This is a genomic window from Anaerotardibacter muris (genome assembly GCF_943192915.1).
In the GTDB taxonomy this organism is placed as follows: domain Bacteria; phylum Actinomycetota; class Coriobacteriia; order Coriobacteriales; family Eggerthellaceae; genus Anaerotardibacter; species Anaerotardibacter muris.
In genome coordinates this window covers 115344-169996 of sequence record NZ_CALPCD010000005.1, presented here as the reverse complement: position 1 = coordinate 169996, position 54653 = coordinate 115344, and the positions used below count along the sequence as shown (strand labels likewise).

Here is a 54653-nt window from a genome sequence, read left to right as displayed (position 1 = left end):
GCTTCCTGCTCGGTGCCATCGACCACGTGCTTGACGGTGTAAGAGACCGTCTTGGTCTGGGAGTCATCCTTGACGTAGTTGAGGACGACCTCGGTGCCAGCGACTACCTGGGTAGCGTCCTGAGCCGCACCTTCGATGCCAGCAAACTTATAACCGGTGTAGGTGTTCTCGGCAAGGGAGCCTGCGACCACATCGAGGACGGGGTTCTCTTCGTTGATCCAAACCTCAGCTTCGTAGGTCTGGGTATCAGCTTCCTGCTCGGTGCCATCGACCACGTGCTTGACGGTGTAAGAGACCGTCTTGGTCTGGGAGTCATCCTTGACGTACTTTGCCACAAACGTGGTGTTGACATATTTGGTAGCGTTGCCAACTGTGCCGTTGCTCACATTCTCTTTAGCAAGATCGGCAGTTAGGTTCAGGTCCTCGGTAATAAGAGTATTGCCACGGTACCAACCTAAGAAGGCATATCCTTCAGGAGCAGCGGGAGCAATAGAACCAGTAACACCTTCGGTGCCAGTGTTGACGATTCCTTCATTCTGGGTGTTTGTAAGATCAAGAGAGTCAATACCCTCGATCTTGTAATCAACGTTGTACTTATTGTTGATATAAAGATAACCGTCGAGATGCCAAGCCAACTCAGTACTACTTGCTTCACTATAGTCAGTAGCACCATATGCGGTATGCAGACCAAAGGTTGACTTGTCCCAATCGATAGCATCAATAAGGGACTTGCCAGGATTCTTTTCATAGAAAACGATCTTGCTCAGATAGTTCTTGAAATCGAAGCCTGCTGCTGCGCTATCGCCATGGGAGGCATTGGGCAGCTCGCTTGAAGGCACATCGAAATAGCCAACGGTATACCATCCGTGTCCATTCTGAGTCCAGCCGTCTTTGTCTCCATCAACTTTGACGTAAACATAGACACGACTGGTTGAAGAGTCTTTGCTCGCAAAGAGCGCAATTCCATCAGATTCAGCGACCTCGTTAACGTCCTCATTCATAACATCGTTCTGAACCTCTGGCTGAACAATTTCATCCTGCGCTTCAGTTTCGACTACGGGATCTTCTGATGAAATAACTTCATCTTCAAGAACCGAGTCTTCGGAATCGATCGCTTCATCGACCAATTCAACATCGGTGACGTTCTCAGCATCTTCCGCAAATGCGTCTACTCCATAGAAGAAGTTAGACAGCGAGAAGATGAGCGTGAAAGAAAGAACGATCGAGATGATCTTTCCTCCAAGCGTCTTCTGAGATTCGAGAGCCCATTCGAGTACTCGCATTTTCTCAAGCCTTTCTTTCCTGACAACAAACAACCCAGCATTTATTAGCTAGTTCGCGCACACGCGTCTTTATTACGTGGCGCTTACACGATTTTGACCGATTATCTCGATTTTTATTTAAATTGCTATGTTATTGATTGGACAATGACAGGATAAAATTCTAAAAACGCCCTGTAAACGGTACTGAATGGTGCGCAAACTTCATCCTTCGCCGCGCAAAAATTTCCCCTGGTAAACGCTGTTATACGCGCGCAACACAAAAAATAGCGCCCCATTGTGGGACGCCATCCTACTAATATATATGTTGGTTACTCTTAAAGACCCAATGCTTTCTTCAAAGAAGAAACGCGACGGCGAGAAACGGGGATCTTCTCCTCCACGCCATCAAGGGTGAGCAACAACGTGCCACCAGACTGGGGCTCCACTTCCTTCACCAAAGAAAGGTTCACCAAATAACCGCGATGCACGCGGAAGAAGCCATGTCCGTCCAAGGTCTTTTCCAGCTGAGCCAGGCTGACCGTAGAGAAGTAACGATCCGTGTCGGTCTGGAGATAGGCATAATCGTCACGTGCCATGACAAAGCGGATCTGATCGATGTTGATAAGGATCTTCTTGCCACCCTTTTCAACAGGAATGCGCTCAGCCTTCTGAGCACGTGCATGGAGCACGACGTGTTCGCGAACACGAGCAAGAGCATGAGCCAAACGTTCGGTTTCAACCGGCTTCACCAGATAGTCGACCGCATTCACCTTGAATGCATCGAGTGCGAATTCGCTGTATGCCGTTACGAACACAACAGCAGGTGGGAACTTCAGATGCTGAAGTGCTTCGGCCAGCTGCAAACCAGTTGCTTCGGGCATGTTGATATCCAAGAACATCACGTCACACGGATATTCCTTCAGCTTTTCGATCGCTTCACGGACGCTTGCTGCTTCGGAAACAACTTCGGCTTGGTTCAGTTCGCCGAGCAAAAAACGTAATTCGGAGCGTGCTGGCGCTTCGTCGTCTACAATAATCGCCTTGAGCAACACTGCCTCCTTCGTTAGAGCTTATAAATCGAACCTATTATAGACTATCTTGTTGATTTCTGCAGCGTTTGTGACTGCAAACCTCATTCAAAACAGAAGCGTACTTTGCCTGATGACCCCGTGCGATGGGTGTGTGCAATGCATTCTAGAAGGCTGACTTGTGGACAGGTTGGGGGTGTGTTCTTCATTGCCCACATGATGTTGTGGATGCTGCGGATGTTGTGGACAAAAGGACCACGCACTCGATTCGTTCGCCCTACCGATCTATCTTCTAAAGCTGATTCGAAGCGCAATCTTTCAAATACAGTGTGACGCGTGTGCCCTTACCAAGTTCGCTGCGATACTCCATATAAGACTCTTCGCCAAAGTAACCACGAATACGATCGTTCACATTCTTGACCGCAATACCAAGGCCAGTTTGGGAACTGGGATTCATGATGTTCTTCAGTGCCTCTTCGGTCATGCCCGTTCCGTTATCGGACACATAAAGATAGACATCAGCTGTTTTGATCTCGCCACTGATGGAAATGAGCAGTTGGCCTTCAGCAGGGAACGCATGCTTGATCGAATTCTCAACAAGAGGCTGGATCATGAACGCGGGAACGAGCAAAGCTTGGATCTCATCGCTCATCTCGACCTGAACGCTCAAGCGATCTTCACCGAAGCGTGCCTGTTCAAGAGAAAGATAGCGCACGGTCTGCTCCACTTCGCGCGCCAGAGGGATAAGGTCCGAAGCGTTTTCGAGCGCCTGTCGATAGAACACTGCGAATTCGCGAAGCAGCACGCGAGCCTTTTCGGGGTCGGTGCGGATGAACGAAGCCATGGTGTTGATGGTATTGAACAGGAAGTGAGGATTGATCTGGCTTTGGAGCGCTTTCAGTTCCATGCTGGTTGCCAGCTTCTTCTGCTCTTCAAGCTCCATTGCGGCGATCTGCGTAGAGATGAGCTGGGCAAAGCCTTCGGCAATAGAGACTTGAGTCTCGGTGATGCGAGAGGCGTTCGGATAGTAGAACTTCAGCGTACCGATAACGGTCTTGCCGATCTTCAGCGGAACGATGATGGCCGCCATGATGCCGCGGATCTTATTGGGCAGACCCACTTCTTCAGGGGTATTCAGTACGCGTGTTTTGCCATCTTCCAGGGTCTTCTTCGTGGCTACCGTACGAATATCGCTTTCGAGCGAACCCAGATCTTCTTCGCCAGCGCCGCGATAACCCAGTACCACTTCGGTGTCGGTGATGGCCACGGCCGATGCCGATGAAGAACGATAGAGCAGCTCGCAAGCGTATTGTGCGCTGGTGGTGTTGAATCCGCCCTGCATGCCTTCGAGCATATCGCTTGCCATGCTGAGCACCGAAAGCGATTGACGCGCGCGGATCTTGTCGGGGTCGATCATGAGCGCGATGGTGATGAGCAGGAACAAGGTGAAGAAGATACCTGCCACGCCGATGAAGAGCGGGTTCTTTTCGCCGAACATCGCCCAGCCCAGCACGCATCCCGCGATGAGCGAAAGTCCCAAAGAGAGGATCTCGAAGAAGACATAAAGGTTGTGACGTGGGAAATTCATAAGGCCGCTCCCCGCATATGCCCAGCGTATCGGCTAAAAACCGAATACGCCAATTTCGTTACCAATAAGAATAATAGCCGCAAAGAGCAGGAAGAAGCCGAACAAAAAGCGCATTTTTCGCTCCGGAATGTAGCGGATGAGCGACGCGCCGATGATCGCACCAGGGATCGAACCGATGGCCATGGCAACACCCGCGATGTAGTCCACGTTGCCGTGGAGCGATTGCGTGATAACACCAGGGATGGCCAACAGCACGACCGCGATAAGGCTGGTGCCTGAAGCTTGTTTCATGGTGATACCCAAAAGCGAGATGAACAGGGGCACCATAAGAAAACCGCCGCCCACGCCAACATAGCCTGAGGCGAAACCAGCCACCAGGCCAATTGCAGAGCCCTTGGCCAGCTGCTTCGCTCCGAAGCGTTTTCGCTCTTCAGCCAGGAGGCGCTTGCGTTCGGCTGCCAGGGCTTCCTGTTCCTTTTGCTTCTTCAGCAGGTCGATCTCGCGATCGGCTTCGTCTTCGAAAGCGGCACGAAAACGCTGCAGCGTAGCGTGCGTAGAAAGTTCCGAATGTGAATTCTTGGGCATGCTGATAGCTTTTTTGAACATGGTGAACGCGGAATACGCGATGATGATGGCCGCGCAGGCCATGATGGCAATATCGGGGGAATTCGTTGCGGCCAATACACCAAGTGGAGACGTGATGGCGCCCGCGATACCGGCGGCCAGGCCCAATTTCACGATGCACGTGCCGTTCTTGATGTGCGTAACGCAGCCTGCGATAGAGGTGGGAACGATGGTGAATAGCGAAGTTGCCGTTGAAGCAATGGCGCTCATGCCGAACCCTAGGCGGAATACGGGGATCATCAGCGTACCGCCGCCGATGCCCAGCAAGCCCGAAAAGAGCCCGACGATCAGGCCAATTACTATGGCGATCACAAATTGCTCGAGCACGGGTTGGCCTATTCTTCGTCAGGCAGATTCAAATGGATTTCGCCCGTGGTGCCTGCATCGAGGCCAAGCTGAGGCGTGGAAACTTCGATCTCGTCGCCCGCTTCGCGCGCGATAGCTGCTTGGATGAGCGCCTGGCGAAGCACTGCGTCATTTTCGGTCTGGGCCATGATCTGCACCCAAACGCGCTGGAAATCGAAGTATTTATTGCAATTTTCCTGGGCATAGAGCACCGCCTGCGTAGTAGCGAGCGCTGCTGCCTTACGATATGCCGCCTTATCAGGGCGCACCAACGATCGCAAAAGGGCGGTTCGCTTGATGCGTTTCTCCAGGCCGCGCTTGAGGAACGGACCTGGATAGGGCTCGAGCGAAGAGGGTTTGATCTGCAGCAAGTCGATCTGCGACTGGCTGAACTCGATCTTGTAATATTCGTATACCCAACGGAAGATGTCCTTGCGGAAACGATGACCTTCGTGGCGCTCTTGCGGGGGCAGATGCAGCAAGTACCACTGGTTGTCGAACCACACGTCAGACCCGTACATGCGCAGGTCGATCAGGTAATCCAGGTCTTCGCCGCGCGGGATCCATGGATCGAAGCACACGCGCATATACGCTTGTTTGTGCAGCGCAAGGCATCCGCCGCAAACATGGTTCGATCGAGAAAGGCGCGGGCCAGCCATGGCTTTTTGGATCCAGTTGTTAAATGCGGCGCCCTGCTGCCAAAAGCGGTTGTACCACTTGTTCTGGCTCATGGACAGATACGTGCCCTTAGCGTTCAGGTAATAGCCCGATTTCGCCAAGATGGGGATTTCGCGCTTGGTAAGCTTGCCCAGGCCATACATGGCTTTCGCCAAAAAATCAGGGTCTTCGACCACTTCATCGTCATCTAAGAAGACAACGGCGTCAAAACCCAGGATGTTCGAAACCACCAAACCAAGATTGCGCACAGCCGAATAACCCGAGACACCGATCTTTTCCGAAGTGTCGCCAAAACCGAGCTGTTCAAGACGCTGCTGGATGATGCTCGCTTCACTCTCGCTGATGACAAGCGTATGCATTTGCGGGAATTGGTCGACGATGGCTTTCACCTTTTCGACCGCTTCATTGTGGGAAACCGTGATGATGACCTGGCCCAAACCGCGAACATGCTGAAGCGACTCGAGACAACGGCCAAGGGTGCCGGGAGAATCGATCGGGGTTGGGTGGTCGTAGATGCTGTCTGCTAGTGGTTTGTCGCCATCGGCCACAGCCTGATGGAACGTAGGGATGATTACAGCTGGGTTCATACACTCTCCTGGAAAGTAGCCGCTCGAAAGCGGCTCTTCTATTGTAGCGCATATACGGTTATGGGCGGTTTGGGGGCAGGGCTCTTTTACTTTGCGCGATGGCGCGGGTGACCACGACGAGTTCGTATTCGCTCTGCCTCTACGCGTTTCGCCTGGACATCAGCGCATTCTTCCTTCAAGCGCAGATAAGATTCCAGCCGCTCAGGAGCAAGCGTTCCTGCTTCGACCGCTGCGCGAACCGCGCATCCTGTTTCTTGTTGATGAGAGCAATCGCGGAACTTACAAGACTCCGCCAAGGCCTCTATCTCGCTGAAAGCAGCGCGAATCCCCTGTTCAGCATCCCAAAGGCCAAGACCGCGTACGCCAGGCATGTCGATGATATATCCCCCGCTAGGCAATGGGATAATTTCACGTGAAACAGTAGTGTGTCGTCCTCTTCCATCAGATTCGCGAACGGGCGTGGTTTCCTGGATCTCCTCTCCCACCAGCACGTTCACCAAGCTCGACTTGCCCACGCCACTACGGCCGATCAATACTGCAGTCTTATCGCCTTCGGCGATGAGCTGCGCTACGCGTTCGAGAGAAGTTGGGTCTTCTTGGCTTACCACGAAAACCTGATCGTTTCCCACCAGCGCTTTCACCTGCTTGCAGGTCTCTTCGAACTGAGTGCGCTCTGAAACCAGGTCGGCCTTTGTGAGCACGACCGCCACCTGAGCTCCCGTTTCATGTGCCAAGACCAATTCACGTTCAAGACGCTTGAAATTCACTTCTTCAATAGGTTGCGCGATCAAGACCAGATCGAAGTTCGATGCGAGCGTTTGCGGAACAGCACGCTCAGTTGGGTCCTTGCGCACGAATTGCGTAGTGCGTGGCAAGATCGCTTCGATGATCCCTTTTTCATGGCCATCAGGCAGTTCGATCTGAACGCGGTCCCCGATGACCGCGCGATCAGTCTTCTTCTTCACCAAACTGGTAGCGTGTTCGCAGCGAATGAGCGCGCCACTGGCTAGGCGCACCAGCGGGTATCCGCGATCGAGCTTGACCACCACACCTTGCTGCATCGCGCCTACTTGCTCCGCTCGCGCATATAGCGATAAACGAACAACAACAGAAGTCCCAGGCCAACAGCCAGGATCGCAGCCCATATAACACCCGGATGGCCTTCATGATCGCGCTCAGTCGCGTTCGCCACCACGGTCACTTCTTGAGCATGCAGGTCAGAAAGCCCCTGATGTTCGGGGCAGCTCAGATAATAGATGCCACGAACTTGCAGTTCAGTACCAGTAACATCGTAATTGCCATAGCCATCGATGAGCGCTGCTTGTTCGCGCGACATCAGCACCGTGATAACGGACGAATCGTCTTCGTCGAGACTCTGCAAAGTGATCCAACAAAGATTGCCATCGGTCTCATCGGCAATACAGTCGCCTACCACTTCGCCTCTGACCTGCACCATTTGAGTGTCGTGGAACGATTCCGCATCGAAGAGCTCTGCAATATCGGTGTTGTAGAGAAACGAGCTGTCGGGCATCTGGTTCACATTCACCGTATTGCCCCTGGTCTCGACAGATCGCATGTCACTGGCAGATTCGTCGGTCTCTTCGTCAGCCCAGGCTATGGGCGTGAAGACGGTACAACAACTGAGCAGCGCCGCTACCAGCAGCATGAATCCAAGCTGAACGATATGTACGCGTTTTACCTTCACGATCAGCACCTATCGATCGTAGTTCGCCTTGCGTGCAGGGATGATCGACACCACGATCTTCACGATCAGCGCAATGAGCGTGATGAATTCGAGACGGCCTGCCCACATCTCGATGATGTAGATAGTTTCGAGCGAAGCGGGCATGCCCTGGGTGATGATCCCGAAAGAAAGACCGCCATTCGAAGCCATGGCCACACTTTCGGCGATCGCGGCGGTGGCGTCATAGCCATGCGCGATGCCAGCCAATGCGCCGATCACATAGGTAACGACGAACAGGGTCGAGACTGTCATCGCGGCGCGTGCCACATCGTTGTTCAACACCTGTTTTCCCAGATGGTGATAGACGATGGACACTTTTGCGGAATCGGGCGAGATCGCTTCCTTGATCGAAGAGATGATCGACTTCGCGGTAAGCCCGATGCGCGAGAGCTTGATACCACCAGCGGTACTTCCGCTCGAACCACCGATGGCCATTAAGATGGCCAAGATAAGGATCGCGCCTGATGAGAACACGGTGACCAGCTGATTGGTGGTGACCACCTGAAAGCCTGTTGTGCTCGCAGATGCCACCAGCATGAACACGCCGCGGCGCAGCATGGTCAGCAAGTCGGAGAACAGCGGCGTTGAAGAGAGCGTTGCCATGAACACGATGCCCATTACCACGAGCCAGACCACGCCCGTGCGGATCTCCATGTCCTTGAAGAAAAGGTTGGTCTTGCCGTGCCAAACGGCCACGAACAAGCCAAAGTTCACCATGCCAAGGATCATCAGCACCATACAGGCAACTTCAAGGAAATAGGAATGGTAGTACATGATGGATTGACTGGTGGGGGTGAAACCTGCGGTCATGAAGCCCGAGATGGAGATCCATAGACCGTGAAGGAATGCACGCACGGGTTCCATGCCAGCTGCCAAACAGAACAGCATGAGCAAGACCGTGGCGATGCCGATGACCGTGAGGGCGATGCTGCTGATCAGGCGAGCCGTGGTGATGACGTTTGGAACCACGTGTTCACTGCGGCCTTCCGAAGAATAGAGGCCCGAAGTGGAGCTTGAGAGCAGACCGAGCGAAAGCGCGATGACGATAAGACCCATACCGCCAAGGAAGTGCATCACGAAGCGCCACATGTTGTCGGCATACGAAAGATGTTCCAGGTCCATGACCAAACAAGCACCCGTGGTGGTAAGGCCCGAAACCCCATCGAAGAGCGCATCAAGGTAACTTGCATAATGCCCCGACATCGCAAGCGGGATGGAAGCGATGAATGCCAGCACCATCCACACGAAACCGGTCAGCGCCATAGCTTGTTGTTGGGTAAGGCGGCCGGGATCGATGCGTGCCATGCGCAAGAGCGAACCGATAGTAAGCGCGATACCCGCTCCCAGCAGATAGCGCGCAAAGGCCTCCCATTCCTGGAAGATGACCGCGGTTGCGAGCGGGATGAGCAGCGCAACCGAAAAGAGCGAGGTGAGCGTGCCCAGGTAATGGGCGATGATGCGAATGTCCTCGAACGTGAAACGCTTCCACATGGCTAGCGGCTTTCCTTAGAGCACCAGCGATGCAATGAGACGAATGATGACGGTGGTGAGATAGAGCAACATGATCAGGGCAAGGATGCTCGCAAGCACAGCACCAACGCTGCACAATTGTTCCCGAAGCTGATCTTTCAGATTGATCTGTTTTCTCATGCGTTCATTTTAGTACATTTACTGAAGCGCACCCATGCTTACCATGGAAACCTTGAAGGCAACGGCGGCATGCGGAAATACCTCGTGAAAACGGGCGACGATGCGTTCGAAGACCATCTGCGCGTTCTCGCGATTCGCACTGGGCAGTAGCACGAGGAATTGGTTCGAACCAACCTTGGTGAAAGGGTCGCTGGCGCGCAAGGTGCTGGAGAGGATCTGCGCGACGCGCTTGGCGTTGATCACGCGGCGTTCGTTCTTCAGCATCTGATTGTCGATGGTGATGGCGATGATGTGCGAATCCACGCCGCTGCGCGTCATTTCGCGCAAGTGGAGCAACGCTATTTCGCGAAACACCGCGTTGCTGCAAGCGAAAGCACCCTCTTCTTCGGTTGATTCGAAGAGGAAACTACGGATGGATTCTTCGGTCATGCTCTGACCGTAGAGCTCCTGCAAAGCGATCTCTCGTTGAGTTTCGAGTTCGGCACTTGGACGAATGTCGTATGTTTCTGCGAGGTATGCTTCGACAGTTTGATAGTGCTCGAGTGCGGCGGTGGCATCGCCGTCCATGATCAAGGCGCGCATCAGCAACACGTGGAATTCCTCGGCCGCGGGATCGAGCGAGGTCACATGAAGGCACAGCTCTCGGGCTTCGCCTAGACGACCCGCTTCGAGCAGCGCGCTGACGGTGATCTTGCACAGGTGCTTATAGATCGCGCGATAGTAGACCGCCAAGTTCGCGCACCAGGAAACATCCGCCGCCGCGCTCAGGAAATCGCCGCGATACAAACGGCAGGTCTCAAGAGCGAACTCAAGGGATTCTGGATCTTCGGGTGAGATCTCCTTTTCGACACGCGCAGCGTCTCGCTCGAGCATCTCGGCGTCGAGAGTGGTGGAAGTGTCGGGCGCCCAGTAGTAGAGCCCGTCGGTGTATTTGATCAAGTTACGCGCATCGGTGAAATTCGCTTCGTCGAAGATCGCACGCGCACGGCTCACGTTGTTCTGGAGGGTCGAAGCAGGATTGCTGCTCGTTACTTCGGGCCAAAGAAGGTCGATCAGTTCTTGGGGCGAAACACCGCGATCGCGATTCACCACAAGATAGGCGATAAGGAGCCAGAGGCGATGAGCGCGGCCGGTAAGACTTGCCGATATCTCGGCGAGCTTCTCGGTCTCAGAATCAGCGGTGGTTCGATCGATCTCTTGGAAGATCGTGAACGTGCCGAGCATGTTGACATGGATCGTCGCGCTCGACTCTTCAGTTGTTGCGTTCGTTTGATTCGCCATGTTCTTCCTTGGTTGATGTTTGAGCGGGCCGCACTGTGGATGGCGACGACTGCTCGACTCTTTCCATTGTAAAAGTTGCGTCCGCCAGTTTGCTCCGAAACTTTGCCAGTCGCCCTCTCCGATTGGGGACGGGAAGCCCCAAACGCTGTGGACGATCCGGGGACGGGTCCCAAAGTGTCCCGGACAGGCCAGAGACAAAATAGGGGCGTAGCCCTTTTTGTCCACACCCCGGCTCTGGCACCGATGAGGATTTGGGAGTGTTACATCGACCGGGCGGTGTGTCTCACGCGATGTTTTGGAGTGGGGGGCGTGAGACGTTTTGATCGAATCGGGTTGGGATAGTGTGGGCATGGCTACGATGTTGGCTGGATCGAGTGAGTTGATTGGGGAATGCCTCGCTGTCGGACTTTTGGAGGGCGTTCCACGACCGAGCACGAGCCTTGATTTTGACTCGGCCAAGCCGACTGAAGTCACACACGTCTGCTAGACCCTTCGAGTCGCGATCGAAATTCGGCTGACCCTTCAACGACTTGAGGTCGGGATCGAATTTGATGAAGCTAGCATGTCTCCAAGGGGTGTCAGTTATCGGTGATAGCACCCTGAAGCTGAAAACTTGGAAGCGATCCGAGGGTGGCTTCCGCGCCAGTTTCCAATTACAAAGCGCGGCGATTGAGTCCCGGCATCTGACCAAAGTTTTAAAGAATTTTCCACACCCCTTCTGAAGGGTTTTCCACCATTGAATTCAGAGGATGCTAGCAACGAGAAAAGACCCTGCTAGCACCTGGTTAGCAAGGTCTTTTCAGCGGCTTCAGGGTGTGTTCGCTTTCGAAAATCCGACAGCTTCAGGCTTGCGCTCTGAGAGTTTCGGGTGGCCTTCGCGGGTCAAAACGAAGACAGAACAGGGGCGTGAATCGGTCCGAAATCCTGCGTGCTTTCCCGTAGTACATGCGTGTTTGGTGCGTGTCACACCCTAATTGAGCGCTTGTGTTCCCCTCTAAGCCACGCATCCTTACGCACTCGACCCTAAACAACACTGTTTCACGCAAGTGAACACAACATGTTGCGCCAAAACCAAGCCTTGTAACACAACCTCTGGTGTCTCTTTCCGCTTCCAAACTCACACCCAAATTGGGGACGGGTTCATTTTTGTCCTGGACAAAATGAGGACAGGTTGAGCCGAATTCCAAGACCAAATTTTGATCAGAAGATAACTTGATTTAGGGAATCCGATGAGTCAGATCGGACACCAAAAATTGCTCAAGACGACAACTCAAATCCAATCAAAGTGATCCGTTTTTTGAAACTCCGATCCGATTTTAGGGTGAGTCGATCACTCAAATTCGAGGACCAAAATTGCTCAAATCTCGATCCGTCAAGCCAATCCGAGGGTCGCAAAATCGAATCCGATTTTGCTCCCGATGATCAACTCCCGAACTCAAGATCTCAACGCCTGAATCAACTCAAGCCACCAACCAAATCCGAAATTTCAGGTCTCAAATCCGAGCTGTGAAACTCTCAACGATCAAGATCTCGACCCGAACTTCGACTCACTCTTTCAGACGAAAATTCATCCGACCCCACTCAGCCCTGACATCAATTCGTCCCGGACACTTTGGTGCCAGACACAAAACTAACCCGGACAGAAATGTGTCTGGCACGATTTTGTCCGGGACACGATAATGCCAGAGTCGATGTCTCAAGCCTTGATGCGCGAGTAGACAAAAAGGGCTACGCCCCCAATCTGTCCCCGAAGTGTTTGGAAATGAAAAAAGCTCCCGAGTGGGAGCTTTCGATTCTTCTGGCGGAAGGGGAGGGATTTGAACCCTCGTTACCCATGTTATGGGCAAAACGGTTTTCGAGACCGCCGCATTCAGCCGCTCTGCCACCCTTCCGTTTTCTGCCAACAACAAATAACTTGCGCGACAGATTCTAAAAGAAAACGCTCTTGCGAGCGCCTCCTCCGGGAACCTCTTTGCTGCTGCTCTTTTGAAGCAGCTCTGCATCAGGTTCCGTTTAACACGCCAACTGGCATGGTATTACCTGGCGGAGAGATGGGGATTCGAACCCCAGATACGCTTTTGGCGTATACACGATTTCCAATCGTGCTCCTTAAGCCAGACTCGGACATCTCTCCAAAGTGCTTTGCACGTGCGATAGTAGATTATACCAGTCTAGTATTCGCTCACAAGAGAAAAATAGCCGTCTTGCTCAATAATCCGCAAAGGGACATCGAACAAGTTAGACATCTTTGCACTGGTAAGCAGCTCTTCCTTCTTGCCATCGTCGAACAACGCGCCATCCTTGATCATCACCACACGTTCCACTTCAGGGATGATGTCTTCGGGATAATGCGTGACCAAGATGATCGATTTTCCACGCGCAACCAAGTCACGCATGGACTTACGTACGTAATACATTCCCTCGGGATCGAGCCCTGTGGTTGGTTCATCGAAGACGAGCACCTCAGGGTCGTGAATGAGCGCGCGGGCCAACAAGATGCGACGCGCTTGCCCAGTCGAAAGCGTTTTGATATCGCGCGGAGCCAGATCGAGCACGCCCAGCATTTCCATCACAGAAAGCACGTGCTCACGCGACTTGGGCGTAACCTCATACATTTGCGGGATGCCCAATGATCCGAAAAGACCACCAGCAACAATGTCGTAGGCGGGCAGATGAACCGTGATCTGGTCTTGCATCGTTGAAGATACAACACCCAAAACCTTCTTGGTTTCCTGCAGAGTGGTACGCTCGTTACCGCGGAACAGCACAGGCGGATCATCGCGATGCAGCGGGAACACTTCTCGCGTGATCAGGCGGATGAAAGTGGATTTGCCAGCCCCGTTTGGACCCAACAAGGCGATATTCTCACCAGAACGAAGGTCGAACGATTCGATATTGAGGATATCGTTACCGTTTCGCCTGACCACCGCATCTCTCAAACGAATGAGAGAAGGTTCTTGTTCGCTAGTTGTTATCATTGCCGATCGCGCTCAGGTTCTGTTGCTCATTGCTCGATGATCCAGAATCCTCGGATTCAGAACCTTCGTCATCAGAGCCCTCTTCCGAACCTTCCTCGGAATCGGTGTTGAACTGGCTCAGATCGATATTGTAAGGAACATTGGATGGCATCTCATTGATGACGATGTCAGATTCTTCCTGATAATGCTCGAGCCATTCCTGAAAACCTTCGGATTGCTTCTGGCTGCCATAGATGGTGCGCATGTATTCGACGATCTCTTCAGGATATGCATCAAGAGAAGTGGGCTCGCCTTCGATATTCAGCACATCGGTGCAGAGGATGATATGGATGCCGTAGTCGCTCACGGTAAGCGTGATCTGACCCAGATCGATGCTGTCAAGTGCGTTGTTGTAGGCATCGACGAAGTTGTTGATGGTATTCCAACCCACGTCACCGCCGTTGCGAGCCGAACCAGTATCGGTAGAATACATTTGCGCAGCCGTTGCGAAATCGAGCTGGCCAGAGGTGAGCTGGGTGACGATCTCTTCAGCCTTAGCTTCGTCTCCTGCTTCGAGCAAGATATGCGAAGAGCGCTTCGAACCATTGATCATGTCCTTGTATTCGTTCATGAATGCGAGCAGTCCAGCATCATCGCTCGTATCGACTTCTTGCACCACCGCTTCCTGCAGCTGACGAGAGGTCAAGCCGATCTCGATGGATTCACGATACTGATCTTCGGTCACGCCCGATTGAGCGAGCGCATCCTGCCAGGCCTTATCGCTGTTGTAATTCTTCTTCATCGCATCAACCTGTTCGTCGATGGCGCTCTGTTCGACAACGATCTCGTTCTCGTCAGCCGCCTGGCGAACCAGTTCCTGCTGAATGTAGTAATTGATCACCTGTTCGCGAATGGAAGCAGGGTCTTGGTCACTTTCCTTCAACCAAGCAGCCCAGTCTTCATCGCTGGTAAGGTTGGAACTCGTGCGGAAGTCTTCGATGTACTTCGTTACCGTGTCTTCTTCGATCGGGGTTCCGTTGACCGTTGCCGCCGTTCCGCCGGTATAGCCATATTTCGACCCACAACCTGCGAGCGAAAGACAACACACAGCAGCCAAAGCGAAGACCGAGACTTTTGAAAGCATTGTTTTGAGCTTCATAGAGTTCCTTCTCTTATATATGGTGGCATATATGGTGGCGTGGGCTTTTATCCACGCAAGTATGCAAGATGCATTTTGTCATATATCACTAATGTTGGGTTTGTCTGCACAAATGCTCCATCATCACAGCGCCGAAATCATAGGCTCTTCATATAATTTCGCCGGTAAACGGCATAAACGCAAAGAGTGGCCAGGTTCGATCCCAGCCACTCTTATTGATACAACTACTGATGCAACGGCAATAGCTATTACAACTATAGCTACCGCAACCGCCTCAAAAGAAGGTCTTTCGCAAACGTACTGCGAAGAACCCGTTGCAAACTATTTATGCTTAGCTTCTTTCTTGCGCTGGATGGCCGACAGGATGCGCTTGCGCAAGCGGATGTTCTGCGGTGTGATCTCGACCAATTCGTCATCTTCGATGTACTCGAGCGCTTCTTCGAGCGTGAAAGTGATGGGCGGCGTCAACTGGATAGCCTTATCCGCACCAGACGAACGCTGGTTGCCCAGCTGCTTGGCCTTAGCCACGTTCACCACCATGTCGCCTTCCTTGGCAGATTCGCCCACGATCATGCCCTCGTAGCATTCCTCACCAGGGCCGACGAACAAATGCCCGCGCTGCTGAAGCGTATCGAGTGCATAAGCGACCGACTTTTCGGTTGCCATCGCGATCATGGAACCATTCTTACGACCACCGAACTCACCGCGATAGGGACCGTATTCGCTGAAGTGATGGAACATCGTAGCTTCACCTCGTGAAACGTTGAGCAAGCGGGTGCGCAGACCCATGGTTCCGCGGGAAGGGATCTTGAACACCAGGTGCGTCTGGTCTCCACGCTGGAACATATCGGTCATCTCGCCACCTGCGGTACCGAACACTTCAATGCATTTACCTGCGTATTCGCTGGGCACATCAACCGTAGCCTCTTCGATCGGTTCCATCAGATTGCCTTGGTCGTCCTTCTTGATGATGACGCGCGGGCGACCAACTTGGAATTCGAAACCTTCTCGGCGCATGGTCTCCATCAACACCGACAGGTGAAGAAGGCCGCGACCTGCAACCTCAACGCCCGATTTGTCTTCTGTTTCGCGAATGCGCATGGAAATGTTGCTCTCAGCTTCACGGAACAAGCGCTCTTTCAACTGACGAGCACCCACGATCTCACCTTCACGACCTACGAGCGGCGAAGTCGATGCTTCGAACACAACTGCCATGGTGGGTTCTTCAACCTCGATGGGGTCAAGCTCGATGGGGTTTTCGCGGCTGGTAACCATATCACCGATGTCGGCATCTTCCACGCCAACTACCGCGATGATGTCACCAGCGGAAACTTGCTGTTCTTCCTTCTTGCCCAGTGCATCGAAGGTGAACACCTGCTTGATATTCGTGTCATAGCGTGTGCCGTCGTTCTTGATGACCAGCACTGGCTCGTTCTTCGACATGGTGCCCGAGAACAAGCGACCCACACCAATACGGCCCACGAAGCTCGAATGGTCGATGGTACACAGCTGCAGCGCTACAGGACCATCAGGATTGCAGTCGGGAGCAGGGACTTCCTTCACGATGGTATCCAGCAAGGGGATCATATTGTCGTTGTCATCGCCTGGTTCGTAGCGAGCATACCCATTGACCGCAGAAGCATAGATGATGGGGAAATCGAGTTGCTCGTCGTTAGCTTCTAGCTCGACCATCAGGTCGAATACTTCATCGACCACTTCTTCGGGGCGTGCGCCAGGACGGTCGATCTTATTGACCACCAGCACGATGCGCAATCCCAGCTCGAGCGCATGGCGCAACACGAAACGAGTCTGAGGCATCGGCCCCTCGAAAGCGTCGACGATGAGCAGCGCGCCGTCAGCCATGTTCAGCACGCGTTCCACTTCGCCGCCAAAGTCAGCATGACCTGGGGTATCGATAACATTGATCTTGATGTCCTTATAAGAGATGGAGATATTCTTCGACAAGATGGTGATGCCGCGTTCGCGCTCTTGATCATTCGAATCAAGCACGCGCTCCTGCACCTCTTGGTTCTCGCGAAACACGCCCGCGGTGTAGAGCAAGCGGTCGACCAGGGTCGTTTTGCCGTGGTCGACATGGGCGATGATCGCAACGTTACGGATGTTTTCTTGTCTCATGATGGATGGGCCTTCTCTTACGTAGCATCTTTTTCGTAAATCAGCGCTTACCACCATACTACCGGTGAGTTGCAGGTGCGAGAGAGACTCGGCGTATCGGAGCAAATAGTTCGGTCGGGAATAATTTGATGGCTTTTGCGCTATGCTTCATATATATGGAATCTCGAAGGAAGAGGGGTTATGGGAGTTTATCAAGACCAGTACTACATGGACGATTTCGTCTACGATGGCTACGAGAAGATCGAGATCGAAAAGCGTGGACCGATCTATATCTGCGCATTCAACGATGCAGGGAATCTGAATGCCATGTCTTACCAGCAGATGGCGGAGTTCAACAACTTCCTCATCAAGGTACGCATGGATCCAGAATGTCGCGTTATCGTGTTGACCGGCAACGGCTCTTCGTTTTGCGCGGGCTTCAATCTGAATGACCTGGCGCTCGATCCACCAGCTGAAATGGGCCGCACTCAGCGCGATTTCTTCATCATGCAGACCATCTGCTCAGACCAGGTGGTGAACATGCGTGCCTGTCCGCAGCCCATCATCGGTGCGCTGAAAGGCCACGCAGTTGGTGGTGGCTTGTCCATCTCGTGTGCCTGTGACCTGCGCGTTTTGGGTGAATCATTCAAGATGCAGGCGGGATATCTGAACATCGGTCTGACTGGCACCGACATGTCTGGTTCGTTCTATCTGCCGAAGATCATCGGTTTCGCTCGCGCGAACGAAGTGCTGATGACCGCCCGCCGCATCGGTGCCGAAGAACTGTATGACTGGGGCTTCGCGAATCGCCTGGTCGAAGATGAAAAAGTGCTCGATACCGCGCTTGAGCTGGCCGAGATGATGGTGAAGAACACCTCTCCCTTCGGCCTGCGCCTGACCAAGGAATCGATGCAGTCTTCCGTTGATGGCAACAGCTTCGACACCCAGATCAAGATGGAAAACCGAAACCAGGTGGTAGCGACCGAGACCCAGGATGCCTACCGCGGCACGCGCAAGATGAACCCCAAACTGCGCGAAGACGTGAAAGCTCACCCCGAGAACTACACCTTCAGCAACCACTAGATCATCCGGGACAAACGGAGGCGGAGGCAAAACTGTCCTTCGTAAAGGGGGCAGATCCCGAAGTGTCCCGGACAGAAGCGGACCCGTCCCCAAAGTGTCCGGGACAAAATGGGGACAGGCCGGAATGTGCGTCCGATTTGGGGTGTTGAGGCAGCTCAGCACCCCTTTTCGTGCAATAAAAAGTCGCCACCCGAAGGTGACGACTTGATCGATCATGGTGGAGCATAGGGGGATCGAACCCCTGACCTCAGGCTTGCAAAGCCCGCGCTCTCCCAGCTGAGCTAATGCCCCACAAAAAATGCAACACTTGGTTGCAAACGCGATGAATCTATTTGATCCTCGAACTTTTATAATAAACACTCCACCGGCTAACTCGGCTCACGGTGGAGTGTTTATCCACAAAAATGGTGGGCCCAAGCAGATTTGAACTGCTGACCTCACGCTTATCAGGCGTGCGCTCTAACCAACTGAGCTATGGGCCCGAAAATCGCGCCTATCAAATATATAAAACCTCCATTTTTTGGTCAAGGGGGTTTTCTCCAGTTTTTTGGAAAGCGGGACGAATTCTTCCCTTTGTGGGAAAAGCCCAGGAAACACGGACTAGTTGTCTGCGAAATCCTCGGGCTCGATGGTCTTTACGAATGTATGGAACTGTTCGAGATCGTTCTCATCGAGCACGTGATCCTTCTTGATGATGAACGGATATGATTCATTGTCGAGCACATCATCTTCCACGTAAATAGGTGCGTCCTGACGGATCGCCAAGTTGATGGCATCGCTTGGACGTGCATCTAACGCAATCAGGTCGCCATGATGGCGCAGATACAACTTCGTGAAGAAGGTCTCGTTCTTCACCCCATAGATGACCACGTGATCAACGTAAGCATTCAGGTTGGTGAGCGCGTCGAGGAAAACATCATGCGTAACAGGGCGTGGTAGGCGGATATTTTCGATCGCAAGCCCCATTTGTGTTGCCTCGGCAAGCCCGATCCAGATAGGAAGAACGCGGCAAGTTGTCTGGGTAGGATCATCAAGCTGAGGACGAAGCACCAGGACAGACGGCGAATTCGCCTGCGAGATGATCAGAGTCTGTATATAACAACGAACCACGGGTGCTTCTTTCTCTTCGCTCGTTGCTTACAAGCATACGTGCTTTACCGAGCACCGCGACCCACATTCCGCAAAAGATACGACATTGTCATCTTCACACCAAGAAGACCGAACCTGTCCCCAATCTGTCCCGGACAGAATTGAACCCGTCCCCATTAGTTACACAAACAGTGAGGATGTAGGGGTAGGGTCGTAGATTCACTCTGAACAGTAACTTAAGAAAACAGAAGGAACCCGTTAGGGTTCCTTCGTGTAAATGAAACATGAGGCAGTGCAGCGCATGAGCCGAAGGCGAACAGCGGAACGGGTGAATCCGAGACCCTACCCCTGCAGCTTTGCTGTTTGCGGGGACAACCTATTCCACGATGGTCTCAGGTTCTCCCTCTGCATCGAGAAGCGAGGTTTGGTCGTCTGAAACTTCCTTTTTCGCCTTCTTCTTGGTAGCTCCACCTTCGGTCACTGCAACTGCCGTAACCTTGTCGTTTTCAGCAACATTCATGATATGAACGCCCTGGGTCGACCTGCCCAAGCTCGAAACACCTTTTACCGGAGTTCGAACGACAACGCCATCATTGGTGATGATCATGAGCTCATCATCAAGTTCGACGATCTTCATCGCAGCCAACAGGCCCTTCTTCGCCGTCATCGTGATGGTGAAGACGCCCTGGCCGCCGCGGTGATGCACGGGGTATTCATCGACTGGTGTGCGTTTGCCATAACCGCGCTCGGTGATGACGAACAGATCGGATCCAGGTCGAACGATCTCCATGCCCAGCACTTTCGCATCAAGCTGAACATTCATACCGCGGACACCTTGGGTGTCGCGACCCATCGCGCGGACCTCTTCTTCGTCCCACTGGATAGCCTTGCCCGCAGAAGATACCATCATTACCTTCTCACCTGCGGCAACTCGCTGAACCGAGATAAGTTCATCGCCCTCTTTCAGGCTAATAGCGATAAGACCATCGCGGCGCGTACGGTCGTAGAGCTTCATCGCGGTCTTCTTGACCATGCCCTGAGCCGTCGCGAACATAAGATATTCATCTTCGGGGAAGTCCTTCGTAGCGATGACCGCCGAAACACTTTCGCCCTTCTCGAAGGGAAGCAGATTCACGATCGCATTGCCGCGTGCGTGACGCGATGCCTCGGGAATCTCATAGACCTTCAGGCGATAGACCTTACCCTTGTTCGAGAAGAACAGAATGTAGTCATGGGTTGATGCGATGAACAGATGCTCAACGAAGTCGCTTTCCTTGAGGTTCACGCCCTGCATTCCCTTGCCGCCGCGTTTCTGCTGACGGTAGGTCGAAACGGGAAGGCGCTTGATGTAGCCAGCCTTGGTGACGGTGACCGCAACTTCCTCTTCTGCGATAAGATCCTCGACGTTAAGCTCCTTGGCGGCGCCTGTGATCTTGGTCTTGCGTGGAGTGGCGAACTTGTCCTTGATCTCGAGCAATTCTTCCTTGATGACCTGGTGGACCATATCGTTGTCGGTAAGAAGCTGCTTGTAGTAAGCGATCGCCTTGCGCAGTTCTTCCAGTTCGTTCTCGATCTTCTCTCGCTCGAGTCCGGTCAAACGACGCAAACGCATCTCAAGGATAGCTTCACTCTGCTTTTCAGTGAGCTTGAAGCGCTCCATCAGGCTTTCTTTTGCCTCAACATCGGTCTTGGACGCGCGGATGATATTGATGACCTCATCAATGTGATCGAGCGCGATCACGAAACCTTCGAGGATATGAGCACGAGCTTCAGCTTTCGCCAGATCATAGCGCGTTCTGCGCTGGATAACATCTTCCTGGTGAAGGATGTAATAGTGCAGCATCTCTTTGAGCGAGAGCGTGCGCGGCACACCATTGACCAACGCCAACATGTTACAACCAAAGCCGACCTGCAGCTGAGTGTGCTTGAAGAGCTTATTTAGAACGACCTGCGGAATCGCATTCTGCTTTAGGTCGATGATGATGTCGATACCAGTTCGGTCAGCCGCGTCATGAACGCTCGAAACTTCAGGCAGCTTCTTGTCGCGCACCAGATCCGCGATCTTCTTCAGCAGGTTCGTACGATTCACCTGGTAGGGAATCTCGGAAATAACGATCGAGCTCTTTCCGTTCTTACCCTCTTCGATCTTCGCTTTCGAGCGAATGGTCAGGCTGCCACGGCCAGTCTCGTATGCTTCCTTGATACCTTCACGACCCATGATGATCGCGCCAGTTGGGAAGTCGGGACCAGGCATGACCTCCATCAATTCCTCGATGGTCACGTCCGGGTTGTCGAGCATCAAGCAGGTCGCGTCGATCGCTTCGCCTAGATTATGAGGCGGGATATTCGTAGCCATACCAACCGCGATACCCGAAGAACCATTGACGAGCAGATTCGGGAAGCGAGCAGGCAAAACAACAGGCTCTTCAAGCGAATCGTCATAGTTCGGCTGGAAATCGACCGTCTCTTTATCCAGGTCACGCAGGAGCTCCATCGCTGGCCTGTCGAGACGAGCTTCGGTATAACGCATTGCAGCAGCCGAGTCGCCGTCGATAGAACCGAAGTTGCCGTGGCCATCGACCAGCGGAACGCGCATGGAGAACCACTGCGCCAAACGAACCATGGTGTCATATACCGCAGTATCGCCGTGCGGATGATACTTACCAATAACGTCACCAACGGTACGCGCCGACTTCGCATGCGGGCGGCGAGGCGTGATGCCACTCTCATTCATCGCGTACAAAATTCGACGATGAACAGGCTTAAGGCCATCGCGTACGTCAGGAAGCGCACGCGATACGATAACGCTCATCGAGTATTCAAGGAACGATGTCTGCATTTCCCTACTGAGCTCAGAGGGGAACACGTTCTTCGCGTAATCGGGCTCTTCTTCGATGATCTCAATATCGATTTCGTCTTTATCAGTCACAAAAGCTCCTTAGTGAGCACATTCCAAACAAGAATGAACGGACAGGGTCGGTTAGATGTCGAGGAAACGAACGTCTTGGGCGTGCTTTTGGATGAATTCCTTGCGAGGTTCAACCTGATCACCCATAAGTTCGCTGACCACACGTTCAGCTTCAGCAGCGTCTTCAACGCTCACCTGCAGAAGCGTACGAGTTGCAGGTTCCATGGTGGTTTCCCACAGCTGTTCGGGGTCCATTTCACCCAGACCTTTATAACGCTGGAGCGAAACACTTTCGCGATCCTTTTCAGGGATCTCTGCTAGACGTGCTGCAAGAGCATCATCGTTGAAGATGTACTCGAGCTTCTTACCGCCCTTCTTCTTCAGGCCGTACAGCGGCGGCTGAGCGATATAGATGTAACCGCGCTGAATGAGCTCAGGCATGTAACGATAGAAGAATGTCAGCAGCAAGCAGCGAATATGTGCACCGTCAACGTCAGCATCCGTCATGATGATGATGCGATGATAACGTGCATTGTCCGCATTGAAATCGGCGCCGATATTCGTGCCGATCGCGGTGATGAGCGAAGAAATGGTCTCCGAAGACAAGCTTCGGTTCAAGCCCGCACGTTCAACATTCAAGATCTTGCCACGCAGCGGCATGATGGCTTGATACTTACGATCACGCGCCATCTTCGCTGAACCACCTGCGGAATCGCCCTCTACGATGAAGATCTCAGAATCGGCAGGATTCTTGCTCGAGCAGTCTGCCAATTTACCTGGCAGCGAGAAAGAATCGAGCACACCCTTACGGCGCGTCATCTCGCGTGCTTTGCGCGCAGCCTCACGCGCCTTGAATGCCTGGGTAGCCTTGTTGATGATGCGCTTTGCTGGCGCAGGGTTTTCTTCAAGATATTCAGCAAGACCCTGAGTGACCGCACCCTGGACCAGACCACGGATCTCGGTATTGCCGAGCTTACCTTTGGTCTGACCTTCGAATTGTGGATCGCGCAGCTTCACGGAAACAACTGCCGAAAGGCCTTCACGAGTATCATCGCCTGAAAGGTTCGCATCCTTTTCCTTTAAGATGCCCTTACTACGAGCGTAATCGTTGATGGTACGGGTAACACCCTGCTTGAAGCCATCAAGATGCGTACCTCCATCAATAGTATTGATATTGTTCGCGAAGGAGAGCACGGAATTCGTGGAATAAGAGGTGGTCCACTGCATAGCGATCTCAACCGCGCCATCTTCGTTCTCTACCTCGAAATACACTGGCTTATTCAGGGTCTCTTTACCGCGATTGAGGAATTTGACGAAGTCCTCAAGACCGCCGAGCGCCTGGAATACTTCTTTAGTGGGCTTGCCATCTTCGTTGAGCTTGCGTTCATCGATGAGCGTGATCTTCAAGCCCTTGTTCAAGAAGGACATTTCGCGGAAACGCGCAGCTAACGTGTCATAGTCATAGATCGTGGTCTCTTGGAAGATCTCTGGATCGGGCCAGAATGTGACCGTAGTACCTGTATCTTTTGCAGGACCGATCTTGTGAAGCTTCTCTTTGGTCTTGCCATGGTCGAATGATATTTCGTGCTCTGCACCATCACGACGAACACGTACAACAACCTTGGTCGAAAGCGCATTCACGACTGAAACACCAACACCATGAAGACCACCAGAGACCTTATAGCCTTCACCGCCGAACTTACCACCTGCGTGCAGGATAGTCAGAACGACCTCGACGGTAGGGATCTTCTCTTTTGGATGTTTGTCGATAGGGATACCGCGACCATTGTCATCGACTGTAATGGAATTGTCTTCATGAATGGTCACGACGATGTCAGTACAATAACCTGCAAGCGCTTCGTCAACAGCATTGTCAACGACCTCGTACACCAGATGATGAAGGCCACGAGGGCCTGTTGAACCGATGTACATGCCTGGGCGTTTGCGTACAGCTTCAAGACCTTCAAGGATCTGAATGTCCGAGCCATCGTAGTGCGATTTATCTGCGGCCAACCTAACTCCTTTTTGAACAGCGATTTTGTAAGCCTATAGAGTGATGGATCACGCTTGATCCAATAGCACATTCTAGCACAAGATATTGTGCTAACGTACTTATTAAATACATATATCTAGCAGTGGTTCTGAGCCTGTCTAAGCGGAACTTGCCGTGTATTTTAAGAAAAAACTTAATCTTTCAAAGGGTGTTCTTTAGTCGCTTTAAGAACCCGTTGGAACGATGCCCTTATATCGTTATCAGAGATATTTGCAGTTTTATATTCGATATCAGCTTCTTCTTCAGGTGAAAGTTGATGGAAGTTACTCTTGACCTCATCCGTATCCTTCTTACGAAGAGGATAGTTATCACGGTATGCACCGCGCGATATCTTGATGATCATCTCGTCGATCGTAAGATCGAAGAGCTCACGATACTTCAAGATGATCAATTCGCGCTGAGCGTTAAGTTCCGCAGCGATCAAAGAATTATCAACATAGACGGTCAACTTAAGGAATGTTTCACGGGAAACATCTGAAGCAAGCTTGCTATCACGAACATCTTTTGGCTCGTTGATCAAATAGATCGAATTCACATGATCGGCGATGAAGGGTTCAACACAAGCAGTGAATTGTTCATAGACCTGCTTTATCTTTCGTTCGACCAACACTTTTTTCTTTTGGTCATCTGGTAACCGATTCAAGAAGATATTCAAATAATTAGATGCACGTTTTATAGGTCTATTCATCACGAATCCCCTCTTCAGATGATCCTTCAGTATGGATATCGTGATCAAGATGAATGATGTCCGCTTTGTTGAGGAAATCGTCATCGAAATAAGAAAGGTTAGTCGAAGTGATGAACGTCTGCATATCCTGGGATATGACCTGGATCAATTGTTTACGGCGAACTTCATCTAATTCCGACATGACATCATCGAGTAGTAGCACTGGTGTTTGATCGAGCTTATCCTTTAAAAGCGCCACTTCAGCCATCTTGAAGCTCAATACAAGGGAGCGTTGCTGTCCTTGACTTGCAAAATGACTTGCATCCTTCCCGTCGATCATGAAGATGATCTGATCAGCATGGGGGCCGAAGAGTGCCAAACCACGCTGATGTTCTCGGTTGAATTCTTGCTCGATGATTGCATCGAGCTTCTCTTTCGCTTCAGATCGGGAAAACTGCGGAAAATCGTTCGGGATCAGATCAGGAGAAAGATACTTATCCCATGAAGGGATGTAGTTGATCGTTACCTCTTCCCTACCAGCAGAAAGATCAGAATAGAATCGTTGGATATAAGGGATGAGCTCCTGCACAAGCTGAGCTCGCAATACGAAGAATTGTGAACCAATAGTAGTGAGTACTTCATTCACACTTTCAAGAAAACCATGAGAAGTTGATTCTTTTAGATACTTATTCTTCTGACGAAGGATGCGCTCATAATCACGACGGACCGTATGATAATTCACGGAAATTTGTTCACCTAGATTGTCGATCTGAGCGCGTTTTCCACTTTGAGACCCTTTGATAAAAGTAAGATCATCTGGTGAAAATACCACAGATGGCAAAATGCCGCGTAAGCTCTTTATCTGCTTTCGCTTTCCATTAAGAAGAAAAGCACGTTTTCCCTCTTGGAGGGTAAAATGCATATCTAATTTACGCTTATCATCACGCAAGAGTGCTTTTACGAACGCGCTTTGTTCACCGAACTTCACTAAATGATCGCTCTTAGTGCTTCTAAATGAAGTGAAAGCAGTGATCAGTTGAATACCTTCGATCAGATTGGTCTTGCCAATAGCGTTAGGCCCGATAAAAAGGGTCAGATCACCAAGATCTTCAAGCTTATAGTCGGAATAATTCCGAAAATTGTAATAGTGGATCTGTTGTATCTTCAGTCCCATGAATGAAGAAACCTTTGATTGACCAGGAACTATAGAGAGCTAGTCGTTTAGAAACGGACTGGCATGATAAGGTAAAGGAATTTCTCTTCACCGTCTGCTTCGATAACACCAGGCTTCATCGCACCAAGGAAATTGAATGTGATGTCTTCAGATTGGATCGAAGATAATCCATCGAGCATGAATGAATAATTGAAAGCGATATCAACGGATTCACCTTCGATGGAGCAAACCAGCGATTCTTGTGCATTGCCAACATCTTGAGAATTCGAAATGAGCGTAAGGATACCCGCATCAGCATCAACTGATATCTGAACAGGTGAAACTTTATTACTAAGTAATGAAACGCGGCGGATCGCATCGATGAGCTCACTTCGAGAAAGCTGCACTTTCGTTGTATAAGCATTCGAAAGAAGCTGCTTGTAGTTAGGGAACACACCTTCGATACGACGATTAATGAACGTTGCATTGTCATACGTGATGACGATCTGATTTTCATTCAGTGCGAGCACGATAGGCTCATCACTTGAAGGAAGTGCAGTGATATCTTGCAAGAAGGATCCTGCAATGACCGCCTCGAATTCACGAGCAGGAATGGAATCGAGCGTTATTTCAGCAACTGCTAAACGATACGAGTCGGTAGCGACCATCTTCAAGGTATTACCAGACTGCGAAATGAGAATACCAGTAAGGATCGGATGACTTTCATCACGAGAGACTGTTTTTGCTGTGCTCTTGATCATGGTCGCGAAGGTATTGAAGGGGAAAGAAACTTCCTGATCAGCGTCAACTTCTGGGAAGAGTGGGAAATCAAGAGGATTAAGTGTTTTCAACGAATAGGTGGTGTTATTGCAAAAGATCGTTGCAGTCGATTCATTCGTTGAGATGCTCACTGCCATATCAGGTAGATTCTTCACGATATCTAAGAAGAGTTTTGCAGGAACGACCGTATCGCCTTCCTCTTCGATCAGAGCAGGTAAAACTACACGGATCGAAAGTTCAAGGTTCGTTGATTGTAGAACGATCTCGCTTTCACGGGCCTGGATGAGGATACCTGAAAGGATCGAAAGAGTAGAACGCGTAGAAGAACCTTTGATCACAGTTCCAAGCGCGCGAGATAATTCTGATTGGTTCACATTGATCTTCATAGAGCGTACCTACATCCTTCATAATTAAGCGATCGATCCATCGCCAATTCGAGCTTTGAGTTCGTTTCGATTATAGCTGTCTCTTCAGATCGTGCAGGTGTGATTCCAGGTCCACTTTGTCGATCTTCTTTTCTTATCTATCTTTTATCTTTGAATTCTTATTAGTAGTAATAGAAAGCTCGGTTGAAATGTTCAAAACTTTTATAATGCCTGCTCGTTATGAATAGGTTTCGAAAGGATAGATTGTTCGTTTACTCGGTCCATTTCCACAAGGAAAAACTGTCTAAAACTTTATCCCCTGCATTGTGTTAGTTATCAACATGAACTTTTGCTCTTCTCCACCGAGCTTTCCACTAAAAAATTTCTTGAAAAAGGATGATTTCTACCGTTCGTGACAGGTGAGCGGTAGACCAAGCAATGCAATGAGGTAAACAGCTTAGTAGTCTTGGTTGTGGAGCATCTTGCGAATATATTCGATCTCGTCCCGAAGATTCTTATCTTCTTTAAGGCCACTCTCGATCAGCTCATTAGAATGCATGATCGTAGAATGGTCACGATTGAAAGCCCTACCAATATCCTTGAAGGTCATATTAAGAAGTTCACGTGAAAGGTAGATCGCCACCTGACGTGGGTGTTTGATCGATTTATTACGTTTCTTGCTTACCAGGTCGGAATGTGAGACACGATAGAATTTCTCAACAGCTGCCTGGATATTCTCGATCGTGAAGCGCTCCCCTTTTTCATTCAAGAAATGGTTCGCCAGCATATCCTTCACATCGTAAGTGGTCACCTTGTCACTACCAGACATCTTGATAGCGAAGATGACATTCGTGATCGCACTCTTGATCTCGCGGATATTGGAACCCGATTGTTCAACGATATAGTCGATCACTTCATCAGAGAGCTGAAAATCAAGATGCTCGTCTTGTTGATATTGTTGGATGAAGTTCGTGATGATGCTTCGTTTCGTGGCGTCATCAGGTGGTTGGATGTCGATCGTTGCACCTGAATTAAAACGCGATACATAACGTTCATCCAAGTCGATGTTCTTTGGTGCTCGGTCAGCACTGAAAACGAACTGCTTTCCTTGGTCGATATTCGCATTGAAGATCCTGAATACGATATTGACCAGGCCTTCTTTACCCTGAAGACCTTGGATATCATCGATCAAGATCACATCTGCTTCTTTGAAGATATTCTCGAAGTTCTTGAAGCTGAGCTTATCTACTGATTTCTCTTGTGCGGCATCATAATAGCGGTTGACCAGGTCCTCAGCATCGATATAAAGAACATTCAGGTCAGGATATTGCTCATTGATGTAATTCTTGATCGCACACATCAAATGAGTCTTTCCAACACCACTACGACCATAGATGAACAAAGGATTCAAACTTGAAGTTCCTGGTCGTTCGGCAACTTCAGTGGCCATTGCGTAAGCGAAGCGATTCGAGTCGCCGATGACGAATGATTCAAAGGTCAAACGAGAGGTGGAATTATCCACTGCAGGAGATCCAGTTTCTTCAACAACCTCTACAGTAGTTACTGCTGGAGCTTGCATCTCATCTTGCTGAGCTGGGATGACCGTAGTTCTACGTGGTCGTGCGTGACGGGTATGATCGTTTTGAGGTTGATTAGGTTGTTGTTGGTCGTGGGCTGGTTCAGCCTCAGAAGAGGAAGTTTGGGCAGGAGCTTGTGATGCAGGCGTAGCGCCAACGATCGCTGCTATAGGTATCTCTTTGTCTTCTTCTACTGTTGTATCAACTTCGATCTGTACCAGAAATTCAACTTGATAGATATCTTCAAGCGCTCGCTTGATATCTTTCACATAATGGCGCTCGACCCATTCTTTGATGAAGCTATTATTCGAGGTGAGCATGATGAAACCTGGACTGACCGCCTGGATCTGGATCCTTGAGAAGAAAGCATCGATCTGAGACGGATTCACACCTGGATAAGACTTGATCGTATGGATCAATCTATCCCATACTTCTTGGATATCCATTTCTCACCTGCTTTCACTCGTTTAGAAGAGACGAGTTTCCATATTAGCAAGTTATTGTGGAAAAAAGACCAGAATGTGGAAAAAGTAGGTGATTTCTTAGTTAGAGAGAAAGAGCGACTTGAGTTCCTTTGGCTGTGAGCTGGCGTTTCTTATTAACTTTTTCTAAGATACCAGCTGTTTCAAGCTTGCTGAAAGACTTATGGATGGTCGATTGAGGGATGGCTGTAAGGTTGACCATTTCAGTTACCCCTAACAATTCATGAGGTAAGAGTGCTCGAAGGATAGCTTTATCATTTTCTGTAAGAGATGGGATATCACTCTGCGGGTCTTTTTGAGCATCAAGATCACGTAAGAGACTGATAGTGACCACTGATCCATGATTGATATTGTCCTCGATCTTGATGGTACCGTGAGAGAATCCCAAGATTTCTTTCACAAGAGGAAGACCTGAGCCAACACCACGAATATATTTCTTCATCGGCTCACTTGCGGAAGTAAAACCTGGCTCTTGAGCTCGTTCTTTATCTTTGATCCCAGGACCTTGATCCGCAAAACGGATCGTATTCCCTTTATCAAAGATAGAAACGACTGGTTCATTGAAGTTCGCATGGATGAAATTCTCGGCAACTTCACGAATGACCGTATAAGGGATCAGACCACCACGCTGCTGAGCTTCTTTATAGGTGATAGAAGCAATGTCTTCGATGAATTGATGAGTAGGACCACCTGGAATCTGTACGATCTGCGGAGTGCTCTGCAAGGTATCATAGATGGCTACTACTGCGATTGATTCTATATGGTCGTAGTTGAAATCCTTTTGATCAATCGCACCTTCAACAGATGAAGAACCAGCTAGACCTGAAGGGTTCAACCCACCATTGGTCACTCGAGGGTGAGCGGTAGTATCGCTTGGATAAGAAGAAAGAGGCAGACCTTCATTCGATTGTTCTTGTGAGCGATCCATCGTTAGGGCAGTTCCTTACCTGATTCCCCTTGTTTTCATAAGTTTTCACATAATACTACGTTGTTGATAGTCAAATTATGAGCAAATCTCACTTTATCGGTAAGATATTCAAGTAACTTTTCTTTACTTTTCCACTAGTTTTCACAAAATTGTTGAATTATTCATATATAGATTTCGCTTTTTCAACCTTTTATGCGAAAAATGTTGAAAAACATGAAAAATGATGATGAAAAATGAATACAAGATCGTAGAGAACCGCGCATTAATATGGAAAACTCATCAGTAATTCAAATGGATCGGTCTTTTTGAAGCCACTTCTACTAAAGATGAAAACTGCACGTCAGCCAACATAATGACGGGCTTCATGAACGGTCATGTTTCTTCATCGATTATTTCAATATGATTGTATAATACCAGTTCAGATACTATTTTCTAAGGAATTGATCAAATTAAGGAAGCATAAGATCAGACCGCTTCGATCGAAGAAAAGTTCTTGACAAAACAGCAGGTTTTAAGAATTCAACACTCATTCATATATGATTTATTGACTTTTCAACTTTTTCAACATTTATACAAAATGGTAATGTTGAAAACTTTTTAAAAATCATCATTTATTATGGTGAGAGCGAAAAAATATTAGCTGCTCGATTCAAGGCAGCTGTACTGTTCAAAGGTGCTCATCATGAAGATCTCTATCCCTGTCGAAAACGGCTTCCTTCCCGACAAATATGGCAAGTATGCTCCGGCAAGCGAACAAAAATATGGTCATGCCATCTGCTCCTTCCCCATCACTATTGAAGAGGTTCCAGAAGGTACGCAGAGCCTTGCCCTTATGTTCATCGACTATGATTCAACGCCTGTTTGTGGCTTCACTTGGATCCACTGGCTCATGTGTGGCATCAGTCCTGATACCACGCTCATTCCTGAGAATGCGAGTCAAAACCCACAGCCTGAATGGCGCCAAGGTTTTAACAGCTTGTTCCATGATCTTGAGGCTGTCGACAACGATCTTACTGTTGCACAGGCCTATGAAGGTCCGTGTCCTCCCGATATGGACCACACCTATACGCTTCGCGTCTTCGCACTTGATACCGACCTCGATCTTTCTGAAGGATATTTCATCAATCAGCTCCACTGGGCGATGCAAGGTCACATTCTCGAGGTCGCTGAAGTAAATGTTCTAAGCCGTTCATAGGATAGGTTTATTGACTTTCAGAGAAACTGTTCCTACAATTTTAGGGCTATTCTAAAACTGAAAGGACAGGTAATGAAACGTACCTATCAACCAAATAATCGTAAACGTGCAAAGACCCATGGCTTCCGTGCTCGTATGTCCACTAAGGGTGGTCGTGCAGTTCTTTCTGCTCGTCGTGCTAAGGGCCGCAAGCGTCTCTGTGTGTAAAACGCCGTTCTATCGGACTTGTGCGTAAGACCATTAAGTCAAACACTGATATTTCAACTGTCTTCTCACACGGTAAGCGTTATAGCGTTTCAGGCATGACGCTCATCGTACTGAAGACACAAGAACACGGCCCATCAGGTCGTGTTGCTTTTATAGCAGGTAAAAAGAACGGGAATGCAGTGTGGCGCAATGCGGCGAAGCGTAGGATGAGAGCGCTTTGTTCTGAGCTTCAAGGGCCATGGTCTGGGCTCGACATCATCTTCCTAGCGAAGCGAAGCGTGTTGAACATTCCTTATCAAAAGCAGCTCTCCGAAGGTCAGCGAGCCATCATATCGATAACTCGTAATGCTGCAGAGCCGCTTCGATCATGAGAGTAATGCCTGATGAAGCGCTTCTTGAAACAGTTGTTAGCAGGTATCAGATCGCTTCCGACCAAGCTTGCTGTGCTCTGTATCAAGTTCTATCGGTTTGCCCTTTCACCGATACTCCCTCCGTCATGTCGCTTCACACCGACCTGTTCGGAATATAGTATTATTGCACTCAAACGTTTTGGATTTATCAAAGGTGCCTATCTCAGCATACGGCGCATAGCAAGATGTCATCCTGGCGGCGACTATGGATATGATCCCGTTCCTGAAACATTCTCGTTCAGACCGGGTAAGAAGGATTGAGAGGAATCACGTAAATGTGGGACGCGTTCAAAGATGCGATATTCGTCTGCATCGATTTCTTCTACAACTTCGTGCATGACTGGGGCCTTGCTATCGTCATCGTTACGCTGATCTTCCGTTTGGTTCTGTTCCCGCTCATGCAGAAGCAGATCAAATCGACCTTCCAGATGCAGAAGTTCAGCCCGCTCATGCAAGAGATCCAGACCAAGTATGCTGACGATAAGCAACGCCAATCAGCAGAGATGCAGAAGCTCTACGCTGAATCAGGGTTCAACCCACTGGCTGGTTGCTTGCCCATGATCCTGCAGATGCCTATCTTCATCGCGCTGTTCCAGGTTCTTTATGACATGAATAACCGTACTGGCGGTTCTGATTATACGTTCTACAATATCTTGCCGAACCTCGTTGCTTCGCCTTCGAATGCATGGGAAGCGGGCTTCGGTGCTTTTCTCCCCTATGGCATCTTGTTGATCATCTTTGCTGGTGCAACTTTCTTACCAACCTTATTACAGCAGGTCGGCACGAATAATCCGCAGAAGAATCAGCAGCTGTTCATGATGGTCATCATGACATTGATGATGTTATGGATCGGCTGGGGCTCCCCTGCTGGCGTTCTCTTGTTCTGGGCAACGTCTTCGGTCTTCGCAGTTGCACAGCAGCAGATCACGCTCAGCGTTCTTCGCCGCAAGGATCGTGAGCTTGAAGCTGCCGAAGTTGACGTCAAGCCAGTACAGGTGGATGTTACGCGTAAGGTCAAGAAGCCTCGTCCTACCAAGAAGTCTAAATAACTGAAGTGAGTGGACAACGCTAGGTCGTTGTCCATTTTTATGCGGGCTCCTCCCTCTTTAGGGAGATTTGAATATAAGGAGAATCATGACTGAAGAAATGAATGAGAACGAAGAGTTCGAAACGGTCGAAGTAGAAGAAGAGATCATCGAAGACACAGGAGCGTCCGAAGCTTCTACGCTTACTGATGCAGAACTCGATCAGGTCGCTGACACAGCAATTGCTGCACTGAAGGACATCTTGAAATACTTCAATGTGGGTCAGGTCACTATTGATGAATATGAAGGCGATGAAGGTGAGCTGATCCTTGATATCACTGGTGACGATCTGGCGGTGCTCATTGGCCGTCACGGTCGCACGCTCGAATCTTTGCAGTTCCTCATCTCTGTTATCACTTCGCGCACTATCGGTTTCCGCTATCCTATCGTGGTGGATGTTGAAGGCTATAAGAGCCGTCAGCGCCAGAAACTGGAAGAGATCGCAGAGAATGCTGCTCATCGCGCTATTTCCCAAGATCGCGAGATCAAGCTGCGCCCCATGACCCCTTATGAACGCCGTATCATCCATATCACCCTACGTGATAATTCGAGTGTTGATACACATTCTGAGGGCGAAGGTCGTGGTCGACGCGTTGTTGTCACACCGCGCTAGTACTTCGTGTTTCACGTGAAACATCAAGGAACATCATGGGAATGAATCCCGCACCTACGATCGAGCAACAAGAGTTGCTCGATCTTCATTTGCAGCTCGTTCTTGAAGAGAATCAACGATCGAATCTGACGCGCATCACTGATTGGGAGCAGGGACAGCTGCTCCATATCGAAGACTCGCTCTTAGGTCTGCCTGAGTTGCTCAGCGCACCTGCAGGCCGTTATGGAGACCTTGGTACTGGAGGTGGCTTTCCTGGTCTTCCCCTTGCTATCATGTCTGGTCGTCAGACCGTATTGGTTGATTCCGTAGCGAAGAAGACGCAGGCGCTCGATCGTATCATCGAGCAGCTTGGTCTTCAGGATCAGGTACATACCTTTACGGGCCGCGCTGAGGAACTGGCATTGGACCAGCCCGAATCGTTCGCGGTCCTTACCGCACGAGCACTTTCTTCGCTTCCTTCGCTGCTCGAGCTTGCTGCCCCTCTGCTTCAGTTGGGCGGTCAGTTTATTTGCTACAAGGCCCAAGTCGATGATGCAGAGCTTGCTCAGGCTGCTCAGCTCGAAGAGAAGCTTGGTATGAAGCTCGTTTCAACACGCTCGGAAACGCTCTCTGATGGCACGACTCCCCGAAGCATCTTCGTGCTCGAAAAAGTGGCTGAGCCCACGGTAAAACTCCCCCGCCGACCCGGTATGGCTCAAAAGCGACCGTATAAGGCGTAACGCTTCTACATTTCCTCGATATCTTGTTTCACGTGAAACAGTTTATCGGTATACTTTTTAGTGATAATTCATGAAAGGAGCGTTCGTGGGATTATTCGACAGTCTTAAACGCAACTCAAAACCAGCACCGACTCGCCCTAACGAACAGCAGGAATCGCGTACCGCTAACTCCCCAACCCAACGTTATGATGAAGTGAACGAAGCCGCTCAGGTTGTCGAGCGAGATGTTCACGCGTCTTCAGGTGCTGAGGAAGCTGCGGTCTATATCAAGGCGAGTGGTGATGCCCCCGCTCCTGTTCACGTAGAAGAAGAGGTTTACGCTGAAGAGCCTATCGAGCCTGCGAAGGCTTCGTATGTGGCATTTCGCGATAAGGGACCTGTCTCTCATATCATCGGCCAGACTAAGATCTTAGCGATCATCAATCAAAAGGGCGGCGTGGGAAAATCCACTACGGCAGTGAACTTGGCTGCTGCTCTTGGTGCAGCTGGTAAAGAGGTCTTGCTCGTCGATCTTGACCCCCAGGGCAATGCAACGAGCGGGTATGGCATCGACAAGCGCGATATTGATCAGTGTGTGTATAACGTACTGTTGGGGGAGACCCCGATAGAGGATGTGATCCTAGCCGAGGTTGGTAAAGGTGTGGACGTTCTCCCCTCTACCATCAGCTTGGCGGGTGCAGAAGTCGAGCTCGTGAACGAGATGGCTCGCGAAAACCGCTTGAAGAATGCGCTCGGTACGCTCCGTGGTCGCTATGACTATATCCTTATAGACTGCCCGCCTTCGCTTGGCTTGCTCACTATCAATGCGTTGGTGGCTGCTGATAAGTTGCTCATTCCTATCCAGTGCGAATTCTACGCACTTGAAGGTGTGACAAAACTTCTTGATTCGATGAAACGTGTCAAAAGCGTGCTCAATCCAAGCCTTGATATCTACGGAATCGTGCTTACCATGTACGATGCACGCACGAACCTTTCTAAACAGGTCGTGGACGAAGTTCGTTCGTTCTTCGGCGACACGGTCTTCGAGACGGTCATTCCCCGTACTGTAAAACTATCTGAAGCTCCAAGCTATGGTCAGCCGATCCTCGATTATGCTCCTGAGAACAAGGGTACCGAGGCATATAACGAGCTGGCACAAGAGGTGATCAAACGTGGCTAAACAGAAAAGTGGTTTAGGCAAAGGACTCGGAGCGCTCTTCAACGACGCTCCAAGTTATTCAAAGAGCGAAACACCAAAGCAGGAAAAGAAACCTGCAGCTGTTGAAGAGATCGTTGAAGAAGTAGTTGAAGCTCCAGCCGAGGTTGCCGACGCTCCTGTTGCTGAAAAGGAAGCGGCGGACATCTACATCTCTGAAGACGCGCTCGAGCACGCAAAGGTTGTCGAGCGTGAAGCTCGCCCGGCTAAGACCACCAAGACTTCTACAAAGAAACCATCGTCTTCTAAGCGTCCCGCTCCCATAGCTTCAAGCCAATCGGGCGCGAAAAAACGGGCTTCTGAGAACGCCTCTAACGCCAAATCGGCTTCTAAGGTAGGTGCAAGTTCGTCAAAACAGGCAGAACCGCTTAAAACGGCTCCTGTGGCTTCTAGCGCAAAAACGACCCAAAAAGACGAAAAGGGCAGTGTCGCAGAAGTTCCACTGGCCCAAGTTCATCCGAATCCGAATCAGCCGCGTACCAATTTCAAGCCTGAAGAGATCGAAGAGCTTGCTGCCTCGATCCAGCGCAACGGCTTGATCAATCCTATTCTCGTCCGTCGCATGGGAGACCAATATGAGATCATCGCGGGCGAACGTCGCTGGCAGGCATGTCGCTCTCTTGGCATGGAAATGATCCCCGTCCATTTTTGGACGGCAGACGAAGATGAAGCGCTCGAGCTTGCTTTGATCGAGAATATCCAACGTTCCGATCTGAACCCCATCGAAGAGGCGTATGGCTATAAGCGTCTTATGGAACGTCGCGGTATGACGCAATCTGAAGTTGCTCAGGCGGTTTCCAAGGGTCGTTCGACCATTGCGAACGCGCTTCGTTTGCTCGACCTGCCCGAAGAAGCTCAGCAGCTGTTGTTCGAAGAGAAGATATCTGCAGGTCATGCTCGTGCGATCTTGTCAGTTCCCACCGTTGAAGGTCGTAAATCCCTTACGAACAAGTTGATGGAAGAGAAGCTGAGCGTACGCGAGACCGAAGCTATCGCTCGGTTGTTGGCCGGTCGCGAGAAGAGCAAAGATGCTCCTTCCACGCGCGTTCCTGCTCCAGCAAGCTTCAAGAAGGCTGCTCGCAGCATGTCGAAAGTTCTTGCGATGCCAGTCCGTGTCAAGACCGTTCAAGGCAAGAATAAGATCGAGATCCAGTTCAAGGACGAAGACGAGCTACAGCGTGTTGTGGCTGTTCTTACCGAAAACGCCTAAGCGCATCGAACATAGACTGACCAAAGCCCCTGTTCAGGGGCTTTTCTTATGAAAGGGGAGTCTTTGGGATGCTTGCTCCTGACTCGGGGCTATAGGGCGAAGAGGAATCTGTCATGATCTGTCCAGTTCAAGAGAGGAGCTTGTTCTTGAGCTGTCCGCAAGCGCCATCTATGTCCGAACCGCGCGAGTTGCGGATGGTGGTCTCGATCCCAACACGGGTGAGCACGTTTTTCCAGTGGGTGATCATGTCCTTTGAGCTGGGCTTGAAAGCTGAATGATCCACGTCATTCAAAGGGATGAGGTTCACATGGCACATGATGCCACGAGAGAATTCGATCAAGGATTCGAGCGCCGCATCCGTGTCGTTCACCCCGTTTATCATCAAATACTCGAAGCTCACGCGACGACCAGTCTTTTCTTGGTAGAACTGCAAAGCTTGCTTGAGTTGGGGGAGGGTTTGAGCGCTGCAGCGTGGCATGAGCATGTCTCGGATGACTTGCTCAGCTGAATGAAGAGAAACGGCCAGCGTGTACTGATGAGGATCTTCTGCCAGGCGTTCTATACCAGGAATGATCCCGCAGGTCGAAACAGTGATGTGGCGTGCACCGATGCCGAAGCCCTTCTTTGAATTCAAGAGATCGAGCGCTTCGATCGTAGCGTCGTAGTTCAGGAACGGCTCGCCTTGACCCATCGAGACCACATGGGAAACACGAGCGTTGAAATCATCTTGGATGAAAGCGACTTGATCCACCATTTCCCCTGATGAAAGGTCGCGTGTGAGGCCTTCGGTGCCGGTAGCGCAGAATGCGCATGCCATGGGACAACCTACTTGTGTCGAAAAGCATACGGTGAGCGATCGCAGATCACCATCGGAACCTTCTTTGAAGACTGGAATGCCGACCGATTCCACGCGCGCTCCATCAGCTAGCTCAAAGCAATACTTGCGCGTTCCATCATTCGAGATCTGCTTGTCGATCAGCTTTGCTGGAATGAGCGGATAATCCTTGGCAAGTGCTTCACGAAAGGCTTTCGGCAGGTTCGTCATCTCATCATAGCTGGATGCCTGCTTCACGAAGAGCCATTGGATCAGCTGGTCAGCCCGGTATTTCGGCTGCCCCAACTGCTCGCATAGTTCATAGATCGCAGCAAATGAAAGTGATTTGATCGGTGTTGGCATGGGCTCCCGCTCGTAGTTCGAAGACAATTGCTAGGGCAATTATAAAGCGTAATAGGGCAGTGCCACGAGGTTTGTTATACTCAAAGTGTCCTTCGCGCTTCACAGCGCACCCAACTCAGCTCATCTCAGAAAGCGAGTTCAATGGCTGTCACGGTTATTCCTCAAGAAACGTCCGTAGCTCTTCTTGCTGGCGGCAAGAGCGGAGAGCGCGAGATCTCGCTCGCATCAGGCAAGGCTGTTCACGATGCCTTGGTAGAGGCAGGCTTCAACGTTACCCAGATCGATCCAGCAAGTAAGGATGACCTGGTAAGACTAGTGAGCGGGAACTATGACGTGGCCTTCTTGGCGCTCCATGGGAAATTGGGCGAAGACGGCACCATCCAAGGAATGCTCGAGATCCTCGAACTTCCTTATACGGGTCCGAATGTGTGGTCGAGCGCTACAGCGATCGATAAAGCGAAGACCAAGACCGTCTATGAACGAGTGGGCGTTCCTACGCCGAAGTCGATCTTGCTCGAAAGCCCGGATGATATGTCTGCAGAAGAGGTCGTGCGTGACTTCGGCACCACCTGCGTGATCAAGGCGGCCACTGAAGGCAGCGCACTGGGCGTATACCTGTGCGACGGCCTCGAGCAGATCGAAGAAGCGCTGGAAAATGTGTTCCAGATCGACGATAAAGTGCTGGTCGAAACGCTCATTGAGGGCGTGGAGTACACGGTCGGTGTGCTCGGGACGCAGCAGCCACAAGTGCTTCCCGTTATCCAGATCATTCCCATCAACGAATTCTACGATTTCGAATCCAAGTATGCCGAAGGCGGTTCCAAGCATGTTTGCCCTGCTCCGCTTTCTGATGAATTGACGCAAAAGGCCCAGGAAATAGCTCTTTTGGCGCATCAGGGTCTTGAATGTGAAGGTGTTTCGCGCACGGACCTGCTTCTGGATGAGAACGGAAACTTCTGGGCCCTAGAGACCAACACCATCCCTGGCATGACCGCCACCTCGCTTTTACCTGACGCAGCAAGCAGTATTGGCATGAGCTTCACAGACCTGTGCGTATATCTGATCGAAGACGCGCTCGCTAATGCGTAGTGCAGGGAAGCCCTATAGGGCGCCATGTAGCCAGTAGAAAAGATATTTGGCCGGAGATGTTTGGCTCGATGATCAGCTAGAATACGCCGCAAGATCGCATCGCGAAGATGATGGCAGCAACCACAACGATGATGAAACCCCAGCTTGCAACCGTGCAGCCTACTCGGCTCTTACGCGCTTGAGCAACCAGCTTGTCCGTAGAAGAGCGCTCGCTCTTCAAGATGATCGAACCTTTCTTCACCGAAGGCATTGGTACGCGTCCTGTAGGTACCCACGACCCTTTGCTCGAGAGAACGCGTGAGACGCCGTCTGCGCCTAGATCGATAGCGGGGCGGACTCCCTTTGCCAGTTGCTCTCCAATGGTCTTCACGAACGCGGAGAACGCTTCTTCGTGCGCTGGGTCATAAGCGAAGAGTGCGACTTGCCCCGAAAAGGTACCCGGCTTCGGCTCTTCTGTGAATATCACACAGGCGAGCAGCGCCACAACGCGCCAGCCCTTCGCTTCGTACACGTCGATCTTTTGCGCTATCTTCTCTGAAAGCACGCCCATGCGAAAGCCGAACGGATTCACGATCCATGCTTGGCGCTTCGAGCCAGAGTAATCCATTTCGATGGTGTAAGGGTCGCCAACCAGGTTGTCTGCACCCATGAAGCCTGAAGCCGCCTTGCGGTCGGGGCACGAAAAGTCAGTGTAGGTCCCGAAATATCCGATCTCTGACATGTTTTCTCCTCGGTCTCATCTGATAGTGGGCGGTCAAACTCCGTATAAATGATAGTCTTACCAGTATGGAAAAACAAAACAAGACCGCTGAGTCACGGCTTAAAACATACATTCTCGAAAATACCCCTGATCGCATCGTCGAGCGCTACGCTTCCTTGAAGGAATATGCCGAAGCGAACCAGTTCGGCGCGCTCGATGAAGACGTGGTGGTGCTCGATACCGAGACCACGGGGTTTTCTTTCAATCACGACGAGCTCATTCAGATCGCGGCTGCGCGCATGCGTTTTGGCGAGATAGTGGAGTGGTATGTCACCTTCGTGAATCCAGGAAAAGAAATACCTGATGAAGTTGCATATCTTACGAATATTCACGCTGAAGATGTGGCCGATGCGCCAGACCCAGATACCGCCCTTGCTGGTCTGGTCGACTTTGTTGGCGACTCACTGGTGGTCGCGCATAATGTGGGTTTTGACCGCACGTTCGTAACGAAGCGCAAAGCGGGCGAAGCGCTGAAGGATAACATCTGGATCGACTCGCTCGACCTAGCACGCATCGCCTTGCCACGGCTCAACTCCCATCGTTTGCTCGATCTGGTTCGCGCCTTCGGTGGAGCAGATTCGACCCACCGCGCCGATGACGATGTGGCTGCAACATGCCTGGTCTATCGCATCTTATTGGCTGCAGTGGCCAAGATGCCCGAATCGCTGGTGAAGCACATCGCGAACATGGCTGATGTCGAGCGCTGGAATACGGTATACGCGTTCAAGGAGCTAGCGAACCCTGATGCTCCTGATTACTCACTGGCCAGATCGCGTCGCGCAGATGTTGCTCTGCTCCAGCCTGAGAACAGCACGCAGCGACCAACGCTAGCATCATCCCACGATGAACCCTTGGAATGTTTCACAGAGAACATCGCTGAACAGGAAGAAGAGGGGGGTCGCCCGCTCAAATTCGTGAGCGATGAAGAGCTTGCTAATGCATTCGAACCGGGCGGGATCTTGGGCGGCCTCTACGAAGATTATGAGCCCCGCGAACCCCAAAAGCTCATGGCGCTTTCTATCCAGCATGCCTTGCGCACCGGTCAGAATGCCGCCATCGAGGCGGGCACGGGTGTTGGAAAGTCCATGGCATACTTGTTGCCGCTCGCTCTGCTCGCAAGGGAGAACGGTGTCACTACAGGTGTTGCTACGAAGACCAACACGTTGCTCGACCAGCTCATCAACAAGGAATTACCGCTGCTCAAGGAAGCTTTAGGCGTTACTTTCGCGTCGCTCAAGGGCTTCACTCACTATCCTTGCCTGCGCAAGATCGAACAAGTGAATGCTCGTGGTCCACAAGAGATCTTGGTGAACAATCAGATGGTCGATCAGGCGCCAGCTCTGGCCACGTTGCTCTCATTCATCGAGCAAACCGATTATGACGATCTTGATGGGCTCAAGCTGAATTTCCGCGCCTTACCGCGCTATCGCATCGCCTCTACGAGCACGGAGTGCTTACGCAGGAAATGTCCCTTCTTCGGCAAGACCTGTTTCGTTCATGGCGCCCGTGATCGGGCACAACATTGCGACATCGTCATCACGAATCATAGCCTACTATTCTGGGATGCGCGTTTCGAGCACGGCTTGCTGCCGCCCATTCGCTACTGGGTGGTCGATGAGGCGCACAACGCAGAAGAAGAAGCGCGCCATGCGTTCTCAACAGGTCTTTCGTCTGATTTCGTAAAGAGCATCATTCGGCGGTTGACCTCGGATTCCGCGCGCTATAATCCGCTCATTCGCGCAGAACGTGTGGAAGTGGGCCAAGAAGCTCATACGCTCTTATCCTCGCTGCTCTCGAAGGCGCGCAACGCTGGCGTGGCATTCGCTATCGCTGCCGAAGAGTATTGTTTGAGCGTGAAGGATCTCCTCTATTTCGATACGCGCAAGAAGAACCAAAGCTATGAATATCTTGATCTGTGGCTCAACGATGAGATTCGCGCCAGTTCTGTCTACCAAGGGGTAGTAGGCTGCGCGAAGTCCATGCTCGAGACGCTCGAGAAGATGATCAAAGCCATCCGCGATGTGGTCGCATATTTCGAAGAACTCGAACATTCTTCGGGCCCTCAGCGCGAGATCGCTCTGCTCGCTCTTGAATTGCGCGAGCTCTATGAATCGATTGAGACGATCTTCTTCACGAACAAGGACAATCGCGTCTATTCGGTGCGTCTCAATCGTTCGAAAGACCAGCTCAAAGACACGTTCTTGTCTCAACCATTGAACGTGGGTCAGAATCTGGATGAATCGTTCTATCCCGAGACCGATACGGTCATATATACCTCGGCCACGCTCTCGGTGGATAATTCGTTCGATTCTTTCGTGAATGCGCTTGGCCTTGCGAGCGATCCTGAAAAGCCCACCGAAGTGCTGCAGATCGAATCGAGCTACGATTTCGATACGAACATGCGCGTTTATTTACCCACCGACATGCCTGAACCGCAAGATTCGGCATATTTGCCCACACTAGAGCAGTTCCTTGCTCGACTGCATCTGGCACAGGGGGGCTCGATGTTGACGCTCTTCACCAATCGTAAGGAGATGGAGCGCTGCTTCGATGGTGTGAATCCCCAGATAAAGGCAGCAGGATTGCGATTGGTCTGTCAAAAATGGGGAGTCTCCGTGAAAGGTTTGCGCGATGATTTCCTCAAAGACGAACACCTGAGCCTTTTTGCGCTCAAGAGCTTCTGGGAGGGTTTCGACGCACCTGGATCGACCCTAAAAGGCGTGGTCATTCCTAAGTTACCTTTCGGTCTGCCAACCGATCCGCTCTCTTGTGAGCGCGAACTTCACGACAGTCGCGCTTGGTCGCATTACTCGCTTCCGCAGGCTGTCATCTCCATCAAGCAAGCGGTAGGAAGGCTCATTCGCACGTCTACCGATAAAGGCATCGTGGTGTTGGCGGACAAACGCCTGCTCACCAAGTCTTATGGGAGGAAGTTCCTCAATTCATTGCCCACCAAGAACATCGTTTCGTTGACCATGGACGAGATCATTGAAGAGATCAAAGCGCAACAATAACGAGCAGGACTCCTTGCATCTGGTCGAGATCTCGCAGGGCCGTCCCAACGAGATCTCTTTCAGCGTGCTCGATAACAAATCGGCACATTCGTCAAACGGTCGCGGTCTGTTCGCCCGTTTTCGTCGGAAGAACAAAGGCAGCTACGAAGGGTTCGGGCCTTCTATGGCGCTCGGTAGTGGCGAGAACGCCGCTCTCAAAGATGCGCTCACCAGCGATCAACAAGGCAATAACGCTCCGGCGACCCCAGTTCAGCAGGCAGCTTCCTCGCGGGGAAAGCATGCTCAGCCAGCGCAAAAGCGCTTCGGACGCAAACAAGAGGAAGTTCCTTTCTTGCCCAACGCATCGGGCTTCAGCGCTGAAGCTCATGCCGAGATCGGACGCAGGCAGAAGCGCCGTGCCCGCAGCCGCTTCATCAGCATGGCGCTGGTGGTGTTGGTGGTAGCGGTCCTTGCATCCATTGGCGGCACCTGGGCCTATCAGGAATACGAGAAGAACCGTTCGAACCGCGAGCTCATCAATGAAGCATGCTCCTACATCGAGCAGAGCGATCAGACGCTGGTCGCCATCGACGAATTCTTCTCGCAACCCTTCGGAGAGGACACCATTGCGCGTGCCGAAGAGCTCCAGTCTCAAATTCCTGGAGCGCTCGATCTGTTGCAAAAGGCCAAGACCTATGCGGATCGCGCCAATGATGCCATAGAGAGCACGAGTGCGGACAAGGAAGCGGCAGAGACCGCGCGCAATACCATTGTTTCACGTGAAACAATGCTCCAGCTTGCAGACCAGAAGCTCGCCGTTGACATCAATGCGAAGCGTTCGCTCGATGGAATGGAGCTGATGGAGACCAATATCGATGACGCGCAATCACTGCTCGCTCAGGGTGCGAGCGCGGTGAAGAACACTTCGCCCGAGACCGTCGCACAGTCGACCGAATGGCTCATGGAAGCTCGAACGAAGCTCGAAGAAGCTCAGACTGCACTGAATGAAGTGATCGAACGATTCCCTAACGGCGATTTCGCCATCTATACGGATTACCTGGCAAAACGTCTAGAGGAGATTGGATTTGGCTTGCTCTCGAACGAAGCGATCCTCATTCAGGATCGTCAGACCGCCGAGAGCAATAACGATCGGTACAACGCTGCAGACCGCGAGGCAGTCGAGCTGGCAAAATCGTTCCCCGATCCATTCGCGCAGCCTCTCATCGAAGCCTATACGCAGGAATCTGCGAGCCTCGATGAACAGCTTACGAAGCTCCGTAGTGACGTGGGTGGCTACGATTCCTTCCTGCGCTCATATCTGGGCAACGAGACCCAGAAATAGCATTCGCTCAGGCGAGGGAATGCACAGTAAAACCGCCCAAAACTCAAATTGAACAGATTCTAGTTCGAGGGTCGGTTGCATACCTAAATAGCGTATACTTGAAATCGTGTATTTTTTGCGCAAAGAACGTATCTCTTCGCCTGTTGCGAAGGGTTTGGGAATCAAGGAATTTGAGAAGAAGCACGAGAGGGCATTTTATGGCTGAAATGATGGACGATATCGCACATCTTTCCCAAGAAATCGGACCACGTCCCGCGGGCACGGAAGAGGAACAGCAAGCGGCCCTCTACATCGCGGACGAACTTCAGAAGAGCGCCGGCTTTTCCACCGTGGTCGAAGACGTGTCCTGTGCGTCGAACGGCAATACGGTTCGTCTCATCTGTTTCGCTGTCGCCTTCCTCTGTACCCTCCTTGCAGTCATCCTCCCCGTTCTTTCCATTCCTTGTTTCATCATCAGTCTGCTCATCGCAGTGCTCTTCGCGTGCGAAGCTCTTGGCAAGCCCATCCTTTCTCGCTTCTTGCGCAACGGCGTGAGCCAAAACGTTGTAGCGAAGTACAATCCCACCTCCATCGCGAACGCGAACAAGCGTCGCAAGATCATCTTGGTCACGCACTATGACAGCTCTCGCGTCCAGACTGAATATCAGGGTGTCGTTGGTCGTTATCTGCCCATCATCCGTATCGCTGAAGCCATCTCGCTGGTGGTCGCTCCGCTCGTGCTGCTCATCAAGATGGTGTTCTTCGCCAGTGAAGCTGGCGGATTCGCTATCGTGCTCACGGTGCTTCAGGTGCTTTGCCTTATCGTCATGGCTCTTCCGCTGGCAAGTGTTATCAAGACGCGTTTTTCGCCCTATAACGAAGCAGCCAACAATGATGCTGCAGGTGTTGCAGTGCTGCTCGATGTAGCGCGCACGGTCGGAAATGGCCTGGTCAGCGCTGAGGAAATGGCAGAGCGCGCTGAGCAAGCTGGCGTTGAGATCCACGGTGAAGAGGCTGCCCGCGAAGCGGGGGTCATGCCTGAAGATGTCGAAGTGACCTATCAGGTTCGCCCGCGTGATGCTCAGATGACTCCCGAAGAATCACTGGCTGCTGCGAAGGCGGCCATCGCTGCATTGACGGGCAAGCCAGTAGCAGACAAGGTCCCGCTTTCCGATATTTCGTCGCGTTTGGTGCAACATGGTGAATTCTTCGACACTGAAGAGGATGTGGCAGCAGCAGCTCCGCACTTCGAAGTGGAGGAGGAAAATGAGGCCCGCCTCTATACCCCTCCTCGTCAAGACGCCGCCTCTGCAAATGCTCCTTCATCAGCGGCTCCAGCTGCAAAGTCTACCGAATCCCAAGCATCTGCTGCAGCAGGTTCTGAAGAGACCGAAGCACCCGAATCGTTCGTGCGCGAATCCGTCGAAGCTCTTCAGCCAGGCTTGACTGGCATGGACAGCTCCTATCAGAAGCAGGTTCCTTCTTGGGCAAAGGCTGCTCAGGAAAAAGCACACGCTAACAAGCCCGATCTGGCAAACGCCTCGAGCGTTTCCCGTTCTCGTTTCGCGGATGCGCCTGCTGCGAAGATGTCCGATGCAGCACGTCGCCGCGACAATACGCCCGGTACAGTCTTCGATCGTGCCGGCGAAGCTTCTGAAGCAACGGACGAAGAGAATGTTGCGCGTGAAACGATCCAGCAGCCTGAATCAGAGTTGTCCAAGCGATTGGCCGCTCTGCGCAGCGAGATCGATAGCGCCGCTGATGCTGCAGCCCCAGCTTTGAAGGCTGAAGTGGCCGAAGAGGTTGTCGTTGACGACCAGCCAGTTTCAGCCGAGCCTGTTTTTGTAGAAGAAGAGATCCAAGAAGATCCAGTGCTCATCGAAGACGTTGAGCCTCACCGCCAAACTACGGTCGAGGTCATCGAGCAGGAAGAGGCACGCACCTCCGCTCGTGCTCGTTCTTCTCGTCGTTCGGCCCAGAAGAACAATATCGGCGGATTCTTCGGCCGCGCATCGAGCATGGTCAATAGTGTTTCGTCCAAGGTCGCGAACCTCAAGGGTAATCGCGGTCATGAAGATGATGTATATGATGAATACGACGAATACGAAGACGATGTAGTGCTCGTCGAAGAAACGTTCGGCGACGTAGAGGGCCACACGGTATCGATGCCGCCGATCGATGTCATGCAAATTGAAGACGACCATGCTATCGAAACTGTTGCGCTAGACGAAGCGGTAGCTGAAGAGACCTATGAAGATCAGGGTGCTGAACAGGAGATCTACGAGGAGGAACCTGTTGTTGCTGAAGCGCAGTTCGTCGAGATCGAGCAGCCCGCAGCCGAACCCGTTTCTCCGATCATGGGCATGGAAGAGATGACCTCGGATCTGCCTCAGATCCAGCAAGAGACCGTTACTACCGAAGACGACGACCAGCCGGATCGTCACGTTATCGTTCTGCCTGATGTTATCGCTCCCGTTGCGAACAATATGGAAGGAGCCAAGCAGCGTGCTCCTATGGCTGCGGATCCTGATAGGACCCAGCCGCAGGCTCCAGCGCTCCTTTCCAATATGCTTCCCCAGATCGGTGACGATGGTGCACCTGTGCGCGTGAGCACTGGTGTCGAAACTGTTCAGAGCCGTACGGTAGTGAAGCCGCTTGGCGGTCTTGACCTGCCCGATTTCAATACCAACGATTTCGAGCGCATCGTTCCCGAGACGGTAACTTCTGTCCAGTCCACCCTTACCATCCCTGCGATCCCTCCCATCGAGGATGCGACCGCCGCAGCTGGTTCAGCAGGTAGCACTGGTTCATTCGCTACGGTCACCAATGAACTTGTTGAAGAGAGCGTTAGCGAAGCCGACTTCGTAGAAGACGCCGATGATTCAGTCTTCGAAGAAGGCTTTACCCAGACGGGCGCTTTTGCAGGTCCTGACTACGTGGAGATGCCGCAATCTCGCGTTGGTCGTTTGTTCGGCCGCTTCGGAAAGAAGAAGAAACAGCAGGAAGAGCAATCGATCCGTGAATGGGTCGATGTTGATAGCTCCTACGAAGCTCGCGCAGTGGGCAAGGAGCGCGGCAGCTGGGAAAGCTTCCGCAACGAAGACGAAACTGACATCTTCGAGATGGACTTCGAAGAGACCGATGATGGTCGCGATTGGAATGGCGGTGCGTTCTCTTTGCAGAGCCTGCGCAATCGTGTGAGCGGTACGCCTGAAGATGCCGATGTCGAAGTCGATGAATTCGCAGAGATTGGCGTCGTGCAAGGTCGTGGCTCGGTCAAGCGTTCTGTTCCTAAGGACGTGAAGATCACCGAAGAGATCAATAACGAGATGCGCTTGCTGCGCGATTTCCGCCACCCCGACATCGATACTGAAGTGTGGTTCGTTGCGCTTGGCGCTGAAGAGGCGCTCAACTCTGGTATGCGCGCGTTCATCGATGAACATCATGATGAACTGAAGGGCGCGATCATCGTGAACCTTGAAGGTCTTGGTGCAGGTCAGTTCTCGTTCATCGATGAAGAAGGCGAATACCGTCCCACTAAGGTGTCCTCACGTATGAAGCGCCTGCTGCGTCAAGCATCAGAGCGTAGCCGCGTTCCCTTCGAGACCAGCAAGCTGCTTAGCCGTAATACCGCAGCTCACGTGGCTGCTCAGCGTGGTTTTCAGGCTATGACGTTGGCTGGCATGGACGACAATCAAACGGCTTATTATGCAAGCCTGAGCGATACGCTCGAGAACGTTGAGCCTGCCACCTTGGAGCAAAATTCTCGCTTCGTGCTCGAGTTGCTCAAAAGCGTTTAAGTAAATACCGAAATTACGCTTGTAATACCTGGTCAAAACGCTACAATGGGTAATGCATATTGAACATGTCTTAATTCGAGACACCAATCCATGGAAAGAGGTTTTTTATGGCAGTAGTTGGTTATTGCGTGAAGTGCAAAGGCAAGAAGGAAATGGTCAACCCTCAGGAAGGCGTTACCAAGAACAACCGCATCATCACCAAGGGCACCTGCCCCGACTGCGGCACCAAAATGTCTCTCATCGGCGGTCTCAAGAAATAGCTCTAAGCCGCTGATTTCATAACAAGAAAAGGACGACTTCGGTCGTCCTTTTTTATTGGGACACTTCGGGGACAGGTCCTATTTTGCCCCGGACACTTTGGGGACGGGTCCGTTTTTGTCCCGGACAGTTCGGGACCTGTCCCCAATTTGTCTGGGGCGGGTTTACCCCCAGCCTCGAGCTGCTTGCGTTTGGGGTATGCTAATGATGACCAGAGAGTGACCGCCCATAGCAGCGGTTATTGCGTGATCATGAAGGAGCAGCCATGCAGCATCAATGCAAGATAACGGTTCTTGAGACAAAATGCTTTTCTGATCTGCAGGAAGAATATCTTGCGAACCCGCAGAGCGGTCCGTGTCCGTGTTTCAAGGTGGGGGATGAGTTCCTGTTCCAGCGCACGTCTGAACACGACGACTACTATCATCTTGGCATTGGCACGCGTTTGAGCGACGGCGGAAATTGGCCCTGCGGTGAAGCATGGGATGCCATCAATCGTTATATCTACACAGCACTTCAGGGTGGATCGATCATGCATCAGTGGACGCGCGATGAGCGCTTGATGATCGGTTGCTGCAATGATGGTACGCGTCCGGTCGTCTTCAAGATCGAACGTATCGATATTCCTGAAACTGAAGAAGAAGCCGAATGGCTCGCCAAACAAGACTTCACTAACAATCCTGAAGACGCTTACGTAGGCTAAAGTACGCAAGCTCAGGCCGAACACTTTAGGGACGGGCCAGAGGTCCCATTTGGTAATTCTGGCCTGTCCCCATTGTGTCCCGGACACTTTGGGACACTTTGGGGACGGGTCCGTTTTTGTCCCGGACAGTTTGGGACCTGTCCCTGATCTGTCTGGGATAGAGCCTTTAAGTTGGACTCTTTATGTGAGGACTAGGCGTGAGACTAACATTCAAGTGTGAAATGGTGTAAAGTAGCATATACTTTGATATCAAAGTAATTTGTCAATCAACAGCTGCGAAAAGAGGATCGCATGCAGCAAGAAGAAAAGACCGAACTTGCGCGTTGGCTTACGCACCATCTTGTTAACGAATTTCGTGAACATGGTATGGCAGTGCCGAGCGATGTTGTGCATATCGCGGCAGACCCGAATGCCACGTTCGAGCATTTGTGGCTTTCGTTCCGAGCGCTCGTTAACATGCGGCCCGCTCGGCCTACCACCTGCGAGTTTCTCGTGAAACAAGACCTCTTGCTGGCAGCCATGATCAACGACGCAGGCATCACTACGCTTGCCGCCGCCGAACCTGCACCTGAAACTGAACGCATTCGTTTGTGGCGCGGCGACATCACCACGCTGGCTGTTGACGCCATCGTGAACGCTGCGAACTCGGGCATGACGGGCTGTTGGCAACCGCTTCATTACTGTATCGACAACGCAATCCATACGTTCGCTGGTATCCAGCTGCGCGCTGAAATGGCTGAGCTCATGCAAGCGCAAGGTCATGAGGAGCCCACTGCCCATGCGCGCATCACTTCGGCATACAATCTGCCTGCCAAGCACATCGTTCATACGGTCGGCCCGATCGCTAGCGGACATCCTACCGACCAGCATCGTCGTGAGCTTGCGCAATGCTACACTGCATGCCTCGACCTTGCAGAGGCCAACGGTTGTCTTTCCATCGCGTTTTGTTGCATCTCCACGGGCGTCTTCGGCTTCCCGCAAGAAGAAGCAGCTCGCATTGCGGTCGACACGGTTCGCGCTTGGCTCGCTAACCATCCTGGATCTTCGATCATCGTTGTGTTCAATGTGTTCGGCGAAGCAGACGAGACCATCTATCGCACCATCTTGAATATCTAAGGAGCACCTATGCAACCTGCTTTCATATTCACCCGACCTCAAACGCCTGAACAGCGTGCTGCATCGATCACGAAAGCGCGAGAATTGCTCGCCAATGCTGAGCGTGTGCTCATCGGAGCTGGTGCAGGTCTTTCAACTGCTGCCGGACACGATTATGGTGGCCAGCGCTTCAAGGAAACGTTTCCTGCATTCATCAAGAATTACGGCATTACCGACATGTATTCGGGTGGATTCTACCCTTATCCGACCGAGGAAGAGAAGTGGGCTTATTGGGCGCGTCAGGCCACGGTGAACTGTTTGGGAGAAGACGCGTTGCCGCTCTATCGAGAGCTCTTCGAATGGGCGAAGAAGCGCGACTATTTCGTGGTGACCACCAACGTCGATCTGCAATTCGAGAAAGCCGGTTTCAACCCTCAGCGCATCTTCGAACCTCAAGGAAGCTACGACACCATTCAATGCAGTACGGGTGAACATGGCATCAAGAATGCGACAGAGCTCTTCGCTGCTATCGAGGTCGATACGAACAAGGGCGAGCGCACGCGCATCACGGATCCATCGCTCGTTCCTATGTGTGAGGTGTGCGGATCGCCGATGGAGATGCATTTGCGCGTGGATGGATCATTTGTACAAGACGATGCTTGGTATGCAGCGCAAGAGCGTTACAAGCGATTCGTGGAGGAGATCCCTGAAAAGCCTACGCTGTTGCTCGAATTGGGTGTGGGCTGGAATACTCCTGTGTGGATCCGCATGCCATTCGAAACCATCGCACGTGAAACAGGCAGTCCGCTGGTACGGATGAACTACGACGAAGCCGCTGTCGACAAGTCGCTCCCCAAGGCAGTTGCCATCGAAGGCGATATCGCCGAGACCTTTCCAGCGATCACGCAATAGCCAATTGGACATTTAAGCGCTCGGACTCTAAATGAATTCGTTAAGCTTCAGCCTGAATACCATCAGTCAATGAATCATCAGCTACAAGATCTTTGCCAGATTTTCGAAAGGTGATGGCTACGAAGATCATGCCGAGTGCGAAGGTGAAGAGCGAAGCGGCCAAGAGCGACCAGATCGCACCGTCAAGCCCAAAGAGCACGCTGCCCGCCACGATGCATATCGGAAGCATTACTCCTCGTGCAATAGCCATCGCATTAGAAGCAATACCCTTAGAGCATGCCTGGAAAATACCTGTGATCAGCCCTGATCCTGAATCGAACACGAGTGCGAGCGCCTGTGCGCAGATGATCACTGCGCCAATGGTAATAACCGTTTCGTCTGCCGAGAACCATCCCGCAACCATGCTGCTGTTCATGATCAGAATCGTGCAAAGCAGAGCACAAAACCCAACAAGATAGAATGCGGTCATACGAACGATGTTCTTCACGCGATCTAGGCGTTTTGCGCCCCATGCGCCTGCGATGAGCGGAACGACACCTTCATAAAGCCCCATTGTGATCACTTCTAACAATTGTACGATCGTTTGCGCGATGCCGAAGCCTGCAACCACCGCAGTGCCATACGATACAGCTACATTGTTGAAGATGAGGGCTGCACCGCCCATCATGATGAGCATGATGAAAGCCGAAGAGCCAACCTTACCAATGTCGGCAAGATCCTTTTTCCTGAGTGCGCAGCAATCGAGTGGATTCAAAGAAAGAGCTTCGTTTCCGCTGATGATCAGTAAGAAATAAACGCACGTTGCTATATTCGCAATGATCGTAGCTATTGCTGCCCCTTGAAGGCCCATTCCAAAGACGAAGATGAAGATCGGGTCGAGCGCGATATTCACCACCGCACTTAGCACCAGGCCAGCAGATGCTTGCTTAGAAAGCGTGATCGAGCGCAATAGCTGGGCACCTACCATAGCCAATACTACGAATGGCGCTCCGCAACAGTAAACGATCAGATACCCCTTCAGTACTTCGTAGATCTCGGCGTTTGCTCCAAGTATCGCAAGCACGGGGTCTATGAAGGCTATGAGTGCGATTCCTGCAAGCAGTCCCAAACCAAGTGCAGCGAAGACTGCAAAAGACGAACCACCTCGTGCGGCTGCTCTCTCCTGAGCGCCAAGCTTTCGGGAAATGAACGTGCCCACACCTATTTCAAGAAACGTAGACAATCCGATGAAGATGGCCATTACGGGCATCGCAAGGGGAATAGCGGCAAGAGCAGCTGTGTCACCAAGAGCGCCGATGAATAGGAGGTCGGTGAAGTTGTAAATGGACATCGCAGCCATGCCGAGCATCATGGGCAGTGCCATATGCAAGATCGCTCGGGAGACGGGTGCCTCCAAAAACCAGTATTCGATGCTGTGTTTCATAAGATGCCTCTCAGTCTTCTTTGAATAGATTGAATCTACAGGTACCTGTAAAAGCTTTATAGTAAGACTAACGGGTACCTGTTAGAAATGCAACAAATTTATTACAGGTACCGTTAAAATATTCCTGAAGTGCGATCATGGATGCTCTATTGGCCTAAATGAAGGTCCCTTGCATTTTCAACTGGTACCTGTTATTCTTTGGTCAGAATTTATTACTGGTACCTGTTAAAACCAGTCACTAAGCTTTTCTACCTAACTTTTGAAAGGATTTGAAACAATGGACACAAAAGATGAATTGCAGAAGAATCTCTTCACTATCTGGTATCTGATGGGTGAACAGCGTCGCCATGGCCGCGATGGGCGATTGCGCGATAGGGGCTTCGATCCGAACCGTGGACGCGGGCGAATCTTGGCTTTGCTCAAATATAGCGACGGAATAAGCACGAAGGAAATAGCGCATATCTTGGACATTCGCGTTTCCTCATTGAATGAAACACTGGCGCGCCTTGAAAGCCTAGGATTGATAGAGCGTAAGCCCTCCGAGAAGGATAAGCGAGTCATGCTGGTATACCTTACCGAAGAAGGCAAGGACTTCGAACTGAATAGCCCTGATGACATCGATCTGTTCAAAGGCTTTAGTGAAGACGAGCTCGATACTATGCTCGATTACACGAAACGCATCATACACAATGCCGAAGATGCTTTTGACCCAGAATTTCTGACCCAAATGCATAAACGCTGGCAGGACCAAGAGGAAATGATCAATCGCATCCACCAGGCCCATTCAAGGGGCCGCGGGCACACGCACCGTCATCCTATGCCGAACTTCGGCGGCTTCCGTGGTCCATTCCATCAGCGCTTTCATGGTGATCGTGGTGCGAAGGATCCGTACGAACAAGTGGACACCCACACCCATGGCAAGAGCTGCAAGACCTGTACGGTAAGAGACTGTGCAAATTGCACAAAATAAGGCGCGTGAGCGATAAGCTTGGCCGAGAAGAACGAGCCATTCTTGAGCCAGATCTCGGAATGGCTCGGCGGGCTTTAGCCGCAACCTCTCCCAATTAATGCAGATAGCGGTATAATCTGAACACATGCGGGCGTCGTATAATGGCTATTATGCGGGCTTCCCAAGCCTAAGACGCGGGTTCGATTCCCGTCGCCCGCTCCAAGGACAGCAAAGGCACCCCAGGGGGTGCCTTTTTCATGCGCGGTGAAACACCTAACACTATACGAAGCTTTTGGCCCAGGAGGCTACTTGGGACTCGGAGTTGGCGGCGCTGTGTCCAGCGATCGCCAGGCCGCGTTCGATCGTAGCTGCGGGATAGTCCTTTGCCAGGTGACGTTCGGATCCACCCATGCCCGAACCTTCATGGGTGCAGAAGGGGATGATGCGCTTACCGCTCAAATCGAACGAATCCAGGAACGCGAACACCGCCATCGGGCAAGTGCCCCACCAGCAGGGATAACCTAGGAAGATGGTGTCGTATTCATCCAGGCTCTCGAGCGAATTTGCCAACGCCGGGCGCGCACCTTCCTGCAGTTCCGCTTTCGCAACATCGCAGCAATCATAATAGCCAGCAGGGTATTGCTCTACGGTCTCGGTGCGGAACAGGTCGCCACCAACTGCACTCTGCACGAACTCCGCGATCACTTCGGTGTTGCCTTTCGCAAGCTCCACCAGTCCGCCACTTCCATAATTCTCGCCCGGACGCGAAAAGTACGCCGTAAGTATAGCCATGAAACTCATCTCCTTGGTGTGTTGAAACGGTTTCGTCTATTATAGGCGACAAAGCGTCACTAACTGATCGGACCTTCATTTGCCATTGAATTGAAAACAGCCTTCGACCTTACTGACAAGGATCATCTTTTGCTCGTTGGCTCTATACGGTCTACACGTTCGAGTTTGATAGAATTATCAGTAGCGAAAGGAGGTCGAAGTGTCTAATTATCAGCGTGCTCGTTCACCTGAGCAAAAGGCCGAGCGCATGGAAGCCATCATGGACGCCACCGAGGCGTTGTTCGCGGAGCTTTCATACCATGAGATAAACATGGGCCTTATCGCTAAAGAGCTTGGTTGGGCGCGTTCGAACCTCTATAAGTATGCCTCTACACAAGAAGAGGTGTTCCTTGCATTGCATTCGCGTGCGAGCCGGGCATACATCGAAGACCTGGTGAATACATTAGAAGGTCGTGAACTGACGAATGCTCAGTTCGCCAAGGTGTGGGCACAAGTAACTGCGCGTCATCCCGAATTCTTGCGTTACCAGGACATCCTCATTGCCATCATCGAGTCTAATACGTCACTTGAGCGATTGGTCGAATTCAAGCAGGAATGGGGCGAGATGGTGGAACCGCTGTTGCACGTGCTGCAGAAACAAGTTGGCG

At 51.4% G+C, this 54653-nt stretch carries 45 protein-coding genes and 5 tRNA genes (1 of these 50 only partly in view); 21 read left to right on the top strand and 29 right to left on the bottom strand.

Annotation, left to right across the window (positions count from 1 at the left end; translation table 11 throughout):
- The 15 genes from NFR25_RS05845 to typA all read right to left on the bottom strand — a co-directional run.
- The coding region (locus tag NFR25_RS05845) for a hypothetical protein (RefSeq protein ID WP_251198307.1) at positions 1–1283 on the bottom strand (1283 nt) is incomplete at its 3' end.
- Positions 1284–1597: 314 nt separating this feature from the next.
- A complete protein-coding gene (locus NFR25_RS05840; protein ID WP_022362641.1) occupies positions 1598–2311 on the bottom strand; it encodes a LytR/AlgR family response regulator transcription factor in 714 nt (237 codons plus the stop codon).
- A 271-nt stretch (positions 2312–2582) separates the two neighbouring features.
- Positions 2583–3878, bottom strand: a complete 1296-nt coding sequence (locus tag NFR25_RS05835; protein ID WP_251198306.1) for a histidine kinase — start codon at positions 3876–3878, stop codon at positions 2583–2585.
- A gap of 33 nt (positions 3879–3911) precedes the next feature.
- Positions 3912–4829, bottom strand: coding sequence for a sulfite exporter TauE/SafE family protein (locus NFR25_RS05830; protein ID WP_251198305.1), 918 nt, complete (start codon positions 4827–4829; stop codon positions 3912–3914).
- A gap of 8 nt (positions 4830–4837) precedes the next feature.
- A complete protein-coding gene (locus tag NFR25_RS05825) occupies positions 4838–6112 on the bottom strand; it encodes a hypothetical protein (protein ID WP_251198304.1) in 1275 nt (424 codons plus the stop codon).
- An 86-nt stretch (positions 6113–6198) separates the two neighbouring features.
- Entirely contained in the window at positions 6199–7173 is a 975-nt protein-coding gene (rsgA, locus tag NFR25_RS05820) for a ribosome small subunit-dependent GTPase A (RefSeq protein ID WP_251198303.1), read from the bottom strand.
- Between the two features lie 5 nt (positions 7174–7178).
- Positions 7179–7817 (bottom strand): hydrolase, encoded by a 639-nt coding sequence (locus tag NFR25_RS05815; RefSeq protein ID WP_251198302.1) that lies wholly within the window; start codon positions 7815–7817, stop codon positions 7179–7181.
- Between the two features lie 9 nt (positions 7818–7826).
- Positions 7827–9347, bottom strand: coding sequence for a TrkH family potassium uptake protein (locus NFR25_RS05810; protein ID WP_251198301.1), 1521 nt, complete (start codon positions 9345–9347; stop codon positions 7827–7829).
- Positions 9348–9362: 15 nt separating this feature from the next.
- Positions 9363–9506, bottom strand: a complete 144-nt coding sequence (locus tag NFR25_RS05805) for a hypothetical protein (RefSeq protein WP_251198300.1) — start codon at positions 9504–9506, stop codon at positions 9363–9365.
- Positions 9507–9524: 18 nt separating this feature from the next.
- Positions 9525–10787 carry an AfsR/SARP family transcriptional regulator gene (locus NFR25_RS05800; protein ID WP_251198299.1) on the bottom strand — a complete coding sequence of 421 codons (1263 nt, stop codon included), beginning with the start codon at positions 10785–10787 and terminating at the stop codon, positions 9525–9527.
- 1799 nt (positions 10788–12586) lie between these two features.
- Positions 12587–12679, bottom strand: a tRNA-Ser gene (locus tag NFR25_RS05795).
- A 149-nt stretch (positions 12680–12828) separates the two neighbouring features.
- A tRNA-Ser gene (locus tag NFR25_RS05790) sits at positions 12829–12921 on the bottom strand.
- Positions 12922–12958: 37 nt separating this feature from the next.
- A complete protein-coding gene (locus NFR25_RS05785; protein WP_251198298.1) occupies positions 12959–13765 on the bottom strand; it encodes an ABC transporter ATP-binding protein in 807 nt (268 codons plus the stop codon).
- Complete coding sequence (locus NFR25_RS05780; protein WP_251198297.1) at positions 13752–14903, bottom strand: SurA N-terminal domain-containing protein; 1152 nt, start codon at positions 14901–14903, stop codon at positions 13752–13754. The genes NFR25_RS05785 and NFR25_RS05780 overlap by 14 nt, the downstream gene beginning before the upstream one ends.
- Positions 14904–15224: 321 nt before the next feature.
- On the bottom strand, positions 15225–17039 hold the full coding sequence (typA, locus tag NFR25_RS05775) for a translational GTPase TypA (RefSeq protein WP_251198296.1): 1815 nt from the start codon (positions 17037–17039) through the stop codon (positions 15225–15227).
- A 180-nt stretch (positions 17040–17219) separates the two neighbouring features.
- Here typA and NFR25_RS05770 point away from each other — a divergent pair, with 180 nt between their 5' ends.
- Positions 17220–18101: an enoyl-CoA hydratase/isomerase family protein gene (locus tag NFR25_RS05770; RefSeq protein WP_251198295.1), complete on the top strand. Its 882-nt coding sequence runs from the start codon at positions 17220–17222 to the stop codon at positions 18099–18101.
- Between the two features lie 215 nt (positions 18102–18316).
- On the opposite strand, the gene NFR25_RS05765 is transcribed toward NFR25_RS05770, so the two are convergent.
- The 10 genes from NFR25_RS05765 to NFR25_RS05720 form a co-directional block, all read right to left on the bottom strand.
- A tRNA-Ala gene (locus tag NFR25_RS05765) sits at positions 18317–18392 on the bottom strand.
- A 114-nt stretch (positions 18393–18506) separates the two neighbouring features.
- Positions 18507–18583: transfer RNA gene (locus tag NFR25_RS05760), tRNA-Ile, on the bottom strand.
- A 118-nt stretch (positions 18584–18701) separates the two neighbouring features.
- Positions 18702–19211 carry a bifunctional nuclease family protein gene (locus NFR25_RS05755; RefSeq protein ID WP_251198294.1) on the bottom strand — a complete coding sequence of 170 codons (510 nt, stop codon included), beginning with the start codon at positions 19209–19211 and terminating at the stop codon, positions 18702–18704.
- 355 nt (positions 19212–19566) lie between these two features.
- On the bottom strand, positions 19567–22101 hold the full coding sequence (gene gyrA / locus NFR25_RS05750; protein ID WP_476726948.1) for a DNA gyrase subunit A: 2535 nt from the start codon (positions 22099–22101) through the stop codon (positions 19567–19569).
- Between the two features lie 69 nt (positions 22102–22170).
- Positions 22171–24111: a DNA topoisomerase (ATP-hydrolyzing) subunit B gene (gene gyrB, locus NFR25_RS05745; protein WP_251198293.1), complete on the bottom strand. Its 1941-nt coding sequence runs from the start codon at positions 24109–24111 to the stop codon at positions 22171–22173.
- Positions 24112–24284: 173 nt separating this feature from the next.
- Positions 24285–24758 carry a hypothetical protein gene (locus tag NFR25_RS05740; RefSeq protein WP_251198292.1) on the bottom strand — a complete coding sequence of 158 codons (474 nt, stop codon included), beginning with the start codon at positions 24756–24758 and terminating at the stop codon, positions 24285–24287.
- A gap of 73 nt (positions 24759–24831) precedes the next feature.
- Positions 24832–25992: a DNA replication/repair protein RecF gene (gene recF, locus NFR25_RS05735; RefSeq protein ID WP_251198291.1), complete on the bottom strand. Its 1161-nt coding sequence runs from the start codon at positions 25990–25992 to the stop codon at positions 24832–24834.
- A gap of 47 nt (positions 25993–26039) precedes the next feature.
- On the bottom strand, positions 26040–27137 hold the full coding sequence (gene dnaN / locus NFR25_RS05730) for a DNA polymerase III subunit beta (protein WP_251198290.1): 1098 nt from the start codon (positions 27135–27137) through the stop codon (positions 26040–26042).
- A 436-nt stretch (positions 27138–27573) separates the two neighbouring features.
- The gene (dnaA, locus tag NFR25_RS05725) at positions 27574–29139 is read right to left on the bottom strand and encodes a chromosomal replication initiator protein DnaA (RefSeq protein ID WP_251198289.1); all 1566 of its coding nucleotides are present in this window, start codon (positions 29137–29139) and stop codon (positions 27574–27576) included.
- A 100-nt stretch (positions 29140–29239) separates the two neighbouring features.
- Positions 29240–30103, bottom strand: coding sequence for an ATP-binding protein (locus NFR25_RS05720; RefSeq protein WP_251198288.1), 864 nt, complete (start codon positions 30101–30103; stop codon positions 29240–29242).
- 682 nt (positions 30104–30785) lie between these two features.
- Between NFR25_RS05720 and NFR25_RS05715 the strand changes: the two genes are divergently transcribed.
- The 9 genes from NFR25_RS05715 to NFR25_RS05675 all read left to right on the top strand — a co-directional run bounded on the left by NFR25_RS05715 (position 30786) and on the right by NFR25_RS05675 (position 36737).
- Entirely contained in the window at positions 30786–31298 is a 513-nt protein-coding gene (locus NFR25_RS05715) for a YbhB/YbcL family Raf kinase inhibitor-like protein (protein WP_251198287.1), read from the top strand.
- Between the two features lie 72 nt (positions 31299–31370).
- Positions 31371–31505, top strand: coding sequence for a 50S ribosomal protein L34 (gene rpmH / locus NFR25_RS05710; RefSeq protein WP_251198286.1), 135 nt, complete (start codon positions 31371–31373; stop codon positions 31503–31505).
- A 20-nt stretch (positions 31506–31525) separates the two neighbouring features.
- A complete protein-coding gene (rnpA, locus tag NFR25_RS05705) occupies positions 31526–31876 on the top strand; it encodes a ribonuclease P protein component (RefSeq protein ID WP_251198285.1) in 351 nt (116 codons plus the stop codon).
- 12 nt (positions 31877–31888) lie between these two features.
- Positions 31889–32176 (top strand): membrane protein insertion efficiency factor YidD, encoded by a 288-nt coding sequence (gene yidD, locus NFR25_RS05700; protein WP_251198284.1) that lies wholly within the window; start codon positions 31889–31891, stop codon positions 32174–32176.
- Between the two features lie 14 nt (positions 32177–32190).
- Positions 32191–32964, top strand: coding sequence for a YidC/Oxa1 family membrane protein insertase (locus NFR25_RS05695; RefSeq protein ID WP_251198283.1), 774 nt, complete (start codon positions 32191–32193; stop codon positions 32962–32964).
- An 85-nt stretch (positions 32965–33049) separates the two neighbouring features.
- Complete coding sequence (locus NFR25_RS05690) at positions 33050–33613, top strand: Jag family protein (protein ID WP_251198282.1); 564 nt, start codon at positions 33050–33052, stop codon at positions 33611–33613.
- 35 nt (positions 33614–33648) lie between these two features.
- Complete coding sequence (gene rsmG, locus NFR25_RS05685; protein ID WP_251198281.1) at positions 33649–34332, top strand: 16S rRNA (guanine(527)-N(7))-methyltransferase RsmG; 684 nt, start codon at positions 33649–33651, stop codon at positions 34330–34332.
- 85 nt (positions 34333–34417) lie between these two features.
- Positions 34418–35491, top strand: a complete 1074-nt coding sequence (locus tag NFR25_RS05680) for a ParA family protein (RefSeq protein WP_420840610.1) — start codon at positions 34418–34420, stop codon at positions 35489–35491.
- Positions 35484–36737 carry a ParB/RepB/Spo0J family partition protein gene (locus NFR25_RS05675; protein ID WP_251198280.1) on the top strand — a complete coding sequence of 418 codons (1254 nt, stop codon included), beginning with the start codon at positions 35484–35486 and terminating at the stop codon, positions 36735–36737. The genes NFR25_RS05680 and NFR25_RS05675 overlap by 8 nt, the downstream gene beginning before the upstream one ends.
- A gap of 127 nt (positions 36738–36864) precedes the next feature.
- Here the strand turns inward: NFR25_RS05675 and rlmN are convergent, their stop codons facing one another.
- The gene (rlmN, locus tag NFR25_RS05670; protein ID WP_251198279.1) at positions 36865–37914 is read right to left on the bottom strand and encodes a dual-specificity RNA methyltransferase RlmN; all 1050 of its coding nucleotides are present in this window, start codon (positions 37912–37914) and stop codon (positions 36865–36867) included.
- Positions 37915–38055: 141 nt separating this feature from the next.
- Between rlmN and NFR25_RS05665 the strand changes: the two genes are divergently transcribed.
- Positions 38056–39003, top strand: a complete 948-nt coding sequence (locus NFR25_RS05665; protein ID WP_251198278.1) for a D-alanine--D-alanine ligase family protein — start codon at positions 38056–38058, stop codon at positions 39001–39003.
- 76 nt (positions 39004–39079) lie between these two features.
- On the opposite strand, the gene NFR25_RS05660 is transcribed toward NFR25_RS05665, so the two are convergent.
- Positions 39080–39724, bottom strand: coding sequence for a hypothetical protein (locus tag NFR25_RS05660; RefSeq protein WP_251198277.1), 645 nt, complete (start codon positions 39722–39724; stop codon positions 39080–39082).
- Between the two features lie 65 nt (positions 39725–39789).
- Between NFR25_RS05660 and NFR25_RS05655 the strand changes: the two genes are divergently transcribed.
- From NFR25_RS05655 to NFR25_RS05625, 7 genes are all read left to right on the top strand, one after another.
- Positions 39790–42777 (top strand): helicase C-terminal domain-containing protein, encoded by a 2988-nt coding sequence (locus NFR25_RS05655; RefSeq protein WP_251198276.1) that lies wholly within the window; start codon positions 39790–39792, stop codon positions 42775–42777.
- Positions 42752–44098, top strand: coding sequence for a hypothetical protein (locus NFR25_RS05650; protein WP_251198275.1), 1347 nt, complete (start codon positions 42752–42754; stop codon positions 44096–44098). The genes NFR25_RS05655 and NFR25_RS05650 overlap by 26 nt, the downstream gene beginning before the upstream one ends.
- A 197-nt stretch (positions 44099–44295) precedes the next feature.
- Positions 44296–47877 (top strand): M28 family peptidase, encoded by a 3582-nt coding sequence (locus NFR25_RS05645; RefSeq protein WP_251198274.1) that lies wholly within the window; start codon positions 44296–44298, stop codon positions 47875–47877.
- A gap of 107 nt (positions 47878–47984) precedes the next feature.
- A complete protein-coding gene (locus NFR25_RS05640; RefSeq protein WP_251198273.1) occupies positions 47985–48137 on the top strand; it encodes a DUF5679 domain-containing protein in 153 nt (50 codons plus the stop codon).
- Positions 48138–48400: 263 nt separating this feature from the next.
- On the top strand, positions 48401–48835 hold the full coding sequence (locus tag NFR25_RS05635) for a TIGR04076 family protein (RefSeq protein WP_251198272.1): 435 nt from the start codon (positions 48401–48403) through the stop codon (positions 48833–48835).
- Between the two features lie 291 nt (positions 48836–49126).
- The gene (locus NFR25_RS05630) at positions 49127–49951 is read left to right on the top strand and encodes a protein-ADP-ribose hydrolase (protein WP_251198271.1); all 825 of its coding nucleotides are present in this window, start codon (positions 49127–49129) and stop codon (positions 49949–49951) included.
- A 9-nt stretch (positions 49952–49960) separates the two neighbouring features.
- On the top strand, positions 49961–50842 hold the full coding sequence (locus tag NFR25_RS05625; protein ID WP_251198270.1) for an SIR2 family NAD-dependent protein deacylase: 882 nt from the start codon (positions 49961–49963) through the stop codon (positions 50840–50842).
- A gap of 40 nt (positions 50843–50882) precedes the next feature.
- Here the strand turns inward: NFR25_RS05625 and NFR25_RS05620 are convergent, their stop codons facing one another.
- Entirely contained in the window at positions 50883–52265 is a 1383-nt protein-coding gene (locus tag NFR25_RS05620) for an MATE family efflux transporter (protein ID WP_251198269.1), read from the bottom strand.
- Between the two features lie 277 nt (positions 52266–52542).
- Between NFR25_RS05620 and NFR25_RS05615 the strand changes: the two genes are divergently transcribed.
- Positions 52543–53235: a MarR family winged helix-turn-helix transcriptional regulator gene (locus NFR25_RS05615; protein WP_251198268.1), complete on the top strand. Its 693-nt coding sequence runs from the start codon at positions 52543–52545 to the stop codon at positions 53233–53235.
- A gap of 126 nt (positions 53236–53361) precedes the next feature.
- A tRNA-Gly gene (locus NFR25_RS05610) sits at positions 53362–53436 on the top strand.
- A 57-nt stretch (positions 53437–53493) separates the two neighbouring features.
- Here NFR25_RS05610 and NFR25_RS05605 read toward each other — a convergent pair.
- The gene (locus NFR25_RS05605) at positions 53494–54006 is read right to left on the bottom strand and encodes a flavodoxin (RefSeq protein WP_251198267.1); all 513 of its coding nucleotides are present in this window, start codon (positions 54004–54006) and stop codon (positions 53494–53496) included.
- Positions 54007–54205: 199 nt separating this feature from the next.
- On the opposite strand from NFR25_RS05605, the gene NFR25_RS05600 reads away from it, so the two are divergent.
- A protein-coding gene (locus NFR25_RS05600; protein ID WP_251198266.1) for a TetR/AcrR family transcriptional regulator crosses the window boundary here: on the top strand, positions 54206–54653 show its 5' portion. 194 nt of this gene lie beyond the right edge of the window; the window shows 448 of its 642 coding nt (coding positions 1–448); it begins with the start codon at positions 54206–54208; the stop codon falls past the right edge of the window.

What these genes read in the sequence shown, in the direction of transcription:
- NFR25_RS05835 (WP_251198306.1), bottom strand. Translation starts at nt 3,878, where the DNA reads ATGAATTTCCCACGTCACAACCTTTATGTCTTCTTCGAGATCCTCTCT.
- NFR25_RS05825 (WP_251198304.1), bottom strand. Translation starts at nt 6,112, where the DNA reads ATGAACCCAGCTGTAATCATCCCTACGTTCCATCAGGCTGTGGCCGAT.
- rsgA (WP_251198303.1), bottom strand. Translation starts at nt 7,173, where the DNA reads ATGCAGCAAGGTGTGGTGGTCAAGCTCGATCGCGGATACCCGCTGGTG.
- NFR25_RS05810 (WP_251198301.1), bottom strand. Translation starts at nt 9,347, where the DNA reads ATGTGGAAGCGTTTCACGTTCGAGGACATTCGCATCATCGCCCATTAC.
- NFR25_RS05805 (WP_251198300.1), bottom strand. Translation starts at nt 9,506, where the DNA reads ATGAGAAAACAGATCAATCTGAAAGATCAGCTTCGGGAACAATTGTGC.
- NFR25_RS05800 (WP_251198299.1), bottom strand. Translation starts at nt 10,787, where the DNA reads ATGGCGAATCAAACGAACGCAACAACTGAAGAGTCGAGCGCGACGATC.
- NFR25_RS05785 (WP_251198298.1), bottom strand. Translation starts at nt 13,765, where the DNA reads ATGATAACAACTAGCGAACAAGAACCTTCTCTCATTCGTTTGAGAGAT.
- NFR25_RS05780 (WP_251198297.1), bottom strand. Translation starts at nt 14,903, where the DNA reads ATGAAGCTCAAAACAATGCTTTCAAAAGTCTCGGTCTTCGCTTTGGCT.
- typA (WP_251198296.1), bottom strand. Translation starts at nt 17,039, where the DNA reads ATGAGACAAGAAAACATCCGTAACGTTGCGATCATCGCCCATGTCGAC.
- NFR25_RS05770 (WP_251198295.1), top strand. Translation starts at nt 17,220, where the DNA reads ATGGGAGTTTATCAAGACCAGTACTACATGGACGATTTCGTCTACGAT.
- recF (WP_251198291.1), bottom strand. Translation starts at nt 25,992, where the DNA reads ATGGGACTGAAGATACAACAGATCCACTATTACAATTTTCGGAATTAT.
- dnaN (WP_251198290.1), bottom strand. Translation starts at nt 27,137, where the DNA reads ATGAAGATCAATGTGAACCAATCAGAATTATCTCGCGCGCTTGGAACT.
- dnaA (WP_251198289.1), bottom strand. Translation starts at nt 29,139, where the DNA reads ATGGATATCCAAGAAGTATGGGATAGATTGATCCATACGATCAAGTCT.
- NFR25_RS05720 (WP_251198288.1), bottom strand. Translation starts at nt 30,103, where the DNA reads ATGGATCGCTCACAAGAACAATCGAATGAAGGTCTGCCTCTTTCTTCT.
- NFR25_RS05715 (WP_251198287.1), top strand. Translation starts at nt 30,786, where the DNA reads ATGAAGATCTCTATCCCTGTCGAAAACGGCTTCCTTCCCGACAAATAT.
- rpmH (WP_251198286.1), top strand. Translation starts at nt 31,371, where the DNA reads ATGAAACGTACCTATCAACCAAATAATCGTAAACGTGCAAAGACCCAT.
- yidD (WP_251198284.1), top strand. Translation starts at nt 31,889, where the DNA reads ATGAAGCGCTTCTTGAAACAGTTGTTAGCAGGTATCAGATCGCTTCCG.
- NFR25_RS05695 (WP_251198283.1), top strand. Translation starts at nt 32,191, where the DNA reads ATGTGGGACGCGTTCAAAGATGCGATATTCGTCTGCATCGATTTCTTC.
- NFR25_RS05690 (WP_251198282.1), top strand. Translation starts at nt 33,050, where the DNA reads ATGACTGAAGAAATGAATGAGAACGAAGAGTTCGAAACGGTCGAAGTA.
- rsmG (WP_251198281.1), top strand. Translation starts at nt 33,649, where the DNA reads ATGGGAATGAATCCCGCACCTACGATCGAGCAACAAGAGTTGCTCGAT.
- rlmN (WP_251198279.1), bottom strand. Translation starts at nt 37,914, where the DNA reads ATGCCAACACCGATCAAATCACTTTCATTTGCTGCGATCTATGAACTA.
- NFR25_RS05665 (WP_251198278.1), top strand. Translation starts at nt 38,056, where the DNA reads ATGGCTGTCACGGTTATTCCTCAAGAAACGTCCGTAGCTCTTCTTGCT.
- NFR25_RS05660 (WP_251198277.1), bottom strand. Translation starts at nt 39,724, where the DNA reads ATGTCAGAGATCGGATATTTCGGGACCTACACTGACTTTTCGTGCCCC.
- NFR25_RS05655 (WP_251198276.1), top strand. Translation starts at nt 39,790, where the DNA reads ATGGAAAAACAAAACAAGACCGCTGAGTCACGGCTTAAAACATACATT.
- NFR25_RS05645 (WP_251198274.1), top strand. Translation starts at nt 44,296, where the DNA reads ATGGCTGAAATGATGGACGATATCGCACATCTTTCCCAAGAAATCGGA.
- NFR25_RS05640 (WP_251198273.1), top strand. Translation starts at nt 47,985, where the DNA reads ATGGCAGTAGTTGGTTATTGCGTGAAGTGCAAAGGCAAGAAGGAAATG.
- NFR25_RS05635 (WP_251198272.1), top strand. Translation starts at nt 48,401, where the DNA reads ATGCAGCATCAATGCAAGATAACGGTTCTTGAGACAAAATGCTTTTCT.
- NFR25_RS05630 (WP_251198271.1), top strand. Translation starts at nt 49,127, where the DNA reads ATGCAGCAAGAAGAAAAGACCGAACTTGCGCGTTGGCTTACGCACCAT.
- NFR25_RS05625 (WP_251198270.1), top strand. Translation starts at nt 49,961, where the DNA reads ATGCAACCTGCTTTCATATTCACCCGACCTCAAACGCCTGAACAGCGT.
- NFR25_RS05620 (WP_251198269.1), bottom strand. Translation starts at nt 52,265, where the DNA reads ATGAAACACAGCATCGAATACTGGTTTTTGGAGGCACCCGTCTCCCGA.
- NFR25_RS05615 (WP_251198268.1), top strand. Translation starts at nt 52,543, where the DNA reads ATGGACACAAAAGATGAATTGCAGAAGAATCTCTTCACTATCTGGTAT.
- NFR25_RS05605 (WP_251198267.1), bottom strand. Translation starts at nt 54,006, where the DNA reads ATGGCTATACTTACGGCGTACTTTTCGCGTCCGGGCGAGAATTATGGA.